The 41,125-nt window shown below is 68.2% G+C and carries 10 protein-coding genes; 3 read left to right on the forward strand and 7 right to left on the reverse strand.

The window, feature by feature from the left end; all coding sequences use genetic code 11:
• Positions 1-270: 270 nt before the first annotated feature.
• Together ACIBF5_RS31155 and ACIBF5_RS31160 are read left to right on the forward strand one after the other, a co-directional pair.
• Positions 271-429 (forward strand): hypothetical protein, encoded by a 159-nt coding sequence (locus tag ACIBF5_RS31155; protein ID WP_396816464.1) that lies wholly within the window; start codon positions 271-273, stop codon positions 427-429.
• Positions 430-696: 267 nt separating this feature from the next.
• Positions 697-1,698 carry a hypothetical protein gene (locus tag ACIBF5_RS31160; protein ID WP_396816465.1) on the forward strand — a complete coding sequence of 334 codons (1,002 nt, stop codon included), beginning with the start codon at positions 697-699 and terminating at the stop codon, positions 1,696-1,698.
• A 1,408-nt stretch (positions 1,699-3,106) separates the two neighbouring features.
• Here the strand turns inward: ACIBF5_RS31160 and ACIBF5_RS31165 are convergent.
• The 5 genes from ACIBF5_RS31165 to ACIBF5_RS31185 form a co-directional block, all read right to left on the reverse strand.
• A complete protein-coding gene (locus ACIBF5_RS31165) occupies positions 3,107-6,010 on the reverse strand; it encodes a PQQ-dependent sugar dehydrogenase (protein WP_396816466.1) in 2,904 nt (967 codons plus the stop codon).
• 47 nt (positions 6,011-6,057) lie between these two features.
• Entirely contained in the window at positions 6,058-6,267 is a 210-nt protein-coding gene (locus ACIBF5_RS31170) for a hypothetical protein (RefSeq protein WP_396816467.1), read from the reverse strand.
• Positions 6,268-6,694: 427 nt separating this feature from the next.
• Positions 6,695-8,692 carry a hypothetical protein gene (locus tag ACIBF5_RS31175; protein ID WP_396816468.1) on the reverse strand — a complete coding sequence of 666 codons (1,998 nt, stop codon included), beginning with the start codon at positions 8,690-8,692 and terminating at the stop codon, positions 6,695-6,697.
• Complete coding sequence (locus tag ACIBF5_RS31180; RefSeq protein ID WP_396816469.1) at positions 8,689-9,849, reverse strand: purine phosphorylase; 1,161 nt, start codon at positions 9,847-9,849, stop codon at positions 8,689-8,691. The genes ACIBF5_RS31175 and ACIBF5_RS31180 overlap by 4 nt, the downstream gene beginning before the upstream one ends.
• Positions 9,849-10,580 (reverse strand): NUDIX domain-containing protein, encoded by a 732-nt coding sequence (locus ACIBF5_RS31185; protein WP_396816470.1) that lies wholly within the window; start codon positions 10,578-10,580, stop codon positions 9,849-9,851. Before ACIBF5_RS31185 ends, ACIBF5_RS31180 begins: the two co-directional genes overlap by 1 nt.
• A gap of 220 nt (positions 10,581-10,800) precedes the next feature.
• On the opposite strand from ACIBF5_RS31185, the gene ACIBF5_RS31190 reads away from it, so the two are divergent.
• Positions 10,801-10,983: a hypothetical protein gene (locus ACIBF5_RS31190; protein WP_396816471.1), complete on the forward strand. Its 183-nt coding sequence runs from the start codon at positions 10,801-10,803 to the stop codon at positions 10,981-10,983.
• Between the two features lie 75 nt (positions 10,984-11,058).
• Here the strand turns inward: ACIBF5_RS31190 and ACIBF5_RS31195 are convergent, their stop codons facing one another.
• Both ACIBF5_RS31195 and ACIBF5_RS31200 read right to left on the reverse strand, forming a co-directional pair.
• Positions 11,059-12,159 (reverse strand): hypothetical protein, encoded by a 1,101-nt coding sequence (locus ACIBF5_RS31195; RefSeq protein WP_396816472.1) that lies wholly within the window; start codon positions 12,157-12,159, stop codon positions 11,059-11,061.
• Between the two features lie 389 nt (positions 12,160-12,548).
• Positions 12,549-39,920 carry a toxin glutamine deamidase domain-containing protein gene (locus ACIBF5_RS31200; protein WP_396816473.1) on the reverse strand — a complete coding sequence of 9,124 codons (27,372 nt, stop codon included), beginning with the start codon at positions 39,918-39,920 and terminating at the stop codon, positions 12,549-12,551.
• Positions 39,921-41,125: the final 1,205 nt, after the last annotated feature.

Genomic DNA, 41,125 nt, shown 5'->3' on the forward strand with positions numbered 1-41,125 from the left:
TCCCCCCCCCCCCCCCTTCTTGTTTTTCCCCCGCGTGTTGGGGGGGGGGGGGGGGGGCGGCCCGGGCGGGGGGGGGGGGGGGGGGCGGGGGGGGGGGGCCCCCCCCCCCCGACTCTGCTCCTCCCCGCCAGTGTCGTAGCGGCAGTGGCCTTCGACCACCCGGCCGGATCTCCACGTTGTTGTCCTCGCGCCGGTATCGGACGTACACCCGTTACCTAGCGAACCACACCGAGCCGAGTGCTATAGATCTTGGATGGTCAGGCGCGTCCGATGTGGATGCTGTTGCCGCTGCGACGGGCCGACGCACTCCGCGCCGGACCCCGGCCTGGTGACGTCGTGCTGATCAAGGCCGCGCACGCGGTCGGCATTCAAGCGCTCGCACGCCACCTCATCGAGCAGGAGCAGGTCACCGCCTTACGGCGGGCGTGACGTCGATTCGGGTTCCGGCGAGTGGTAGGGCCAAGGAAGAGACCGCACCCCCGCCACAGCCGAGGGCGAACGGCGGCTGGCCAGGTCGCCGCGGACGCCACCTGGAGCCCCGGTGCTCGTTGAACCATGGGCAACAGGTTCGTTGGTCTCCGCCATCGCCACCGGCGATGGGCCGATGGCTGGAAGCGTGACGACTGGTGGGATACGGATCGCAACCAACGTCGTCGAGCTCAGACCAGTTGTGGCGTGTGCTGGTGAAGGAGTGACATGCGCGCGGTCGTCAAAGGGCTCACCATGCTGGCCGCCCTGGCCGTCATGGCCGCCTGCGAGGACACGGGCAGGATGTCCGAGCCATCCGCTGACAACATGCAGGGGCGACCCTTCGCGACGGTGACCGGCACTCCAGCGGTTCAATCGGCCTGGACCTCCTGCGAGACCGACGCACCCATGGAGATCGGCGGACCACCGTCGGACGCCCTCATCCTGCCGCGCCTCGACCCCGGTTTCGCGGCCACCGTCGCGGTCCACTGCCAACTCGAACCGAAACGACGCGCCGACCACGGGGAGGACCTGGTCCTGACCGAGGGCCGGGCCACCGACCTGACCGCACTGCTCGCCGCACTGCGGCTGCCCGACGAAACGAACATCCCCGACGCCTGCACCGCGGACATGCCCTGGGTGCCGAACCTGCTACTGCTCGACAACGACGGCCGCTGGATCCGACCGGGGCTCCCCACGACCGGCTGTGGGAAGGCACGCGTTGAGGTGGAGGAGGCCGTACGCGCCCTGCGGCTGACCACCGTCAAGGAGAAGGTCATACGCGAGACCTTGTCGTCCGGGGCCGCCATCTCCGGCTGTACCCAGGAGTGGAAGGACATGGTGGCCATCGAGACCAGTGGCCCGGCGCCCCGCGCGCTTCCGGGCCAGGTATCACTTCCTTTCGAGCCCACGTCGCAGATGCGTCTGTGTGTGTTCCGGGTACCGGCCGATCGTCAGGGAACACCCGATGTCGGCGGAACCTTCGACTACGGCCTACTCCTCCCGGAACAGCGACGCGAGGTCATCGTGCGGACGGTGACCTCGATGCCCCCGGCGCAGGAGTGCTCAAGCCCGGCAGACCGATTCGCCGTACTGCGGGCAGCCAACAACACCGGCGGCGAAATCTACGTCGAACTCGACCACTGCCGGCGAATCATGACAAGTCCGATGTCTAGCCCGCCGACCCTGGCCCAGGCCGACCACACGCTCATCGAACTACTCGGAAGCTGACCTCCGGAACCTGCCGGCTTGGCCGTGAACAATCACCACGCGAGCTTCCGTACAGGAAGTTCCCAAACGCCATGTGACCTGCGCATTCCATCAGGTGGCGATGCCGACTTTGAGTCGTTCGCACGATGGCGCACCTGCCGTGATGCCTGCGTTACATCTGGACAGTCATCTCGTTGAGAACGAGGATGGGTACGGGGCCGGCTGGCTGCCGACCCCGTACCAGTGCGGCTACCTCCGGTCGTCCTCCCCAAGCCAGAGATCGACCAGGCGTAGCAGGTGAGCGGTGGCCTTGGCCATCACGGCGAGGCCATCGCGACCACCTGACTGCAGGATCTCTGCCGCCAAGTCGCACGCGATGGCCGTCGCCTTAATGACCCCCCTCCGCCAGTACGCCGGTGGCTTCGGCGGCTGGTCGGAAGGGTTTTCTTCCTCGTGGGGGACATCGCCCCCGTTTTTCTTCTCGGGCATATACGACCCGAGAGGGTTTCCGAGGCTGTTCCCTTTCGCTCGGTCATTTCAACGCGAGAATGCGCGCCGAGATACTGCCACCGGCCGTCGTTACGCGAATCTTGCTCAGTAGGTGGCAATATGACTGTTCTCTCAAATGGCGTTACACCTGAGTAGTTGCGCCACACGAAAAGTTGCATGCCTATCGTTTCCGCTGGTCACGGCCTTGCCACAAATGACAGCGGGACGAGAACCGCGACATGCAGGACAGCGCCGGCATGGGCTTCGTCGCCAGGAGACGTCGAGATCCTTAGGCAAAACGGGCCCTACGGGCGACCAACACGGTACGAGCCGCAGCTCGCATGCGAAGCCAGGCTTGACATTTTGCTTGGTGGAAGTTCCACCGATCGCACGACAGGTGCGATACGGCACACATTCGGTGCGACGACCCGGAGTACACCAATGACGACAGCGCTAATCCGCCGAGCGGGCTCCCCCACCGCCACACTGACGGTATCAATCGTCAAGGGTCAGAAATCGCATCGGCGCGGTTTACCGGTGGCGACAGGTGGCTCGGAACCCGGCGCTGTCGTATCCCTTGTCGGCGAGCATGACCGGGAACCGTGGGCGCCCAGCCTGCGCCAGCAGATCATTCCAGAGCCGAAGCCCCACAGCTCGACGAGATCCCACTCGGCGTCGGTCAGGTCCGAGTCATACGTGCTGGTATCACATCACCGGCTGCCCCACCGGCGACTCGGACCAACCGCTCGATCGCGGCCTGGGCGGGCGACCGTCGCCTGACCACGGCCGGCGGGCCGGTACCCCGCCGACCGCCGCCGATCCTACCGGATCGGCGGCGGTCCGCCTTCTGTCGCGACCTCTCAGTCGTACCCGGTGCCCCGGCCGCACGCTGCGGCCCTCGGTCCGGGGCACACTCCCCAGTCGAGGCGAACAGGGACCGTTACGCCTGCGCCGCGGAGTTGCCCGCAAGCGTCGTCGTGGCCAGGTCATGCGCCAGGATCTCGGTTTCGACCTGGGCAACCGTTGAGCCGCTGCCTACTCCGGACAGCGTCGCCACGTCCAGTGCGTACAGCCGGAACTCGTAGAGATGATTCGCGCCGCCGGGGCAGGGACCGAAGTACTGCAGCGTCTGGTTGCCGCTGCCCGCGCCCTTCTGCTTGGCCGGCGACTGGTTGGGCACGTTGAACCCCAGACCGAGCCCCTCCGGCAGGAACGTCGTGGAGGCCGGGATGTCCCACATCACCCAGTGTTTGAAGGAGTTGGCCGTGTCGACGACCACGAGCGCGTAACTCTGTGGCGCGAGCGTGCCAGGACCCCAGGCCAGCGGTAGGGAGATGTCGTTGCCTGATGCCCCGTCCTGTTGACAGGTGTACCTGATCGGGATTGTGCCGTTGTTCGCGAACGCGGTGCTGGTCAGCGTGAACGGCGGAGCGGCGAACCGGAGCCGGACGATGCTGTTGTCCAGAACGTTCGGCGTACCACCGGACCTGTCGTTGTTCGTGGACGTGAGCCAGAGCCCCCCGTCGGGGGATTTCACCACGGTACGCAGACGCCCCCAGGTGCCATTGAAAAAGGCGCGCGGCGTGTCGGTGGTGTTACCCGTGATCTTCATGACCCACAGGCGCCCGCCACGCACGGCCGCCATGTAGATCCAGTCATTCACGATCTCAAGGCCACTGGGCGACGCCGACGCGGTGTCCCACTGGCGGACCGGGTTGGTCATGCCGGAAACACTGCAAGAGCCCTCGCAGGTCGGCCAGCCGTAGTTCCTGCCCGACTCGATGAGGTTGAGCTCGTCCCAGACGTTGTTGCCGAACTCCGATGACCAGAGGCGACCCTGCGAGTCCCACGCCAGCCCCTGCGGATTACGGTGGCCGTAGCTGTAGACCCGCGTCCCGAAGGGGTTGCCCGGGGCCGGGGCGCCGGTCGACGTCACACGAAGGATCTTCCCGTTGAGCGAGCTCAGGTTCTGTGCTCGGTTGGCGTCCTGTCCGTCGCCCGTGGCGATGTAGAGGAACCCGTCCGGGCCGAACTTGATCCGGCCACCGTTGTGGAAGGTGTTCTTGGCGATGCCGGTGACCAGTGCCTCACGAGGGCCGATCGTGCCGTTCTCGAACTTGAACCGGACGACGCGGTTGTCGCTCGCCGCGGTGTGCATGGCGTACACGTAGCGGTCGGTTGCGAAGTTCGGCGACGCCGCCAACCCCATCAGGCCGCCCTCGCCGCTGGTGGTGACCGCCTCAGTGATCCTCCCGACCACGGTCTTCTGCCCGCTCAGAGTCACCTGAACAATCTCGAACCGATCCCGCTCGGCCACCAGGGCGGTGTTGTCGGGGAGGAACGTTATCCCCCATGGCAGATCCATCTGGGTGTTGACGTTCCGGTCGAAGATCGGATCGCCACCGGTTGCCGAGGCGGTGGTCCGCACGGAGAGGCCCGCGCTGCGTGGCGACACGTTGCTGTTGGCGTCAAACGCCTCAACGCTGAAGACGTAGGTGGTGTTCGGAGTCAGGGCATCGGCGGTGGCGGTCAAGTCCGGCACGGTGGCGAACCTGACGCCGTCCCGGTACACGTGGTAACCGGTCACGCCGATGTTGTCGGTGCTGGCGTTCCAGGCCAGGCTCACGCTCGTACCGCTGACATTGCTGGTACGCAGATTGGCCGGTGTGGTCGGGGCCTGGATGTCGTCACTGGGTGGCGTGGTGAGACTGAGGTTGTTGCTGCCCTGCGACGGGTTACCACTGGTGTCGTAGGCGAGCACGCTCAGCACGTAGCTGGTGTTGGGTTGTAGGTCCACCGTGACCGCGGTGATGTTGCCACCGGCGGTCTTGATGACATTGCCACCGTTGTACACCTTGTACTGAGCGACCCCGACGTTGTCGGTTGACGCGTTCCAGGCGAGATCCACGCCGTAGGGCCGCACCTGACCGACGACACGAAGGTTACCTGGCGGGGTGGGTGGCTCGGCGTCGCTCGGCTGGGTGACCCGCAGCCGGTCGAGGTTCGGTCCGCCGTTGGCCGTTGTTGCCGTCGCCCGGATGGTGTTGGTTCCCGCAGTGAGGCTGAGCGTCAGGCTGACGTCGGCCCAGGTGTCCCAGGTGGGGGTCGACGGAAAGGCGAGTGCCGGGGCGGCCACGGCGCCGTTGACGGAGATGTCCATCGGACGGTTGACGCCCGAGCCGTGGGCGTGGCGGAAGGTGACCGGGTAGACGCCGGTCGCGCCGACGTTCACGGTGAACTGAACGTAGGAACCCACGACGTTGTCGCCGTTGACGAAGCCGGTGCCGGTGTAGCCGGCCCAGTTCGACTCCACCAGGCCGCGGGAGATGGTCGCGTTCTCGGCCTGGTAATCGGTGAAGATCTGCGGGGACTCGAATTCGAGGTAGTCAAGGTTGGGGCCGCCCGCAGCCGTGGTGCCGGTGATCCGGATCGTGTTGCTGCCGACGCTGATCGGCGCCGTCACGTTCTTGGTGACCCAGGTACCCCAGGCGCCGGTGCTCTCGAAGACGAGCCCGGGCGCGACAACGGTTCCGTTGACGGCGACATCCGCGGGGCGCCCGCCGGTTTGTCCGTTCGCGAAGCGGATGCCGAACGTGGCCGTGCCGGCGCTGGTGGAGTTCACGGTCCACTGGACATAGCTGCCGGCGACCGCATCGGTGTTCACAAAGCCGGTGCCGGAGAAGTTGGGATGGTTGGACTCCACCACCCCCTGCCCGATGGTCGCGTTCTCGGCTTCGTAGCGGACGGGTGCGGCAGCCGCCGGGCCGGCGTAGATCACGGCCGTGACGAGCAGCCCTGCGGTGAGCGTCCCGAGGATCTTCCTGCCTGTACGGTGCGTGAGCATGTCACCTCCACTAAATAGAAAACTTTACTTATAGAAGTAAGTGAATGTCATCGCACCCGGGCGGCGATGTCAATGGGGTGACGCGCCGGAAACCTGGCCGGCATCCAGCACCTCCCCAGGGAACCAAGAGCCCGGCCCCATGAGTCCGGGCCCTTGCCGGAGACGTTGACCTTCTTCCAGGTGGTTCCCTCGTTGAACGAGACCTCGGCGGTCAGCGCGGCACCGTCGACGGCACCGAACATGGTCCGTCTGCTCACGTCCCCGGCGTAGGTCGTACGGAGGGAAACCATCCGTCGCACCTGCGTCTGCCGGTCCCGCAACAACGCCTCGGCGCGGCGAGCCTCGACGTCCCCGTCCGGGGCTCCGCCCGACGAAGCCGGACACCTATCCGCCCATGAGGCTGTTATCGAACCCTGACTCGTGACGTGTCTGCTTCCGGAGAGCACGTCGCGCCAACCGTGGTCGCCAATACCAGGCGGAGCGCCGGATTCTTCCGTCCGGGCGTACCCTCGCGGTGACAGGTGAATGACCGTCTACGTCTCCCGAGCCTGGCAGCCCGTCCACCAGCTCTCGTCGGTTCGGCGCTCCCGCTGAGGGTCTCCACCAGCGCTCTGGTAGCTCAAGGCTGGACCGACTCTTCGCAGAATGCTGTTTCAGCGGGAGCGCCGACCGTGCGGCCAAGGATCAGCGCAGAAGGTTGCGTACGGCGGAGGTGAGCACGTCCATCCGGTGGCCGCCCCGCTGGTCCTCGTGTCTGATCCACTCCTTGCCCTCGGCGGCGATACCCTCCAGCACGTGCAGGGTGTTCCGGAGACCGCTGGCATCCAGCGTGGCCTCGGACAGATCACGTGAACTTTCACCCTGCTCCAGTTGCTCCGTGCGAGGCTCGTTCACCGGTACGCTGATCGGCGGGCCGTTGACCAACGTTAGTTCGAAGGTCTGCTGGTCGTTGTCCGCCTCACTCACCCGAACCGAGGCGATCGCGTCGAAGCGGTAGTTGGCCCGCTGCCGGTTATGGAAGCTCACCGCCTCGAAGTCGAGATCGGCGGTTACCTGGCGTACCCCGTCGGTGGTGAGCAGGAATACGAGCAGTCGGTATTTCGACCATCGCCAGGGCCCCTTCTTGACTCGCGCCTTCTTGCTCGATGCGGCGGGCGCCTCAAGGCATGCGTGGGCGATCACCTCGCTCGGGGCCAGTTTGTAGTGCCGCATCGCCTCATCGACGAGGGCTCGGCGGTCGAAGTCCAACCAGGCCGCCATCTCGGTGTCTTCGGGCTTGCGAGCCAGCTTCTTCTGCCACCGACGTAGTGCATCCCAGCTCTCCGCCAGCCGCTGTTGACTCTCGGCCTGCTCGGCCGCGAAACGCCTGTGCTCAAGCACGAGGTGCAACCAAGCGGTTGTGGCGATCCGGGCGCTCGCCAGGGCGAGGATCGTGGCGACCAGGCCGCCGAGCGGCCGGGCCTGCACCGCGCTCCCGATTGTCGAGACGCCGGCCAGCACAAGCGCCACGGAGCCGACGAGGAAACTCACCTTCGTCGCCACCGACACCCGGAACTGGCTGCGGTAGTTGACTAGTGTTCCGTTCCGCCACCGCACTGCCACATCGCTGACTCGATACCGGATCAACCAGTGGATTCTCGGGGCGGGGATTCGACTCTCCCGGTATCCGTCGACAATCTCGTCCCGGAGGCTCCGCCGAATCCCGGCGGTTTCGGACAGCCATAGCTGCTGGTCCACACCCCGCGGCGTGTACTTGGCGAAGTAGTAGGCGAACTTTCGGTCCACCGCGTTAGCGAAGCCGTCTCCGGGCGCTTGGGACGCTGGCTGTCGCGGCACCCAGTACTCCCGGTCCTTGGCGCGTATTCGTGCCGTGCGGGACCTCCACTCGAGCCCGGTGATCGCGCAGACCAGTCCGCCGGTGATGCTCAGCAGGTAGGTAAAGATGGCGGACGCGGTGCCCCCGTGAAGGATCAGCCAGCCGAGGTAGCCGACTGCCACGGCGAGTACGGTGGTGGCCGCCACGGCCCGAATCTGGTGCACCATTGTGATCATGGGCGGTGTGGGCTGTCGCACCCGGGGCGCGGCGGGTTCCGGTTCGAAGAACATCCAGGCCCGGTCCCTGCGGTCGTTGCTCACCCGATCCTGCCTGGCCTGGTCGTGCGCGCGGTCCCAGACCCGATCCTCGATCGGTCCGCTCAGGAAGAGCTCAAGATGCCTTGTGATCTTGTCTCGTTGGACCGGGCCGAGTTCGTCGAACTCCTTCATCACCGTGTCGAGATCCGAATCCGGCGTGCCCAGAGAGTCGAGCAGCCGGCCGATCATCCTCAGCCCTTCGGCCCACCTGTCATTGACCTGGGCGGGGTTCAGTTGTCGGGCTGAACCCAGCATGGCGAGGTCCGCCTCGGACAACTGGCGCAGCCTCCGGCCGCTCAGAATGGCCAGTAGCCAATGGAAGTGAACTTCACTGCTCACGTGGCCTTCGATGATGGCCTCGTGAATGAGCTTCCGGGCCTTCGCCGGCATGCCGCCGTCGAGATGGAGGACGCCCTTGCGGTACCTCTCCGCCGGCGAGGCGTCCGGCGCAACCTGATAGATGAGGTCGCCGTGTACGACGCCCGCTTGAACGCCGACGCTCGCCGAATCACGAGCGATGTTGGCCGAGGTCGGGTGTGGAGCGGTCATGATGTGCTCCCGGCCAAGGCAATGATGGCCGCCAGTTTGGCCGCCAGTTCCATCACATCTCCGGTCAGGCCACGCAGTCGCTTGAGCGCCACCATCAGCGCGCTCTTGCTCTGCGCGGTGCCGGCGGCCAGGGATTCGGTGACGACCTGAAGCTCCGCTTCCGCAGCCATGTACGTTGCCTCATCCAACCGCCCGGTCATCCGCATCTGCCGGAGCTGTTCGCGGAACCTGGCGACCTGCTCATTGAGGCTCGCCGGAGCCTCGGGCTCGGACGCGACCAGGATGTTGCCGTTGACCTGCCCGGCCTGTACGCCGACCCGGGCATTGCCGGTGGCACTGTTGCTGAAGGTCCCACTCATCGCCGTACCCCTCACCGTCTGGCGGCCTGCGGCCGGTCGACCGCCCTGCCCTTCCACAATCAGCGACTGGGCGAGGGCGGTAGCGAATGCCGCCGCGTTGGCCACCGCCCTCGGCTGCCAGTTCTCTCCATCCGTGACCGCCTTGGTGCCGTCAGCCCTGTCGCTGATGCCTCGCACCACGATCACCGGCAGCGACCCGTTCAGGTGCGCGGCCTGCGCCACGCCAGCGGCTTCCATCTCGATCGCCAGAGCGTCGTTGTAGTGCTGCCGCACCCACCGGGCATGATCGGAAACCCTTGAATTCTGGACGACCTCGCCAGCGGCAATCGGTCCGAACCGAACTGTCGGGACCGAGTCACCGTGCCCGAGGTGCCGCTTCCAGTCGCCCACCCGCTCTATGTGCCGGGCGACCTGGTCCGTAGCGTGCGAGATCTCCCAGACCCGGGGGCGAGCTTTCAGCCCGTCGTCCTCGCTGGTACCACCGTGGTACGCGTAGATGTGGGTAGCCACCACAACATCGCCGAGTGCAATGCTCGGTCGCAACGCACCGGCCACGCCCACGAACAGCAGGGCGGCCGGATCAAACTCGGCGATGGCCCGCTCGGCCAGCACGGCCGCGGGGTGATTCCCCTTGCCGACGAGTGCCAACGCCACCCGGCAGTTCCCTTCGGGGAGGCGTCCTACCTCGAACCGGGTGCCGGCCGGGTGCTGGTGCAGTCGTAGGTCGGTCAGTTTCTCCCGGACCGCCTGGTATTCCAGGTTGAGCGCCGTGAGGATTACCACCAGATCACCGTTCATCAGCCTGTTCCTCTCTCGTCCACAGACTCAGCGGGCCGGATCATCGGCGGGTACAACACGTTGCGCGGACCGGCCCGAAAGACCCGGGCTGGTCGCCCGGTCGTTGCCTTGCGTACTGGTCCATCCGCCACCACGAAGCCCTCTGTTCCCTGGACTTTCCGGTAGAAATTTCTTGGATCGAGCTGGACTCCCCACACCGATTCGTAGACCTGTTGCAGCTCGGCGAGGGTGAAGGTGGGTCCGCAGAATGCCGTGGCGAGTGCGGAGGTTTCGAGCTTTGCCCGGGCTCGCTCGACCCCGTCCACCACGATGTGCCGGTGGTCGAAGGCGAGGGCGAGACGCGAGGAGAGCACCAGTTCCACCGGCTGCCAGCAGGCGTCCGCCGCGTCCGTCCCGGCGGTCGGCTCCGGCAACCGGGGCGCGATCGCCAGATGGGCCACCGACACCACCCGGCCCCGGGGATCCCGCCCTGGAGTGCCGTACACACCCAACTGCTCCAGGTGCAGGGTGTCGGCATCAAGGCCGGCCTCCTCCGCCAACTCGCGACGGGCTGCCGCCACGATGTCCTCTTCCCGGTCGCGCAGGAAGCCGCCGGGCAGCGCCATGGCGCCAAGGAAAGGCTCAGAGCCACGTTCGACGAGAAGCACCTGCAGGCGTGAGTCGCGCAGCGTGAGGATCACCAAGTCGACGGTGAGCAGTACGCCTGACGTAATCCATCGATCCTTGGCCATACTCGCAGGTTAACAGCCTTCTTGTCACATTGACAGAAAGTGTGTTTGCGTGTCGGATGCCGGTCAGATCGTTGACTTCCATGAATTTGTCGTGCCTGCTCGCGTCAGCGCCACCTCGGACCGGCACATCCGGCGTGGCTGCGGTCCGCCGCTCACACGCGCCCCGAACGGCGCTCCCATCTCCGCCGCTGTCCAGCAGTAACTCCGAAACTCGACGGCCATGCCACGTCATCGTGAGCCCCCGTTCGTTGACCAGTCGCAGTCGCTGAACCTCGTCTTCGACCTCGACAGCGGCAGCCCTGTGAGCGTCGCGGTGGCGGCCAGTCGCGCCGACCCGCTGGTCTGCAGCGGTCACAAAGAGGGATCACTCCGACGCGACTCCTGTGCCCACGCGTACGCGTAATCAGCGTGGTTACGCCGACCCTTCCGGCAGGGTCGGCGGCGTCAGGCGGTCGCCGGTAGCCGGTAGCCGGCAGCGTCACCGGTAGCCGGCGGCGTCACCGGTAGCCGTGGCGTAGAGCACCGACAACGCCCGGTGCAGCGCCACCGCGTCGACCTCGGGTGGCAGATAGTCGTTGGCCCGGATCTCGTCAAGCAAGTCGGGGTCCGGCGCCAGACCGTAGCCACGCAGGTAGTAACTGGCCGCGTCAATCCAGATCCACCGCCCATCGGTCCGGATCACCGCCGGCACCACCTCGGGCCGCTCCGGATCGAGTACGTCCGGCGCGAGATCCGGCGCGATCAGCAGTGGTACGCCCCGGTCGAGGTAGTCCGCAACCCGATCCTGTTCGGCCTCGTCGAGCCGGGGATGCGTCGAGTCGAAGCCGGGCTCGGAGCCGGGATCGAAGGTGTCGAACACCTGCGCGACCAGGGGTACCACCGCCGGCGTGGCTGTCCAGAGCAGCGCGGAGAAGCCGAGCGAGGTCCGCTGATAGGCCGGGAGTGCGTCCGGGTCAAGGAAGGCTTCCACCTGCGGGTGGGTCTCCCCGGCGGCAGCGAGCGCGTTTTGGAGCCCGGCCGCCAGCCCGGGCAGGGACACCTCGTCGTCGGCCTGAAGCAGATACACCCGGCGGGACGGTGGCCACTCGGTGCCCATCGCAGGGAACCGCCAGACGCGCCAGAGCGCGCGAACCGGAGCCCTGGCGGCGAGGGCCGCCATCGCCGCGACGGCCGCGGCGTCGATCTCGTCCGGCCCACCCGGTCCGTCGTACGGGACGGTCAGGTCGAGGCTGTACGGAACAGCGGGGCCGTGCTCCTCCAGCACCTCGGGGCTGACCGGCGCCACTCCGTACAACGGTTGCGGGTCGGCATCGGAGCGTTCGAGGTCGGCCAGCGCCTCCACGTCCTCGCCGGCGGCGCGCAGCACGTCGGACAGCAGCGCCGCCTCGGCCTCGGTCACCGCGATCCGCGCGGCGAGCGCGGCGAAGACCACCGCCTGGGCGATCCCCACGAACTCGCCCTCGACCAGCCAGTGCCGGGCTTCGACAATCAGCTCGTCAGGCAACCGACCGGCCATGCGCAGCAACAACTGGTGAACGGCGGCGATCTGGTCCTGCCGGCCCTCGGCAACCTGGCTCATCGCAACGCTTGGTCCTTTCCTCGGCGCGTCGGTCGACGTCGGACCCGACCGAGGCCGCCGTTGACGGACGACGTTCGGCAGCGCACTTCGGTTCAATTTCCGTTAGGCGCGATCGTTGCCGCCCACACCCGGTGCCTCGCGTGGAAAGGTGCCCACGGGCGACGATCGGCGCACCATGCGCCACCCCGCCTGTTCCAGACCTGGTGCCGCACGGCGCCAGCGCATGCGCTGGCCGGTCACCCGCAAGACTCAACAGCACCAGCGCGGTCGCGCCATCAGCGCGCGCCGCACGAGGCAACTGCTGCCACGAACCGACCTGCGTCCAGCCGCGCCCTCCCAGCAGGTGCGCCCGTACACCAGCTACACCACCCCGGACAACTGACATCCCGTCAGTCGCCCTCATCGCGGGGATCGGTGGATACAGCGCCCGTGCGAGCCGATTCACGAGGGTCACGCACCTGGCCACCTTCCACCGGCCCCGACGAATCAACCACCCGCGACCGCGGCTGCGACCTTGACCGCGACGGCCCCGGGCCGGTGTTGGCGACCGTGCGATGGGGATACGGCAAAGGCTGCAAACGGCCGCGCAACCGCGCCTCCTGTTCCACCCGAGCGTCGCGCCCGGAACCACCCGACGCGCCCTCCCCCGGCTCGACCGTCACCGGGACCGAACCGCTCGGGTACGCGCGACCCGACCGGCCCCTCCCCGACCCCTGACCGCTGAACCGCCCTGCCTCGGTGGCAACCCCGCCGGCATCGCCGGTCAGCGCGGCCGGGTCGACCACCTCCGGCGACAACCCACCCGCGGCGAACTCCGCCAACCGGGAAACAGCACCCTCCACCGGCCGGCCCGACGAATCAACCACCCGCGACCGCGGCTGCGACCTTGACCGCGACGGCCCCGGGCCGGCGTTGCCAACCGCGCGATGGGGATACGGCAAATGCTGCAGACCGGCTCGCAGCCGTGCCTGTGCCACGCTTCCGACCCGCCCCAAATCGGCGTGGTCGGTCTCCGCCGCTTCGTCCGGCGACTCGGTGTAGGACGGCGGCGGGAACAGCCCCGCGTAGGTGGGCGGCCCGCTGTCGGGGCCACGGGACTGCCCATCTCTGAACCGCAGCAGCAGGCGTCCGTCTTCGTCGCGGGTGAACCCGCGCGTGGCGGCGAAGAGCGCCGACAGGTCAACCAACGGGTACGACATGGACCGGCCGTCCACGTCCGACACGATATCCCGCACGTACTGGCCCGGCACACCGATCAGCTGCTGACCACCGTGGGCGTCCGGCGTCAACACGGCCAGTTTCCAGCCGCCGAACCAGCCGCGCAGCCCGTCCCCCGTGGCCGGTACCGACCTGGGCAGCGGCAACCAGCGCAGCTCGTCGGTCGGCGGTGGTACCGCCTCGTCGAAGGCACGGCGTGCTGCGGCGATCACCCTCGCCGACGGCGCCCCGCGGTCCTGGTCGGCGAGCGCGACAACCGCCTGGGCACCGGTGACGGCCGTGCCGCCGGGCCGGCTGCGTTCTAGCACCTCGGTGAGCAGGTCTACCAGGCGCAGCCGTCTGAGTCTGGACGGTCCGGGTCCCCGCCTCGTCGACCAGAACGGCTCGCCGTTCTGCTCCGCCTGCCAGTAGGAATCAACCTCCCGCGCCTCGACCCTCCGAGGCTCGTGTCCCTGTGTCACCACAACGGCGTACTGCTGCAACTCGCGGTGGAAGGACGTCCCGCCCCAGGGGGCGTGACCCGGCAGGTCTGGCACCACCACGATTGGCCGCCCCTGTCCGGGCCCGCGCGGGGGCAACAACTCGTCCGCGTACTGCTCGGCGGTCAACCATCGGTTGCCGAACGGCGACCGCAGGACCGCGCCGGGCGCGTGCCGACCCACCCGCCCGAGATTCAGGCGGCCCAGTTCGACCAGTACCCGGTCGACCGAGTCTGGCGGAATGCTGTCGATCAGTGTCGTCCGCAGTTCGTCCGGCAGTTCCACGGCCACGAGCCGATCCCCGGCGTAGCTGGTGACCCAGATATTCATGGCCCACCAACTCGGCTCCTGCCTGCCGTTCACCTCTTGCGGGATGTCCCGGACGAGGGGTGGCATGACCAGGACATCCTGCTCCGGCTCCACGCCGGAACGGGGTAGCCGGAGCACGCCGCCGGGCAGCAGCTCGGACACCTGCACCTCGACGGTGGCCTGGTCCTCCGCCGGAACCTCCCGCAACACGGCCATGCGTAGCCAGTTCCGGATGACGACGATCCGCTCGGCGGCGTTCCTCGCCCGGCCAACCGGCACCCGGATCGTCGACCCGTGGCGACCGGGTGGCCGCGCCGACGGGGAGTGCTCCGAGTATTCCGGCAGGTCGAGGATGCCGTAGGCGACCCGGTCGGCCAGGGTGGCATCGGTGTAGCCGTACGGGCTCTCCTCACCCCGCAGCCGGCGGCGTACCTCACGGTGAAGGTCGACGGGCGGCCGGAGGTTGTGCCGCACCGCCACCAACGCTTCGTCGAGGTTGTTGAAGATCGAGCTGGTGCCCGAGAGCGGCATGGGCACCGACCACCGCAGACTCGGCGTCAGGAAGAAATCCCACATCGACGGTTCGGGCGGCACTGAGACGACCAGCGCGGCGGGAACCGGCTCACCCGTCTGACGCCGTTCGTCGATCACGTCCTGGATCGCACTGCCGAGCGAAACCGACTGAAGGTCGCCGGCACCGTGCAGGCTGAGCACCAGCACCCGGTTGGCCATCCCGTTCCTGCCGAGGTGGTCGAAGATGGCGGCCACCTCCACCCGCCCACTATTGGTGTGGGCAGACGCCAGGGACGGCGACACGTCCTGCGGGTTGAACCGCAACGGCACCGCCCCGAGCACCAGCACGTTCGGCCGCCCGCTGATTCCCCGGACCGCGTTCTCGAGCGTGGTCTCGGACACTCCGCTCTCCGGCGGCGGAGGCACCAGGCGTACCCCGGGGGCAATCTGCCGGGTCGGCGGCACCGGCCACCGAGCCCCCGGCTGATTCGACTGACCCCGCAACTCGGCCTCGGCAACGCCCTCGGCCACACCGGTCAGTGTCGCCGGGTCGACGGCGCGCGAACCCTCCGGCGCGCCGATCTCATCGCTCATCGGAAGGAAGTAAACCTCCCCTGACGCGTCCGGCTCCAGCGCCCATCCGGCCCGCTGACCATCGAGGAAATGCACCTCACCGCCGTCACGCACGACCACGTTGAACGCGTGCGAGGCACCCACCCCGAGGCCCGCGTCCCGTGCCCGGACCAGCACAAACCCCCGCGACCCCGCCGGAGCCGCCGCCATCAACGCCCGAACAGGCTCCCAATCGCTCGCATAGACCCGCGCCTCCTCCCCGGGCAGGTTCAACTGCTGACGCTGACGCGCCACCAGATACGCCTCCGGCAAAGGCCCGGTGGACGGAACCTCCTCCGCCACGAACGTGTCATCCGGATCCAGATTCATGTCCGCGGAGATCGCGATTAGCACGCAGTTCGTGGCGGACCCATCCGAGTTCAACGACCTCAACCACGGATACAGCGCCACCGCCCGCGCCTCATCAGGAGCCGGCGACAACGCCTCCTCGGCATGCTCGCCGACCCGCCCGTCATGCACCGGACCGGTCTGCGCCGGCACCGCGAAACGGTCCCACCGGGGATCGTCGGCCGGGAGCAACCCGGTGGAGGGTCGGCGGCTCATGCCGTACAGGCCCTCCGGATAGGCAACGTGCATCACCTGCCCGTTCGGCAGGTATGCCACCACGGTCATTCCGTACCGGTAGTACGTGTACCCCGCCTGCTGCCCCGGGTCACGCTGGACGATGTCGTCCAGCCCTCGGCCCAGGTTCCGCTCGGGGTCGGGCGTGCCCGACCAGCCAGCCGGGCGGTCGCCCGAGCTGATGGGCGTGGTCGTCCGCTGGCCGTAACCGCGTCCGTCCAGCTCCGCCCGCAGCGGCCCACCGTCCTCATCGAGCAGTTGCGACACCTCGGTGAGGACCACACCGAGCCGCACTCCGGTGCCGGGCAGTTCGTACCGGTGGGCGAGCAGTTGCGCCAGGCGGGGACGCAGGTTTCGCTCACCGGTGAATTGCGCGGGGTCGACCAGGACGTCCCCGAGTGCAAAACCGGTGTCCGAGATCAGGTACTGGTGCAGGAGCCGGGCCAGTCGGGAGGTCGGATCGCTGCCCTGGAGTAGCTGCGGCACATCGGCCGCAGGGTCCGCGGCCTGGCTCGTCCCCTCGGGTCGCGACGCCTGCGTGTTGAGCTCGTTGATCAGGACGGCCCCGAGATTGCGGGCCGCCGGCAGACCCATCGGGACAAAGGTCCGGTCGTCGGAGACCAGCATGTTGAGATTCGGCCCGTCCTGCGGAGCGCCCCACTCCGGCGCGGCGACTGGCGGTGGCGCGTCCACCGGCCACGAGTCGGACCTCGGTACGCGCAGCAGGGACTGCCACCGCTCGCTCGTGTCCCCCACCGGCCTGGTCAGGTGCGCCGGCAGCAACCGACGTACCGACCCGCCCGCGATCTCGTGGACCTCCTGCCAGGCGAAGGGCTGGCGCTGGTCGAGGAAGGTACGCATCGTCTGGTCCGCCCCGAACCAACCCGCCACACCCACGAGCACGGATCGGGCCCCCGCGCCGATGGTCTGCAACGCCTCCGGCATTCGAGCCGAGTAGCCGATCTCGATGACGAAGGTGACCGCGTCGGTTTGTTCGTGCGAGCCCGACGTGCCGTACCGGAAGGTGTTCCGCACGGTGTCGCGGTGACCACGCCCGGGGCTGTCGCCCGGCTCCCGGGCCGGACCAAACCGCCCTTCCCCGACGGACCGCCCCGACGACTCGCTCTCCTCCACCGCGTCGGTCGCCTCGTCGTGGATGGTCAAGCTCGTCTCCGGCCGGCTCAGGTCCGACTCTGGCGCGCCCATGCGCCCGGTGATCCGGACGAAGACGAAGCCGACCCCGCTCAACGCTCCGGGCGCCAGGAACCAGCCGTGCACACCCGACCCGAACAGGTCCGCCGGCGCCCACGACTCAAGTGCGTCCGAGGAGAATGCCCGGGAGATCCCGCGCCACAGTGCGTTCGGCCGGTCGTCACCGGGCGGAATGAGTTTCCGCTTGACGAGCGTGGCGCGGATCTGCTCCCGCAGGCCGTCCACCCGCAACCGTTCGAAGCGGCTCGCCGCCCTGCCGAGCACCGGGTCCACGTCGATCCGCGGGGGTCCCTCAGGCTGGGCCACCGGGTTCGCGTTCGGTAGGTGGAGATCGGCGGCGAGCCGATCCGGCACCAGGAACTCCAGCCCGTGCTCGAGGTCCAGGGTCGCCCGCAGGTCCCGGCTGCCGGAGGCGTTCCACCGGACCAGCCGCACCGTGAATCGGACCCGTCCGGCGCGGTAGGCCCGCACCACACCGCCGTACGTGGCGCCGGTGATACCACTGCTGCCCGACCTGACCGCCTCGGCCGTGGCCCGATCGCTGATCGTGCCCCCCAACATGCCGACGGTGGGAGAGTTCGGCACCGTCGAATCGTCGTTCGGCACGGCGTCGTTGCTCATGGTGCCGGCCGAACGGGTCAGTTCCGTTCTCTGGACCACGTCGAAGTGGGCATCGAGCTGCGAGTACTGCTCGACCACGACGTTCTCGCTGTGCCGCAGGTACTCCGGCGCGGACACCACGGCCGAGATTTCGACCGTCGACTCCCAACCGTCCGCGTCGCCGAGCGACACCGACCAGGAGGAGCCGTGCCTGACCAGAGAGGCAAGGTTGGCGTCGAGTTCGGTTGCGACCCCCAGGTTCCACACCGCCTCGGGCCAGTTCATCGGCTCCGGATACCAGTCCTCGGGGCGGTTGTGGAGCGTCCCGTAGAGGCGCGCCACCAGCGCTGACAGCTCCGGCAGATCCGCGAAACGCGGGATCACCCCGGAGGTGCCGAGTGTGTCGAGGGGAACCCGCGGCGCGCTGAGCGGCGGGAGCGGCGTGTCGGGCAGGTAGATCCGGGTCTGGACCGCTGCCGCCTCCGCGGCGGTGACCGGCTGCTGCGGTACATGCTCATCGGCTACGACGACCTGCTGCCGAACATTCGGCCCGTCGATCAGCCACGTCCGACGATCGCCGCCCTCTGGTCGCACGACGACCTCGTAGATCATCTCGTACGAGTGCTCCCGCACCATCCCGCTGGTCGTCGTACGTTGGTAGCTCCGGGTCACCCGCGACTGCGAGCGTTCGGTGGTCCGTACGAGCGAGACCTCGGTCTGCAGCGCGTTGAGCGCGAGTGGGGTGGCAGCATCACCTCCCCCGAAGGTGAGACCCGCTGCGAGTCCGACACCCGCCGACTGCGTGACGGTGACCCCGGCCCCCGATCCAGCCGCGCGCATCACCTCGTTGCTGACCGTCATCGGGTACGACCGGTTGTCAAGCCACTGCCTCGGATACCCGACGACGAGCACCGAATACCGCTTGCCGCCGACCTCGAAGGCGGCGAAGATGCCGGTCCGGAGCCGCCCCGGGTCGCCTGCGAGCGCGGGCGTCCCGTAGTGGAGGTGGATGCCCCGCTGCACCTCTCCCCATTCGTGGGGGTTCAAGGCGAGGGCGGTGGGGTCGATCTCGGCCCGCAGCACCGCCAGCACCAGCGGCGCGACCCGCGACCCGCCGGGCAGGCCGCTGGTGGTGCCCGGACCATCGCCCCGGCGCGCAGCCAGGATCAACGGCTCGTCGGGCTGCGGCGGCACCGCCGGCCGGTACGGTACGCGGACCTGCGGCGCGTCCGGGCGGCGCGCACCCAACCGCCGGACGACCTGGTCCGCCGTCATCGGTGCCGGCGGCTGCTCCAGAATCGGCGTGATCAGTGGCCGGAACCGGACCGGTACGGCCCCGGCGTCGACCGGTGCGCCGAAGTGGGCCCGTTCGAAGGCGTCCGTATCGGTGGCCGGCACCCTGATTTCGGCCTCAGCGGGTGCGGTCACCGGCTCGAACCGATGGGTGCTCGACGTGATGCTGACCAGCACCGTTGCCGATGCCCGGTAGCGGACCTGTGGTGTCGTCAGGCTAAGCAGCGTGTGGTTCATGCCCTCGATGCTGAGATCCTGCGCCGTCGAGCGTCCCCACTTCTTGTTCACCTGCGGGCCGAAGCCACCCTCGACGACGCCCGAACCCTCCGTGTTCAGACCCAGGGACCCGGTGAGGGCGAAGGCGGAGGAGACGTCCCAACCCGCCGCCCCCCTACGGGCGACTCCCAGATCGTCCTGGACCGTGCCGTCCGGGGCCTCGCCGAGACGTTGCAGTTCCCGCAGGGTGAGCTGGACGGTGACGTAGCCCTGGAACTGTTGTCCCCCCTCAACCGGCACCACCAGCAGGTCCGTACTGTCCGCACCGCTCAGCAGCCAACGGCTACGCTCGCTCGCGGTCCGCTCGTTGAGCCGCTGGCTCCCGACCTGCCGCGCAATCTCCGCAGCGGAAGCGGCCGGAAGGCCCCCCTCCCGCAACCTCCCGATCAGGTGCCGCTCGGCGTGCGCGAGGTTGATCGCGGCCAGTGTCTCGCGGGCCACCGCGGGCCCCGGCCGCGCTCCGTCTGCGGGCCCGATCAGGGGCGCCTGGCGCAGTCGAGGGTCCTCGCCAACCCGCGGCTCAGGGAGGTTGACGATCAGCAGGCCACGCTCGGCCGGCACCGGCACCGGCTTGCCCCACGAGACTCCGTCCACCGAGATCTCGAACGCCACCCCGCTGACGACGCTGACGCCAGTGTCCGCGCGGAGTCGCCGTCCCGAGATGATCGCGTACGACTCGACTGTCGAACGGTGCTCCGTGCTCTGGGCCACCGGGCGCACACCCGGCAGCGGGGAGAGATAGTTGACCGCGAAGGTGGCCGCCGTACCCAGCGCTCCGGCAACGCCGCGCGGCACCGGCTGCCGTCGGCTGGTGGTGCTGGTCGTGGTCAACGTACCGGGAAGGTCGGCCCGGTTCCCGTTGGACGCGTCCTCCGCCATCACCCTGGGCGCGTGCAACCTGGGTCTGATCCACACGACCCGGTTGCCGATCACCCCAATCCAGCCCTCGCGCAGCAGGTCGTCCCACTTCTCGGTGTTCTCCTCGCCGAGTGCCCGGTCGGCGACGGTGTTGGCGTCGATGTCATTCGGCGCGATGGGTTCGGCCGTGGCGTCCGGCTGGGCGTCGACGACCGGCCGTTCGAGCCGGAGCAGCTCGGCGAGCCGGTCCCGGACTCCCTGGCGCAGCGTCGGCTCCTCGGCGTCGGTACGCCCCGGTAGCCCTGCCGGCAGGGAGGGCAGCTCCTCGACAATCTCCTGGGCCAGCACGGCTTCCCCCTCCCAGCCGGCCGACTGGACGGCGAACGCGCCGCTGGCACCGTGCGCGATGTACCACGGTGCCGTCGCCTCGTCGACCGACACGTCCATGGACGGTGGGACGGCGCCTGACTCGTTGGTCGAAGCCTCATCCACCGATGGCTGGGCCGGGGCGTCCGACATCGCCACGGAGACGGGTCGCAGGACACTGTCCTCCCCGTCACTCGATCCCCTGAAGGTCGAGCGCCGGGTGTGCTCGACCCTCTCGGCGAGATACCGCACATCAACCTCGGGTTGCATGGGTGGTCTGGACCCGAAGCCTTCGGACGGCAGGTCCACCCGGAACCTCGGTAGCAGTCGCGAACCCCGCCCGGCTTCGGGTGTGGATGCCGACCCGGGCGCGGGTTCGGGCGTGCCGGATTCGAATTCCGCAGCCATCCGGCGATGCCGGGTGCTCCGGTCACGGGTCTCCGAGCCGTCGGCTTCGGACGGCGACTCCGCTGGCGCGGCCGACGGTGTGTCCCCGTCAGAGAGGGCTCCGGCCTCACCTGCCAGCTCCTCCGGGCGGACCCGCGTCGCACCCGCCGGTGTGTGAATCCCCTCGGTCACCGGCAGGAACACCAGGTCCACGACGCTGTCCGGCATCCGGGCCAGCCCACCCCGCTGCCCGTCAACGAAGACAACCCCGTCGTCGCCAGGCTCAACACTGTCGATCCGCAACACGTTGAACGCATGCGACACACCGATCCCACCATCGGCCAGCCGACCCCGGACCAGCAACACACCCCGCGACCCCACCGGAGCCGCCGCCATCACTGCCCGAACCGACTCCACATCCGTGAGGAACACCGGAGAATCGACGTCATCCGCCAACCCCAACCGCTGCCGCTGATACGCCACCAGATCCGACTCCGGCATCAGACCCAACGCCGGCACCTGCCACACCGACTCCTCACCCGGAACCGCGGTCACATCCGTCGCGATCGCGGTCATCACACAGTTCGTGTCAGACCCCTCCGGATTCACCAGCCCCAACCACGGCAACACCCGCAGCAGCGCCGTGTCATCAACAAACCGCGACGGAACAACCCCACCAGACCCACCAGCCGAACCCGCACCGGCCCAACCACGACCAGACCCACCAGCGGACCGCCCCGACAGATGCGCACCACCCGGATAGTTCGTCGCGAGGGCGAAGGCGGTCGTCATTGCGCTGGCGGAGCGGGGTGGGGGATGGAGCAGGGAGTCGATCCGCCCGAGGATGACCTGGATGTCCTGCTCGAATCGCACCGCAGAGCGACTCTGGACCCCCGGGCCCGTCCTAAAGGAATGCAGTTGCCCCGCAACATCTCGGAGATGTTGCCCAACCCCATGTAGTGGTCCCGGCCAGGACGGATGGCTTGGGCCGACAGAGATGGCACCCAGATGCCGAGCAATCTCCTCGATCTGGTGATCGGTGACCGGCCGTAGGTCGCCCGATGACGGAGTCCACCTTGCCAACGCACGAAGGATTGAGCTGGTCTCGTACGCCAGACGCACCTCTGGCGATTGACTGCCCTGCTCCCTACGCTCGCCGTCGGCACGCAGCCGCCTAAGCAGGTAGACGATCCTGTCATGATCGCGGTCCGCGTCCTCCAACGAAACCTGCACTCGGCCCAATTGCCGGATCTCGTAGACAGCGGATGTTTTCATGCGCCCATTGTTGTCAACAAGCCGATCGAACGCGTCCGGATCGTCCGACCCACTATTCAGACCAAGGGCCTCATATTGACTGATACGGAACTGGGGCCGCTCCACCAGGGCATTGTCCAGATAATGAACAATCATGTATTCATCATCAACAAAAGCCTTCATTCGCAACTGGAGAAAATCGACCCGGTCGAGGCCTTCGAGCCAGTCCCCCTCTTCGGCAAGCTCGCGCTCAGTCAATATGTACCCACGGAAGCGTTCGCGCCACATTGTTCTGATTGCCACGGCGTCAGCACCAAGAAACGAACGCACCGGCCCCGGCATATTCTCACGGACCACCTGCAACCGGTTTCGCAGGCCGACCGCAAGCAAGTTCTTTGGCAGCATACCTATGTCGAGGCTCACGTTCTCTGCCGCCGCAGAGACGTGCGTGTAGGCATGGATCATGAAGTCCCAGAGTTCAACGACCTCCGGAATGTGCCGGTAGGCGTCAGCCCGAACTGGAGCGACGCCAAGGTAGCGGGCGACAACTTCTCGACCGAATTCCAGAGCATCACGGAGAACTTGACGCGTCCGAGGCACCTCGTCAAGCCCGCTCCCTGATACCAACCATTCCACGAATCCGAGCCCGTCACCAAGTGGTATGTCAAGGTTCCACTGGACATACACGGTGCCGTCTACAAACGGCAGGGATATCCGTGAGCCGTGACCCTCTCTCGTAATCTCCCACCCAGCTTCGGGCGGATAGATCGATTCAAGCGGAACACCGCCCTGGCTATCAGCATGCCAGCGAGGCACCCGCATCAACCGACGACGCACCGCACGAAGCTCCTCGGAAACCCGGCCGTAGGAGGACAGCCCCTCGTCCGCACCGTCACGGTAGGCCCTCGTCGGATGAATCCGTTTCTCGACGATCATGAATGGTCGCCACTTACCTCCAGCCCGCACGTGGGCACGTGCCGCTCTCGGATCCGAATAGAGGGACCCGTCGCTCCCCTGGAAGTAATACCGCCTATCTACGGTCACCTCCATTTCGTAATGCCGATCGACGCCATGAGCAGCGCGCCTTCTCGCCAGAATCGGACTGCTGCTGGAATCCACCCAAGAAGGCAGTTCCACCACCACTGATTCCTCATCCTCGCGGGCGATGCCTGCGGCGTCACCGGTCAACGTGGCCGGATCAACCTCGTCGGCCACCTCTGGCGCGCCGATCTCATCGCTCAGAGGAAGGAACACAAGCTCCCCGAACGCATCCGGCGACTGGGCCCACCCACCCTGCTGGGCGTCGAGGAAGTGCACCTCACCCCCGTCACGCACCACCACGTTGAACGCGTGCGAGGCGCCCACCCCGGGACCCGCACCCCGGTCACGGATCAACACCACCGCCCGTGACCCCACCGGAGCCGCCGCCATCACCGCCCGAACAGACTCCAGATCAGTCCGGTAAATCCGCGCCTGGTCGCCCGACAAATTCAACCGCTGACGCTGATACGCCACCAGGTCCGACTCCGGCAAGGCTCCGGTGGCCGGAACCTGCTCCACCGTGAACGTCTCATCCGGATCCAGATTCGTATCCATGGCGATCGCGAGGAGTACACAGTTCGTAGCAGACCTGTCCGAATTCAACGATCCCAGCTGCGGATACAATTCCACCGCCCGCGCATCATCAGCGCCCGACGACGACCGATCCGCAGCGAGCCCCGCCAACGAAGGAAAGGCGTTCTCGACAGGGGCACCCGAACGGTCGAACACCCGAACCCGCGCCGACGCCGGAGACTCCGACGGAAGCACACCGGACCGCCGCGCCTGCATGGGATCCGCTGGAACCCGCCGCAACCGCGCATTCGGCGACGCCTGGCCCGGGTCGACCCAAACAATGTGTCCATCCGAGGCGTAGTAGACCACGAACGGGCTCACCCGACCGTCCGGGCGCCTGAACAAGACGGAAGCGGAACTTCCCACCCCCGCCGCCCGCACCGCAGCCGTCACCGCCGCCCACGACGGTGTTCGCTGCCCGCCCTGCGGGCTGACAAACTCCCGGCCGCTGCCCCTTGCGCTGGCCGCGTCCGCCGCCTGCGCCGCCATCGGATAGAACCGCGAAACCAGAGCACTGAGTACGGCCAACGGTTCCCGGCGCACCCCCAACTCCCGCAACACCTCATCCGTCACACCAGACAGATCCGCCGAGGAGAGCGGGACCGCTGCGGCAACGAAGCTGTCGGACTGATCGAGCGGTGAGAAATTGGCGTCGGACTGATCGCGTAGCGCGGAGTCGGTCGCGAGTTTCGCCGGGCCGTCGACAGCGAGTTGGCTTCGCCGAGGGTCGTCGGCCGGTACCAGTTCGTCGAACGAGCGGATGCTCATGCCGTACAAGCCGGTTGGATGATCGAAGTTCACCACCCGCCCGTCCGGCAGGTAAGCCACCAGCGTCAGACCGTAGCGGTAATACGTGTAGGCCGATTTGCTTTCCACGTTACGTTCGAGGGTCTCGGCGAGCTCGCCGGAAGACTCCCGCTCACGCTGTACGCCGGCACTCAGATCAAGCCGGTCGCCCATGTGCTTGATCGTCTCGGGATGACCACCTCCCTCGGCACCGAGCTTCATCTCCCAGCCCGACGAACGGCTGGACGAGGCGGTCGCCGTGCTTTCCCGCTGGCTGTACCGGCGCCCCTTCAACTCGCTGGTGAGCGGCTTTCCGTCCTCGTCGAGCAGTTGCGAGACGTCGGTGAGGCGAACGCCGAGCGCGACTCCGGTTCCGGGCACCTGGTAGCGGTGGGCGAGCAGGTGCAGCAGGCGGGGTCGCAGGTTCGTCTCCGCGGTCAACTGCGCGGGGTCGACGAGAACGTCCCCTAACTCGAAATCGGCGCCGCCCGACAGCAGGTACCGCCCCAGCCACCCCGTCAGCCTGGATCCCAGGCCGGTCCTTGATGTCGGCTGCAGGACTTCGTCGAGCTCCCTGTCGCGAAGATCGTGGTCCGAGCGTGGAAGACCGTGGTCCCCGTCCGGAGAATCGTCCGGGCGCGTCGACGGCGCCTGTACCAGCCGGGAGAGCACGTCCAACACGTTGAGCGTGCCCTCCCCTGACGCCAGGGCCAGCGGCAGCACGCGTTCGATCTGGTGCGCCGCCGGCAGGCTCACCGGGACGAAGTACGGGTCGTCGGAGACCAGCGTGTTGAGGTCCGCCTCCAGGAGAGGCGGGCCCCAGCGGAATGCGACGGAAGACTCCGAGGCCACCGGCGACGGCGGGTGCGGCGGTACCCGCAGCAGACTCTGCCACCGCTCGTTCGTGTCACCGACCGGCTTGGTCAGTTGCGCCGGCAGGAGCCGGCGGGCGGTGCCGTCGTCGACCGGGTTCGTCTCGCTCCAGACGAACGGCTGGTGCCGGTCAAGGAAGCCGCGCATCTGCGGCCGGGCCCCGAACAGACCCGCGACGCTCAACAGTGCCGAGCGGGCACCCACACCAATGGCGTGCAGTGCCTGCGGCATCCGGGTCGAGTAGTGCATCTCCACCACGAGCTGCACGGTGTTGTTCAGTTCGTGCGACCTGGACGTGCCGTACCGGAAAATGTCCTTCAGACTGCGTTGTTGACCGCTCGTGACGTCCCGGCCCCACTCCCGGCCGACGCGGATCGCACCCCCGCCACCGTTGCGCTCGGCATCCACCGAACGCCCCCGGACCACCATCGCGCCGCCGGCCGACCAGCCCGAGGTCTCGCTCTCCTGCTCGGCGTCGAACGCCTCGGCGCGGATGGTGAGCTTCGCGTCGGGCCGGCTCAGATCGGACTGTAGGTCAGCGAGGCGCCCGGTAACCCGTACGAAGAGGTAGCCGGTCCTGCGCAGCGGCCCGGGAACGATGAACCACGAAGTCACCCCCCGCCCGAACAGGTCGAACGCCTGCAACTCCAGCGCCTCGGAGGAGAAGGTGTTGGCAAGCGCCTGGTTCAGCAGGTTCGGCCGGGCCTGCCTCTTCGGGATGATCCCCCGGTCGGCGAGCTTCTCGGTGATGAAACTCAGTGGACTGGTGGCCGTCAACCGCTCCAGGTGGCTTCCGGCCCGGCCAAGCTCCGGGTCGACCTCGACCCGGACCGGCGATGCCGGCACGGTCACCGGCGTCGCCTCCGGCAGGCGGAGGTCGGCGGCGATCCGGTCCGGTACCTCGAACTCCAGTCCGTTGTGCAGATCCAGGGTCGCCGACAGTTCCCGAGTGGTGGAGCCCCGCCACCGGACCAGCCGCACCTCGAACCGGACCTGCCCAGCCCGGTAGCTGCGGACGAGTTTCTGGTACGTGGCGCGCGTAATGTCGATGCTGCCGAACTCCCTGGCCCGGGACCTCGTCCGGTGTACGGAGATGCCGCCGGACTGGCCAGCACCCACGAGGCTCAGCGCGCCGAACTCGTCGTCCGTGTGTCGGCCGTCGTCGTCGACGAGGCTGGCGTAGGCGACGGCGCCGACGCCGACCGAGCCCGACAGCTCCGATTCCTCGGTCACGCCGAAGTGCGCTGCCGCCTGTGAGTACTGCTCGACCTCGACACTCTCGCTGGCCTGCAGATGCTCCGGCTCGTACACCTTGGCCGAGATCTCGACCGCCGAGGTCCAGCCGTTCGTGTGGCCGAGCGACACGGTCCAGGCGGTGTCGCGCCCGACCAGGGCCGCGAAGTGGGCGCCGAGTTCAGTGGGTACGGCAAGGTCCCACAACGCCTCGGGCCAGTTCATCGGCTCCGCCCACCAGGTGTCGGGCAGACGGTGCAGCCTGCCGTAGAGGCGCGCGGCCAGCGCCGACAGCTCCGGGACTTCCGGGAAGCGCGCGTACACCCCGGAAACGCCGAGCTGGTTGAACGGAACCTCCCGCGCCGGAGACGGCGGGGGCGCAACCGACAGGTATGTCTCGACCCGAACCGAGTCCACCAGATCGGCGGAGAGCGGCTTCGGCGGCGCGTGCTCCGCCGGCACGACAAGCTGTTGCTGAAGGTTCGGACCGTCGAGCAGCCACGTCGACCGTCGGCCGGCCCGTCGTACCACGACCTCATAGACCAGCTCGTGCGTGTGCTCCTCCACATCGCCGACGGTTTCCGTACGCCGGTAGCTCTTCAACGCCCGTGCCTGCGACCGCTCGGTACTCAGCCCGAGCGACACTTCGGTGTACGCGCTGCTCTGTACCCGGGCACCGGGCAGGTTGACGGTGACGCTCGCCGCGACACCGGTGGTGGCCTGCCGCTCGTTGGTGATCCCGCTCCCGGCCTCCGACGCGGCCAGGGCGCGGTTGTTCACCACCATCCGGTACGTCCGTTTGCCCACCCCCTCCCGTGGGTGTCCGACGACGAGCACCTCGTACCGGGTGCCACCAATGCGGAAACTGGTGAAGATTCCGGTCCGGAGCCGGCCCGGGTCGCCTTCGAGTGCCGGCAAGCCGTAACGGTTACGGATGCGGCGCTGCACCTGTCCCCAGACCTTGCTGCCGGGGACCATGGAGGTGCCCGCCTGGGAGCGCAGCACCGCGAGTACGAGCTGTGCTACCCGCTCGCCGCCAGGCAGGCCGATGGTGGTGCCCGGACCGTCGCCACGGCGTGCCGCCACGATCAGCGGTTCGCCCGGCTCTGGTCCGGCCGGCCGGAATGGTACGCGGGCCTGCGGAGCGTCCGGGCGGATCGTTCCGAGCCGCGTGTCGACCTGCGCCGCGTTCGTCGGCGTCGGCAGGTCCGGCAGGCTCGGCATGACCAACGGCCGGAACCGCGGCGGGACCGACCCGGCGGGGACCCGCGCGCCGAAGTGGGCCCGCTCGAACGCCTCGGTCTCGGTGGCCGGCACGCCGATCTCGGCGATGGCCGGCGCGGTCACCGGGGCGATCTTGTGCGTGATCGACTCGACCCTGACCTGCACCTCCGCCCGCGCCCAGTAGCGGGCCTGGTTCGATTCCCGGTTGAGCATCGTGTGGTTCATGCCTTCGAGGCTGAGTTCCTGCGCTGTCGCGTTCCCCCACTCCATGGCACCGAATGGCCCGAGCCCGCCACGGGTGAGGTCCGTCGCGTCGCTGTCCAACCCAACGGTCAGGAGCCGCACCGCAGCCGCGGCGGAGGAGGAGTCGGACCGGTTCGCCGAGTTGCCGCGGATCACACCGGTGTCGTCCCGAACCCGGACGCCGTCGACTTGGCCCAGATACTGCAGCTCGCGCAGGCGCAACTGGACGGTGACGTAGCCCCGGAACTCTCGTCCCCCCTCGACCGGCACCACCAGCAGGTCGGTCAGGTCCGTGTCACTGGACAGCCAACGGAAACGGCTGCGGGCCGTCCGCTCGTTGAGCAGTTGCGTGCCGGCTCGTCGGACGATGTCGACGGTGGTGGCCGCCGAGAGTCCGCTGTCGCGCAGGCTCCGCTGCATGGCCAGTACGGCAGGGGTGAGGTTGACCGCGGTCAGCACCTCCCGGGCCGACGACGGTCCCGGCTCGGCGTCGCTCTGGGGCGACGCCAGGGGCGCCTCCACGCGCGGCCGATGTTCCTGGTTGACGTAATGCTGCGGCAACTTGACCGTGAGCAGACCCCACTCGCGCGGCACCGACGCTGGTCCGCCCCACGGCCGGCCGTCGACGTGGACCTCGAACGTCACCCCGCTGAGGAAGTTGACACCACCGGTGACAAAAAGCTTCCGCCCTGAGAGCACCCGACGGGAGGAACCCGTCGAGCGGCTGGTGTCGCCGCCGATCCCTACCTGCGGCAGGCCCAACACGAGCGAGGAGGCACCGGTGGAGACAATGTTGAACATCGATTCCAAGGCCATACTCGTACTGAATTGCACCGTCCGCGTACGGCTGCTGCTGTCCGCCGTCGAGCCAAAGGCGACGGCGAACTGCCGGTCGCGCGACGCGACGTCGGAGATCGCGGCCGGCTTGTAGATCCTGGGTCTGATCGAGACCATGCGGTCGCCGATCGCCCCGACCCAGCCCTCGCGGAGCAGGCCCTCCCACTTCTCGATGTTGCCCTCGTCGAGCGCCTGCTTGGCGACCGTCACGGTGTACCCGGAGTCCTGCCCAATCTGCTCGGCCTGGCCGTCCGGCCGGCCTCCCTCGGACAGTCCTTCGATCCGCAGCAGTTCGACGAGTTGGGCTTGTACCCCCCGCCGCAGCTTCTCCTCAGTCACCTTGGCGGGCGGAAGGTCGGCTGGCAACTCGGGCAGCCTGGCCACGATCTGCCCGGCGAGCCGACCGGGTTCCGTCCAGCCGGCCGACTGTACGACAAACTCACCGTTGGCCCCGTGGTCCAGATACCACGGGTGGGCCGGATGATCGGTCGGCGGCCCCGACCGTACCAACTCGTCGGTCGACAGCAGGTCCGAGTCGACGATCGACACATCGTCGATCGGTGACGTCGATGCCGAATCAACATCGGACGCCAGCTCGACCGGCGACATCGACTCCGAATCCACGGTCGACGTCAAGTCGGTCGTCACCACGGGTACCACGTTCCGGCGCGCCCGCTCCACGGCGGCAGCCCGCTTGGCCCGCTCGGCCGCTTCGGCGAGCTGCTCGGAATTGATATCGATATGCGACGGCGGGGCGATCCACTTTCCTATCCGCTGGCCAAGGCCACTGTCCGGCAGACTGACCCGGAACCGTCGCCTCGGTGTCGGACGCGGCGCCGGGGTGGTGTCCGGTACGTCACGTGCCAGCCGCGACTGCACGGCCGCGTACGGCAGCCGCTCCCGATAGGGGGCGAGGATGGCCTCCGCCGTCCGGTTCACCTGCCGCTCGGTCGGCTTCACCTGCCGCTCGGTCGGCTTCGTGGCAACGGGCCTGGTCGGTGTCGTGGCCGCCGATCCGGGGCTCGTCGTCGCCGAGTCGAGCGCCGGCACCCAGGCATCGAAGTGGTTGTTCTCGCCTCGCCACAACCGCAACGGCGGCACGTTCCGGCGGTCGAATTGTGCGTCCGAGACCCGGTGTTCACCGTCTGGACCGGCAATGACCAGCGGCAGGCCCAGCGCGTCGGCGAGCAGCACCGCATAACCGTCGCCCTCGCCGTCGGCCCAGCTACCGGCCCAGGCCCGCACCTGGTTGGCCAGTCCCCTCCGCTCCGACCGGGTCGGCTGGTGCTTGTCCAGGTTGGCCGGCGGGTCGTCAGAATTGGCCAGCCCGGAACGCACCGCCACCGCACCGAACTCGGGGAACGGCGGATCCTCCACCAGCTCCCCCAGCCGGCCCGCCAACACCCGGACGACCTCGTGGACCCGACCGTCGCCGAGCACTCCGTACGCCCCAGCGGGCTGCGCCAACCGGTGTGGCAACTCCAGCAACCAGGCTGTGTTCTCCCGTCCCAGATCGAGGCCCGCCACCGCCTCGGGAGCGGCGAGGACGGCGGAGTACAACACGCACCAGCCATCCGCCGGCACCCGTACCACCCGGGCGCCCCCGGGCAACGCCCGCACCCCGGGACCACGCCCGCGCCCGGCGCCTTCGCCACCGGTCCCGGTGACGTCCGGTCCCGTCGGCTCCTCGGCCGTGCCCACACCGGCGTCCGCCGGATCCTGGGCGTCCGGCGCCCGCAGGACCGTCGCCGCCGGTGCCAGTCGCGTCGGCGCCGACCAGGTCGATGGCCGCCGTCCAAACTGCCAGCTCTCCGAACCGAGCCGACTCATTGCCAGGCCGAGATCCGGGTCACCGACATCCACCCGGTCCGGCGACCGGACGATCTGCCAGGAACTCTCCGGGCCGGTTTCCAACCTGCGCACGGGATCAGCCCCGGCGGCGCCCCGCGGCAGCCGACCGGCCAGGAGGCCGCCGTCTGGGGTGAGCACCACATCGGCCGGAGCTGCCAACACGTCGCCGCCGAGACTGTCCGCGAACCGGCCGGCGAACGACGAGCGGTCGGCAGACCCCGTCGCCGCACCCGGCGCCACCAGTGCCACCGTCCGCTGTCGTCCCAGGGGGGTCTGTGCCCGCACGAACGTGGCCAGATCCTCGGCCGAGTACGTCGCCCCGCCCCACTCGTCCGACAGCCGCACCCGGTCAGTCGCGGGGTCATACCGACCCGACAACACCACCACGCCCGACCTGGAGCCGTCCGAACCCGGCAACCACTCCGACCGGAGGGCGCCGATCGAGTCTGTTGCCGCCTCCGAGTCTGTTGCCGCCTCCGAGACCGTTGCCGCCTCCGAGACCGTCGACGGCGCGGCGGCGGGGCGGCGGAGCGCGCCGTACCGGGGGTCCGTCGGAGCATCAACGAGCGCACGTGCGGTGGAGCGGGACTCGGCGCTCGCCGGAAACACATCGGAGTCCGACACGCTTTCGGCCGCCCGGATCTCGCTGCCGGTCGCGTCGAGGATCACCACCCGTGCGGCGACGGCGGATCCCAACTCGTCGCGCGTGACGAGTCGCCGGCCCCGCTCGTTCTGCGGTTCCATCCATTGCAGGGGCTGGTTCGGGTCGGTGGTGTGGTGCAGGGCGAGAGCGTGGCCGATGCCGTCGGGCCGCTGTTGCAGCACGAGTGCGCTGCTGCCCGGTCCCGCGTCCCGTACCTGCCGTTCGACATCCTCCCAGGACGACACCCGCCGCCACCGCGCACCACCGCCGAGCCGATCCGCCACGTGACCGGTACCGATGACCAGGTCGTCGGTGCTGACGCTCGCCCTGACGACGGGAGCCCGCCACGGGTACAGCGCCGACTGGATAGCGCTGACCAGTTCGACACAGAGCCCTGGATCAGGCTCGGCGACACGGCGACGTCCAACCGCGTCCGTGACCCGGTCGACCAGTGACTCCAGTGCGACGCGGTCGAGCCGCACCGGCGACTGGACCCCGAACGACGGGCCGGTGGTGGACGGGTCGAGCAGCGCGCGGGTCGCCGAGTCGGCGACCGGAACCCCCGCGGAGACGACCGTGCCCTGAAAGTCCGACATGACGACCTGCCGCAGTCGCCCCTCATCGTCCAGCGCCAACCGCACCAGACCCCGCAGCGCCGGCGGCAACACCCACGAGACGTTCACGAACGGCCCGAGGTGATATTCGGCTCGTTCCTCCGGTGAGAACGCCCCCTCGTCCGACCACGGCTCGGGGAGATCGAATTCGAGGAACCGCTCCCCCGGCTCGCCGTGCGGGTCCCACACCACCAGTTGGTGGTCCGACTGGCGTTCCACCAATGTCACGTGCACCGGACGATCCGGCCGCGCTATCCACACGGGCGTCACCGCACCCGGCCGCAGTTGCGCCAAACCGTCCGCGTCAGCCCGGACGAACGCACCACCGAACCCTTCCGCCAGATCCTGGGGGCCGAACCTGTCGTCGTTCCTGCCGCCGAAGGGCCCCACGCCCAACGCCGTCACCACCCGCCGTACCCGATCCACGGAGTCCAACGACACTCCGTCCCAGTACGGCAGCTCCCACACCGCCACCCGCAACGGCGCCGACACCAGATGCCACTGCACCGGCACTGCGGACGCCGGCGGCGGCGGCGGGCCCGGATCGGGCAACACAGGCCTTGTAATCGACCAACTTCGGCCTTCACCACTGATCCAGTCGGCCCAGAACCCGTCGTCGATCAGTGCGGTGGTGTCCACCGTCCGCCACCACGAGTCAGTTCGATCATGGTGCAGGAGGTAGACGTACTGATTCGGCACCACCAGATCGATCAAGGTGATCGACTCGGACTCCTCGTCGAGGTTACCGTCTTCGACGGCCACCCCGCCCGTACCCGCCAGCCAGTCCCAGATGGCGTACGGCGATGGAGCACCGGCAAACCGGAACCTCAGGTCTGTGGACCCCTCCTCTGAGTCCCGGGCAGGCAGGGCTCGCCGGACCCTACCCAGTTCCTCCCGTGCGGCGGACCGATCAGAATTGTCCTGCAATCGCACCATCATCGCGACGATGCCTAGCGATCGTGGACGGCGGCCCAGCAGCGAGCCCAGTAGCCCGCCCAGGTCAAGCCCGGCAAGCGTCGATCCCTCCGACCGGTCCCGCCACTCGATCGCCACATCCGCCGGGTCAGGGGACGGCAGGGTTCTGGCCGTGACAACGGTCGTGCCCGCGTCCGACAGGTCACGGACGAACGCCGGATCGTCGCCGCCAGCCTGCGGTGTCAGCGGCGTCACCAGCACCACCACCCGCGGCGCGCCCCCGAAGTCGGGAAGTCGAAGCTGGGCGTATTCCCGCCCGGTCAACCACCCATATCGCGGCGACCAGAGCACCGAGCCGACCGGATGCCGCGCCACGGCCAGTCCCTCAACCGCCGGATTCCGCTGCACAAGGTTGGTGTACTGGTCTTCGGTCATCCAGTGCGTCGCGCCAGGGGGCAGATACACAACCCGCCAGTCGCCCAACTCAACGAGCTCTTGCGTGTTCAGCCGGCCCGGATCGAAGAAAAGCCGGTCGAGCGCGGCAAGCGAAATACTCCTGTCCCCGTGGAGTAGTTGGTCGGCAGTGAGCCCGGACGGGAGCACCTCCGCCGCCAAACCATCCGCGTGTCGGGCGACCCACAGATCCCGCGGACCGCCACGCTCGCCGTCGTTCGGCAGCCGGATGGTCACCACGTGCAGGTCCGGGCCTGCTTCGTCAGCCGGCAGGTGCAGCACCGGGGCCGTCACCTCGGCCGGCAGTGACACCTCGACCACGGGCTCGACCACCGAGGGCACCCGTCGCACCGTCCGCGGCCGCAGCCACGTTCGCACCGCATCCAACCGCAGCGATTCGGTCCGGGCCGAACCCACCGGCACCCGCACCGGCCCAAGCGGACCCACCGGCGGTTGCGCCCGGACCGTCTCCTGGTAGGAGGGCGTCGCCAACACGTGCTCGCCGGGATCGAGTCCCGCCTGGTTGGCGATCAAAAACGACAAAGTCTCGTCGTCGACCAACGGGCGCTGACCCGTCAGTCGGCGTCGCAGCTGTGCAGGGAGGTCGATCCGGATCGACTGCTGCCGCCGGGCCTCATCCACCGCGTCACGCAGTCGCCTGTATGGCCCGTACGACCGGGTCTGCCCCGGAATGCTCACCCACCACTCGCCAGTCGTCGTGGAAGGTCCCCACCCCGCATAGACCACTGCCCGCGGCACCGGGTGACCCTGCCAGGCACGCCCGTCGATCTCCCTCTGCACGCGGTTGGCGAGTCTCTCAGACCAAGAGTCCTGCCCACGGAAATACAGCACCAGGACGTCCGGGGAACTGACTCCCGCCCCATTGGCCGCGTCCGCCGCGTTGAACGGCTCATCGAGGAGGCGCTGCACCATCAACGATTCATGGGACTCGCCCGGCGCGGCGATCGAATGCGGCCCGGCCAGTACGCCGACCACCAACGCCGTGCCCTCCGGGGCGGCCAGCACCGCGGTCACCGCCTCGACCGCCGCCACGTCCACCGTCAACCTACCGGCCACCGCCGGTGGCGGCACCAACCACACACCGTTCGGCAAACGCCGCAGCGCAGGCACCAACGCCCCCTTGTCGGTGTCCGGCCCCGCTGACCGCTCCAATCGAGAAGGTCCAGCCTCGACCAGCCCAGAATCACCCACCCCAGCCGAACCCGCCACCGGCCCCCGCAGGCTTCGCGGTGGATCGACTGATTCGGTCTCCGACCACATGGTCTGCGACTCGATCCAGATCTGGGCAAGGGCCTGGTGCATGCTGGCCCCGTCGCGGGCGCCCAGCATGCTCAGCAGCCGTGCCCGCACATCCTGGGCTGACAGTCCTGCCGACCACACATCCCGATCCCTCGCCCCGCCCGTGGCCGAGACGGTGATCACTCGGTCGGCGTCGTCCGGGGAACTTGCGACGATCTGCAGATGGAACTGGTCGCCGTTGGGAAACCTGAACCGTTCGTTGAGCGAGGTGGCGGCCTGCTGGACCAGCGCCTGCTGCTCCAGGACTAGCTGCGGTCCGACCCCCTCACCAGCACGCCAACCCAACCGCAGCAGGAACACCCGAGCGCCCGAAGTGTCGAGGTAGACGTAGGAGGTGTGCTCGCCATCGAACGGAGCATCCTCCAGGCCCGGCGACCCCACCCGGCGGAAGTCGCGCGGACCACCCACCCCCAACGAATCCTCGACGCCACGGACCGGATCAAGCGCCCACCACCAGCCCGGCACGCGCTCCTGGTCAGCCGAGAGTGCCAGCAGTCCCGGCGAAACAAGCGGATCACCGTAGCTACGACGGGGGGTGACGAACCTGATTTCCATACCTGCGGCGAACCGACCGGCGGACAGGTCCAGGCGGCGCTGAATCGGAAGGATCGCCTGCCTCATCGTCACGGCGATCTGCCCCGCGAGGTTTCTCCCGGCCGGCCTGTACAACGCAAAGCGAGAGTCATCGAAGGCCCACTCCAGCCACGTTGCGAACTCTCGTTCCACCACGTCCAGAAGGCGCGACTCGAGGTACATCTCATACAAATCTTCATTCGCGCCGAAGGTGACCGCCAGCCGAGGCATGGGCAGCCCGACGAGGTGCCGGGCCAGTACCTCGTCCATCAACACAGGAACGAAGTTCAAGCTCCCGTGGGGGCTGGTGGAAGGCAACGTTGGCCCGTCAGATCGCGACGAGTCGTCGGAAAGGCCCATGCGCAGCACGACTCGGAGGTCATCCTCAACCACATCCGCACCGGCCGGTGGCGAGTCCGGATCCCACACCTCGATGGTGTGCTCGTTTCCAGACGACTCGAGACCGATCTCGTCCGTCGCTCCCCTCTCAACCGGTAGGTCGCTTGGCAAGGACCCAAGTGCCAAGTACCAGTTGTGTGGCGCGTCGCCGACGGTCTGCTGGAGCATCCAGATCCGCAGCAGATACTCGGCGGGAACACCCCCAGCGACCATCTCATCCCAATACGGCCCATCGCTGGCGACGTCGTGGACGCCCAACATCCGCAACAGCCGGGCGAGCAGCGCGGCCTCCGCGAACTCATGACCTTCGACAAGCAGAGGCTCCGTCGGCCAACGGTCCGGCAATATCGCAGCCGCGTTTGCCCATGTCTCACCATCGAAGACCTCCACCCGCCAGTCGGCTTGATCGGCGACAGCGTCATCGAAGTCCAAGCGGACGTCCACATGCAGCAGTTCGTCGCCGGGCAGAATGAACCGCCCGTTAATCCGATCAGCGACCGAGTTGACGAGCCGGACCAGAGACTGCTCCACCTGGTCCCGATTCTCGACACTCACGGCGAGCCCAAGCTGGAAGACCAGAATGTCCCGGCCACCGACCGCATGACCAGGCCGTAGCCGGAACATCCCGTACGCCGCGACCGGCCGGCTGTCGGACGAATGGGGCGGCTGGAGCCGGACGCGGCTGATCCGGAAGTCGTCACGGGCGGCAAGCGCCTGCCCGACCTCCCCTGCGAGTGCGGTCGTCTCGGGACTCTGGATGGTTCTGATCGTCGACGTGAACAGGGACCGACCCTGCACCCAGTTCGGAACCGTGTGGTCGGCGCCGCTGACCTCCAGCACGTACGACCCCGGAAAATCCGTCCTCGCTTCCCCTGCCACGGGTACAACCGGCAGTGACCAAGACGGGTCCCAGGGCCTGGCTACCAACCCGGCGCCAGCGAGACGCTGGAGGTGTTCCGGTGCCCGCTCGGACACGGTCCGGCGCAACTCCCGGGACACCTGACGAGCGGCAGGCATGTCCCGCACGTTCCCGCGAGAGACGATGCTCGCCGATGGCATCCACAGGCCGAAGCCGCCTCGAACGGCCGCAGCAAGGGCGAGCTGATCACCCAGTTGTCGGATCGCGGCGAGATCGGATTCGGAGAGCCTCCCATCTGCGGAGTCCAACACCAGCTCTACGACGCGTGGGCGGTTCTCGGTCCGGTACGACCGCTGCTCAAACCTCGGCTCCCCGATGGAGTCGACGCTGGCACCGGATGCGTCCTCATCGCGATCGGTGTACATGTCGTCGTCACCGCCGACATCACTGGCCGTACGGTAGACACTCGGCGGCAGGAAAGCATCCCCGCTACCAGGCTCCTCATCGGGATCACGATCGGCGTACATGTCGTCGTCGTCACCGCCGACATCACTGGCCGTACGGTAGACACTCGGCGGCAGGAAAACGTCCCCGATACCGAGCTCCTCGTCGTCAGACGGCTCCGAACCGACCTCGTCTGTCGGTAGTCCGATCAGGGAGGACTCAGGCGCCGTGTAAGAGTTGCGCGGCGCGCGGGTGAGAGTCTCCTGGAGCATCCAGATCCGCAGCAGATACTCGGCGGGAACACCCCCGTCGACCATCTCATCCCAATATGGCCCATCGCTGGCGACGTCGTGGACGCCCAACATCCGCAACAGCCGGGCGAGCAGCGCGGCCTCCGCGAACTCATGACCTTCGACAAGCATGGGGTCAGCCGGCCATGCGTCAGGGATCTGCGTAGCCCAGCTTTCCGGCGTCGAACCATCGACGACGTCAATCTCCCAGTCGGCACCATTGGCGTGGGTGTCGCCGAAGTCCAAGCGGACGTCCAGGTGCAGCAGGTATTCGGTGGGCAGAATGAACCGCCCGTTGACCCGATTCGCGACCTGGTTGACGATCCGGACCAAACGCTGCGCCCCGTCCCGGTCCTCGGCGCTTACGGCGAGCCTGAGCTGGAAGACCAGGACGTTCCGCTCGGCGGCCAGATGATCATTCTCTAACCGGAACACCCGGTAGGCCGCGATCGGGCGGCTCGTGGTGTCATCGTCCCCAGTAGACGGGCCCAAAAGAGACGGCCTCAGTCGAATGTGACCGGCCGGGAAATCATCACGAGAGGCGAGCACGCGCTCGACCTCACGGGCGAGCGCGGTCGTCTCTGAACCCTCCAAAACACTGATCGTCTGTGGGAACAGGACGGAATCGTTCGCCCAGTCCGGAAACGTGTCGTTGGCGTAGTGGACTTCCAGCACGTACGACCCCACGCGACCTGGCCGCCCGATCCTTAACAGCGACGCAACCGGCAGCACCCAGGACGGGTCCCAGCCGGTATCCACCATGCCCCGCCCGATGAGATCCTGGCGGTATTCCGGCGCGCCCTCGGACACGATCCGGCGCAACTCCTGGAAGACCTGAACGGCGCCCTGCACCTCCTGCGGGTCTTGGTGGGGTTGGTCGTCCCGCCCATAGACGAAGATGCCGACCGATGGCATCCGCAGGCCGAAACTGCCTCGAACGGCCGCAGCGAGAGCGAGCCTGTCACCTAGGTGTCGGATCGCGGCGAGATCGGATTCGGAGATCTCGCCGTCCACGGAGTCCAACACCAACTCCAAGGCACGTCCGGAGGTCTCGGACTGGAGCCACGACCGCTCGGTCCCGAGCGCCTCGGCCGAGTCGACGCCGGGGCCGACGGCCTCGGGCGCGGCCTCATCATCGTCGCGAACGGCGTAGAAGTCGTCGCCGTCCTCCTCGCGGTATCCGTCCTCTCCGTCGTCCTCAGACGTGTCGTCCAGCCATCCGGTATCCCTCGGGCTGTCGGTGGGCAGAGTCAGACCGTCCGACGGTTGGCCCGGCACTGCGGCGATCCCGTCGAAGCGCCGGTAACGGCCGTCCGGCAACTGGTCATTGATCACGTCCCAGCCGCCGTCGGAGTCACGCTCGCCATCGATCGTCGGACGGAACAGGACCCAAGACTCGCCGTCGGACGCAAACACCTCGCGGAGGCGTTCCCGGCTTCCGATCGTCACCGCACCGGGCGGGGCCAGTACGTCCGCCTGCCGGAGGTCCGAGAGCCGCTGCGCGAACCCGTTTGCCAGCGCACCTGTGCCGCAGGCGACCAGAACCAGATCCTCGCCATTCGGTGCGACGGTGCCGAGAATCTGCGAGAGTTGCTCCGGGGTGAGCAACGCTGCACCGACACCGCCGTTGTCGAGCCTGATCGGAACCCGGACGGCGTCGTCGGCACCGTGGACGAGCACGGGATATTTCGTCCCGTCGGGCAGCACCTGTCCAGGGTCGACCAGTCGACTCCAGTCGTCATCAGACAACAGCGCAGCACCGCCACGGGCACCATCAATCCGTCGTACGACGATCGGGAACCCGTCGGCCAGCCAGTCACCGTTCTCTGCCTGCCGCACGCTGCTGACGTGCATGGGCCCCGCGCTGACGTCACCGGCCTTGTACGGGCCGTCCCCGGCAGTCGTGCCCGTTCCCGGCTTTGGCAGCACCACCTCGGACTGCTCGGCGTCGCCCCGAACCACGACACCCGAGGGGTCGAGGACAACCACCCGGGCCGCGGCAACGGGTCCCATCAACTCACGCGTAATGAACCGCGCGCCGATCTCGCCGTGCGGCTGCACCCATTGCAGCGGCTGAGCCGGGTCGGTGGTGTGGTGCACCGCGAATGCCTGGCGGGCGCCACCACCGACCTGCTGCCACATCACCAGCGCGGTACTACCTGGGCCGGCCTTCGTCACCCGCTGCTCGACATCGCCCCAGGACGGAACCGGCCGCCATTCGTCGCCATCGACCCGATCGGCCAGATGCCCCGTACCGACCGCCGAGGCGTCCCCGATGTCGGTGCCGCCCGCGCCGGACGCCCGCTGCGGATACAACGCGTCCTGGAGTCCCTTGAGCAGTTCGATGCTCTGCCACGGGTCGGCCCCACGTCGGCGAGGCGCAGGTACCCGACGGCCTGCCGCTCGGGAGGCAACCCTGTTGACCAGGGACTCCAGGTCACCCCGGTCGAGCCTTACCGGCGGTGTTGTCCCGGGCGACGGCTCATCGGGAAGCCGAACGCTCGTGACCGCTTCCGGACCGATGGTGGCATCCGCGAGCTGGTCCGGTGCGGAGGTGCGGCGCCCACCGGTCTCGCCGTGGTTCGTGGTGCTGCCCGGCACTGTTCGGCCCGACTCGACCTCCGAATCCACGGCCCACACATCAACATCGACCGCCGAACCAACACCAGAATCGACATTCGAAGGATCCGCCGGGCTGTCAACACCCGCCCAGCTCACCAGCAAGGGATCCGACACTGCCGACCCCGGCACAGTCACCACCTCAGGAGACGGCCCAGAATCGGCATCCGAGACCGGCAACGAAACCGAGGTCACCCGCGACGGCACCACCGACGACACAGTCGTACCCGGCAAAACAGTGGACCCACCGGAGGTAGCCGGTCCAGTGGACGTGACGGTGGACCCAGCCGGGACCGACGTCACCGGGACATCCAGGTTCGCTGCGGCGGCGCCAGCCGCCCCCAACGTTCCAGGAATCCGCACCGGCCCGGCCATCCCCGCCGACGCGCCCAGCCCACCCGCTTGCGAGGTCCACGACGAATCTGTCGATGTTCCCGTCTGCGGGATCGCCGCCGGACCCGTCACAAGACCAGTCCGCGGAAACGGCAGGCCGTTCTGCGTCGACGCTGGCAAGGACCAGTCGTCCTGCTCGCCGTCCAGCTCGGACATGCTGGTGGTCGGCGGGACGACGCCATTGCTGCCCGGGGCCGGGGGACCGACGTCCGGTTCGGGATCTAGGAACGCGGATGGTTCCGGCGTGCCGGGCAGTACCAACACGGGAGCCGAGTCCAACGGCGGTAACGACACATCCTGCCTGGTCCCGGGGATCACGTCCGGCGGAATGATGACGCCCGGTCCGATAATCACGTCCGACGGAATGATGACGCCCGGTCCGGTGATGACGTCCGGCGGGATGATCACGTCCGGTCCGGTGATGACGTCCGGCGGGATGATCACGTCCGGTCCGGTGATGACGTCCGGCGGGATGATCACGTCCGGTCCGGTCGCCTCACCAGCCGGCGGGACACCAGGCAGGAACACCTCGTCCCCATCCACCGGCGACCCGGCACCGCCACCCGTCGACGAACCCGACCTGCCCGGTCCCGAGACTGACCCCGACCCAGACCCCGAGTTCGAGTTCGAACCTGAGCCAGATCCTGGGCTGGGGTTTGCGGGAGAAACCGGGATCGACGGCGGGGATCCCGGACCGTCCTCCGAATACCCGGGCGGCGAATCCATAGGAGACCCGGAATACCCAGGCGGACCGTCAGGATCAACCGCCACATACGGCGGCACCGGATCCCGATCCGCGACCGTGTCCGGATCAACATCCGCCG

Source organism: Micromonospora sp. NPDC050417, assembly GCF_044458865.1.
GTDB lineage: Bacteria > Actinomycetota > Actinomycetes > Mycobacteriales > Micromonosporaceae > Micromonospora_G.

Coding starts and splice junctions, on each gene's coding strand:
- ACIBF5_RS31155 (WP_396816464.1), top strand. CDS start 271: ATGTGGATGCTGTTGCCGCTGCGACGGGCCGACGCACTCCGCGCCGGA.
- ACIBF5_RS31160 (WP_396816465.1), top strand. CDS start 697: ATGCGCGCGGTCGTCAAAGGGCTCACCATGCTGGCCGCCCTGGCCGTC.
- ACIBF5_RS31165 (WP_396816466.1), bottom strand. CDS start 6,010: ATGCTCACGCACCGTACAGGCAGGAAGATCCTCGGGACGCTCACCGCA.
- ACIBF5_RS31175 (WP_396816468.1), bottom strand. CDS start 8,692: ATGACCGCTCCACACCCGACCTCGGCCAACATCGCTCGTGATTCGGCG.
- ACIBF5_RS31180 (WP_396816469.1), bottom strand. CDS start 9,849: ATGAACGGTGATCTGGTGGTAATCCTCACGGCGCTCAACCTGGAATAC.
- ACIBF5_RS31185 (WP_396816470.1), bottom strand. CDS start 10,580: ATGGCCAAGGATCGATGGATTACGTCAGGCGTACTGCTCACCGTCGAC.
- ACIBF5_RS31190 (WP_396816471.1), top strand. CDS start 10,801: ATGCCACGTCATCGTGAGCCCCCGTTCGTTGACCAGTCGCAGTCGCTG.
- ACIBF5_RS31195 (WP_396816472.1), bottom strand. CDS start 12,159: ATGAGCCAGGTTGCCGAGGGCCGGCAGGACCAGATCGCCGCCGTTCAC.